The sequence below is a fragment of the Nocardia glycosmidis genome (assembly GCF_052545115.1).
In genome coordinates, this window is record NZ_JBQWRH010000013.1 from 57,672 (window position 1) to 115,342 (window position 57,671).

General features: G+C 66.2%; 43 protein-coding genes and 1 pseudogene. 18 read left to right on the forward strand and 26 right to left on the reverse strand.

From position 1 onward, the window contains the following. The first annotated feature begins 333 nt into the window (after positions 1–333). Entirely contained in the window at positions 334–1,233 is a 900-nt protein-coding gene (locus ACT86A_RS17575) for a helix-turn-helix domain-containing protein (protein WP_445093230.1), read from the forward strand. Positions 1,234–1,468: 235 nt separating this feature from the next. Here the strand turns inward: ACT86A_RS17575 and ACT86A_RS17580 are convergent, their stop codons facing one another. The 8 genes from ACT86A_RS17580 to ACT86A_RS17615 all read right to left on the reverse strand — a co-directional run bounded on the left by ACT86A_RS17580 (position 1,469) and on the right by ACT86A_RS17615 (position 12,000). After that, entirely contained in the window at positions 1,469–1,732 is a 264-nt protein-coding gene (locus ACT86A_RS17580) for a hypothetical protein (protein WP_445093231.1), read from the reverse strand. Positions 1,733–2,135: 403 nt separating this feature from the next. Continuing rightward, positions 2,136–3,821 carry a hypothetical protein gene (locus ACT86A_RS17585; RefSeq protein ID WP_445093232.1) on the reverse strand — a complete coding sequence of 562 codons (1,686 nt, stop codon included), beginning with the start codon at positions 3,819–3,821 and terminating at the stop codon, positions 2,136–2,138. Between the two features lie 64 nt (positions 3,822–3,885). After that, positions 3,886–5,694 (reverse strand): hypothetical protein, encoded by a 1,809-nt coding sequence (locus ACT86A_RS17590; protein ID WP_445093233.1) that lies wholly within the window; start codon positions 5,692–5,694, stop codon positions 3,886–3,888. Then, positions 5,691–6,983: an ABC transporter substrate-binding protein gene (locus tag ACT86A_RS17595; protein ID WP_445093234.1), complete on the reverse strand. Its 1,293-nt coding sequence runs from the start codon at positions 6,981–6,983 to the stop codon at positions 5,691–5,693. The genes ACT86A_RS17590 and ACT86A_RS17595 overlap by 4 nt, the downstream gene beginning before the upstream one ends. A 273-nt stretch (positions 6,984–7,256) precedes the next feature. Further along, on the reverse strand, positions 7,257–8,024 hold the full coding sequence (locus ACT86A_RS17600; protein ID WP_445093235.1) for a 2-phosphosulfolactate phosphatase: 768 nt from the start codon (positions 8,022–8,024) through the stop codon (positions 7,257–7,259). A 116-nt stretch (positions 8,025–8,140) separates the two neighbouring features. Then, positions 8,141–8,482 carry a 4Fe-4S dicluster domain-containing protein gene (locus tag ACT86A_RS17605; RefSeq protein ID WP_445093236.1) on the reverse strand — a complete coding sequence of 114 codons (342 nt, stop codon included), beginning with the start codon at positions 8,480–8,482 and terminating at the stop codon, positions 8,141–8,143. Further along, positions 8,479–10,074 (reverse strand): FAD-dependent oxidoreductase, encoded by a 1,596-nt coding sequence (locus ACT86A_RS17610; protein ID WP_445093237.1) that lies wholly within the window; start codon positions 10,072–10,074, stop codon positions 8,479–8,481. The genes ACT86A_RS17605 and ACT86A_RS17610 overlap by 4 nt, the downstream gene beginning before the upstream one ends. A gap of 699 nt (positions 10,075–10,773) precedes the next feature. Beyond that, positions 10,774–12,000 (reverse strand): benzoate/H(+) symporter BenE family transporter, encoded by a 1,227-nt coding sequence (locus tag ACT86A_RS17615; protein WP_445093238.1) that lies wholly within the window; start codon positions 11,998–12,000, stop codon positions 10,774–10,776. Positions 12,001–12,654: 654 nt separating this feature from the next. Between ACT86A_RS17615 and ACT86A_RS17620 the strand changes: the two genes are divergently transcribed. After that, entirely contained in the window at positions 12,655–13,845 is a 1,191-nt protein-coding gene (locus ACT86A_RS17620; RefSeq protein WP_445093335.1) for an MFS transporter, read from the forward strand. Between the two features lie 88 nt (positions 13,846–13,933). Here the strand turns inward: ACT86A_RS17620 and ACT86A_RS17625 are convergent, their stop codons facing one another. The 5 genes from ACT86A_RS17625 to ACT86A_RS17645 form a co-directional block, all read right to left on the reverse strand. Further along, positions 13,934–14,950 carry an ABC transporter substrate-binding protein gene (locus tag ACT86A_RS17625; RefSeq protein ID WP_445093239.1) on the reverse strand — a complete coding sequence of 339 codons (1,017 nt, stop codon included), beginning with the start codon at positions 14,948–14,950 and terminating at the stop codon, positions 13,934–13,936. Between the two features lie 219 nt (positions 14,951–15,169). After that, positions 15,170–15,829, reverse strand: coding sequence for a transcriptional repressor LexA (gene lexA / locus ACT86A_RS17630; protein WP_445093240.1), 660 nt, complete (start codon positions 15,827–15,829; stop codon positions 15,170–15,172). A gap of 89 nt (positions 15,830–15,918) precedes the next feature. After that, positions 15,919–16,401 (reverse strand): nitroreductase family deazaflavin-dependent oxidoreductase, encoded by a 483-nt coding sequence (locus ACT86A_RS17635; protein WP_445093241.1) that lies wholly within the window; start codon positions 16,399–16,401, stop codon positions 15,919–15,921. Positions 16,402–16,971: 570 nt separating this feature from the next. Continuing rightward, complete coding sequence (locus ACT86A_RS17640; RefSeq protein WP_445093336.1) at positions 16,972–17,907, reverse strand: NAD(P)H-dependent flavin oxidoreductase; 936 nt, start codon at positions 17,905–17,907, stop codon at positions 16,972–16,974. A gap of 221 nt (positions 17,908–18,128) precedes the next feature. Next, positions 18,129–18,827, reverse strand: coding sequence for a TetR/AcrR family transcriptional regulator (locus ACT86A_RS17645; protein ID WP_445093242.1), 699 nt, complete (start codon positions 18,825–18,827; stop codon positions 18,129–18,131). A gap of 180 nt (positions 18,828–19,007) precedes the next feature. Here ACT86A_RS17645 and ACT86A_RS17650 point away from each other — a divergent pair, with 180 nt between their 5' ends. Beyond that, positions 19,008–20,729, forward strand: coding sequence for a GMC oxidoreductase (locus tag ACT86A_RS17650; RefSeq protein WP_445093243.1), 1,722 nt, complete (start codon positions 19,008–19,010; stop codon positions 20,727–20,729). Between the two features lie 318 nt (positions 20,730–21,047). Next, complete coding sequence (locus tag ACT86A_RS17655; RefSeq protein ID WP_445093337.1) at positions 21,048–22,607, forward strand: serine hydrolase; 1,560 nt, start codon at positions 21,048–21,050, stop codon at positions 22,605–22,607. Positions 22,608–22,697: 90 nt separating this feature from the next. Here the strand turns inward: ACT86A_RS17655 and ACT86A_RS17660 are convergent, their stop codons facing one another. After that, complete coding sequence (locus ACT86A_RS17660) at positions 22,698–30,152, reverse strand: non-ribosomal peptide synthetase (protein WP_445093244.1); 7,455 nt, start codon at positions 30,150–30,152, stop codon at positions 22,698–22,700. A 246-nt stretch (positions 30,153–30,398) separates the two neighbouring features. Further along, on the reverse strand, positions 30,399–33,299 hold the full coding sequence (locus tag ACT86A_RS17665; protein ID WP_445093245.1) for a UPF0182 family protein: 2,901 nt from the start codon (positions 33,297–33,299) through the stop codon (positions 30,399–30,401). Between the two features lie 342 nt (positions 33,300–33,641). Here ACT86A_RS17665 and ACT86A_RS17670 point away from each other — a divergent pair, with 342 nt between their 5' ends. The 3 genes from ACT86A_RS17670 (at position 33,642) to ACT86A_RS17680 (ending at position 37,646) form a co-directional block, all read left to right on the forward strand. Further along, complete coding sequence (locus tag ACT86A_RS17670) at positions 33,642–35,588, forward strand: glycoside hydrolase family 15 protein (RefSeq protein WP_445093246.1); 1,947 nt, start codon at positions 33,642–33,644, stop codon at positions 35,586–35,588. A gap of 283 nt (positions 35,589–35,871) precedes the next feature. Further along, on the forward strand, positions 35,872–36,480 hold the full coding sequence (locus tag ACT86A_RS17675; RefSeq protein ID WP_445093247.1) for an SLATT domain-containing protein: 609 nt from the start codon (positions 35,872–35,874) through the stop codon (positions 36,478–36,480). 227 nt (positions 36,481–36,707) lie between these two features. Then, positions 36,708–37,646: an undecaprenyl-diphosphate phosphatase gene (locus ACT86A_RS17680; RefSeq protein WP_445093248.1), complete on the forward strand. Its 939-nt coding sequence runs from the start codon at positions 36,708–36,710 to the stop codon at positions 37,644–37,646. A 257-nt stretch (positions 37,647–37,903) separates the two neighbouring features. On the opposite strand, the gene iolB is transcribed toward ACT86A_RS17680, so the two are convergent. The 3 genes from iolB to ACT86A_RS17695 form a co-directional block, all read right to left on the reverse strand. Next, positions 37,904–38,788: a 5-deoxy-glucuronate isomerase gene (gene iolB / locus ACT86A_RS17685; RefSeq protein ID WP_445093249.1), complete on the reverse strand. Its 885-nt coding sequence runs from the start codon at positions 38,786–38,788 to the stop codon at positions 37,904–37,906. 4 nt (positions 38,789–38,792) lie between these two features. Further along, a complete protein-coding gene (gene iolC / locus ACT86A_RS17690) occupies positions 38,793–39,752 on the reverse strand; it encodes a 5-dehydro-2-deoxygluconokinase (RefSeq protein ID WP_445093250.1) in 960 nt (319 codons plus the stop codon). 182 nt (positions 39,753–39,934) lie between these two features. Continuing rightward, the gene (locus ACT86A_RS17695) at positions 39,935–41,455 is read right to left on the reverse strand and encodes a catalase (RefSeq protein WP_445093251.1); all 1,521 of its coding nucleotides are present in this window, start codon (positions 41,453–41,455) and stop codon (positions 39,935–39,937) included. Positions 41,456–41,744: 289 nt separating this feature from the next. On the opposite strand from ACT86A_RS17695, the gene ACT86A_RS17700 reads away from it, so the two are divergent. The 6 genes from ACT86A_RS17700 (at position 41,745) to ACT86A_RS17725 (ending at position 46,302) form a co-directional block, all read left to right on the forward strand. Further along, positions 41,745–42,797, forward strand: a complete 1,053-nt coding sequence (locus ACT86A_RS17700) for a fused (3R)-hydroxyacyl-ACP dehydratase subunits HadA/HadB (RefSeq protein WP_445093252.1) — start codon at positions 41,745–41,747, stop codon at positions 42,795–42,797. A 159-nt stretch (positions 42,798–42,956) separates the two neighbouring features. Then, entirely contained in the window at positions 42,957–43,118 is a 162-nt protein-coding gene (locus ACT86A_RS17705; protein WP_445093253.1) for a hypothetical protein, read from the forward strand. 375 nt (positions 43,119–43,493) lie between these two features. Further along, a complete protein-coding gene (locus ACT86A_RS17710; protein WP_445093254.1) occupies positions 43,494–43,805 on the forward strand; it encodes a cold-shock protein in 312 nt (103 codons plus the stop codon). Between the two features lie 246 nt (positions 43,806–44,051). Beyond that, positions 44,052–45,029, forward strand: a complete 978-nt coding sequence (locus tag ACT86A_RS17715) for an AraC family transcriptional regulator (protein WP_445093255.1) — start codon at positions 44,052–44,054, stop codon at positions 45,027–45,029. A gap of 258 nt (positions 45,030–45,287) precedes the next feature. After that, complete coding sequence (locus tag ACT86A_RS17720; RefSeq protein ID WP_445093256.1) at positions 45,288–45,710, forward strand: Zn-ribbon domain-containing OB-fold protein; 423 nt, start codon at positions 45,288–45,290, stop codon at positions 45,708–45,710. 112 nt (positions 45,711–45,822) lie between these two features. Continuing rightward, positions 45,823–46,302: a nitroreductase family deazaflavin-dependent oxidoreductase gene (locus tag ACT86A_RS17725; RefSeq protein WP_445093257.1), complete on the forward strand. Its 480-nt coding sequence runs from the start codon at positions 45,823–45,825 to the stop codon at positions 46,300–46,302. Positions 46,303–46,357: 55 nt separating this feature from the next. Here the strand turns inward: ACT86A_RS17725 and ACT86A_RS17730 are convergent, their stop codons facing one another. The 6 genes and pseudogenes from ACT86A_RS17730 to ACT86A_RS17755 form a co-directional block, all read right to left on the reverse strand. Beyond that, a complete protein-coding gene (locus tag ACT86A_RS17730; protein WP_445093338.1) occupies positions 46,358–46,648 on the reverse strand; it encodes an OB-fold domain-containing protein in 291 nt (96 codons plus the stop codon). 15 nt (positions 46,649–46,663) lie between these two features. Beyond that, positions 46,664–46,810, reverse strand: a pseudogene (locus ACT86A_RS17735) (zinc ribbon domain-containing protein); the annotation flags it as partial. 107 nt (positions 46,811–46,917) lie between these two features. Beyond that, on the reverse strand, positions 46,918–47,727 hold the full coding sequence (locus tag ACT86A_RS17740; RefSeq protein ID WP_445093258.1) for a 2-keto-4-pentenoate hydratase: 810 nt from the start codon (positions 47,725–47,727) through the stop codon (positions 46,918–46,920). 121 nt (positions 47,728–47,848) lie between these two features. Next, positions 47,849–48,874, reverse strand: coding sequence for a 4-hydroxy-2-oxovalerate aldolase (gene dmpG / locus ACT86A_RS17745; RefSeq protein ID WP_445093259.1), 1,026 nt, complete (start codon positions 48,872–48,874; stop codon positions 47,849–47,851). After that, positions 48,871–49,821 carry an acetaldehyde dehydrogenase (acetylating) gene (locus tag ACT86A_RS17750; RefSeq protein ID WP_445093260.1) on the reverse strand — a complete coding sequence of 317 codons (951 nt, stop codon included), beginning with the start codon at positions 49,819–49,821 and terminating at the stop codon, positions 48,871–48,873. The genes dmpG and ACT86A_RS17750 overlap by 4 nt, the downstream gene beginning before the upstream one ends. Further along, the gene (locus ACT86A_RS17755; RefSeq protein ID WP_445093339.1) at positions 49,818–50,618 is read right to left on the reverse strand and encodes a 2-keto-4-pentenoate hydratase; all 801 of its coding nucleotides are present in this window, start codon (positions 50,616–50,618) and stop codon (positions 49,818–49,820) included. The genes ACT86A_RS17750 and ACT86A_RS17755 overlap by 4 nt, the downstream gene beginning before the upstream one ends. 99 nt (positions 50,619–50,717) lie before the next feature. Here ACT86A_RS17755 and ACT86A_RS17760 point away from each other — a divergent pair, with 99 nt between their 5' ends. The 5 genes from ACT86A_RS17760 (at position 50,718) to ACT86A_RS17780 (ending at position 54,588) form a co-directional block, all read left to right on the forward strand. Further along, a complete protein-coding gene (locus ACT86A_RS17760; protein WP_445093261.1) occupies positions 50,718–51,503 on the forward strand; it encodes an IclR family transcriptional regulator in 786 nt (261 codons plus the stop codon). A gap of 81 nt (positions 51,504–51,584) precedes the next feature. Further along, a complete protein-coding gene (locus tag ACT86A_RS17765) occupies positions 51,585–51,968 on the forward strand; it encodes a fumarylacetoacetate hydrolase family protein (RefSeq protein WP_445093262.1) in 384 nt (127 codons plus the stop codon). Between the two features lie 14 nt (positions 51,969–51,982). Next, a complete protein-coding gene (locus ACT86A_RS17770) occupies positions 51,983–52,705 on the forward strand; it encodes a dienelactone hydrolase family protein (RefSeq protein WP_445093263.1) in 723 nt (240 codons plus the stop codon). Between the two features lie 6 nt (positions 52,706–52,711). After that, the gene (locus ACT86A_RS17775) at positions 52,712–54,106 is read left to right on the forward strand and encodes a bifunctional folylpolyglutamate synthase/dihydrofolate synthase (protein ID WP_445093264.1); all 1,395 of its coding nucleotides are present in this window, start codon (positions 52,712–52,714) and stop codon (positions 54,104–54,106) included. A 59-nt stretch (positions 54,107–54,165) separates the two neighbouring features. Then, complete coding sequence (locus ACT86A_RS17780) at positions 54,166–54,588, forward strand: RidA family protein (protein ID WP_445093265.1); 423 nt, start codon at positions 54,166–54,168, stop codon at positions 54,586–54,588. 500 nt (positions 54,589–55,088) lie between these two features. On the opposite strand, the gene ACT86A_RS17785 is transcribed toward ACT86A_RS17780, so the two are convergent. Together ACT86A_RS17785 and ACT86A_RS17790 are read right to left on the reverse strand one after the other, a co-directional pair. Next, positions 55,089–56,327, reverse strand: a complete 1,239-nt coding sequence (locus tag ACT86A_RS17785; protein WP_445093266.1) for a styrene monooxygenase/indole monooxygenase family protein — start codon at positions 56,325–56,327, stop codon at positions 55,089–55,091. Positions 56,328–56,356: 29 nt separating this feature from the next. Next, entirely contained in the window at positions 56,357–57,583 is a 1,227-nt protein-coding gene (locus ACT86A_RS17790) for a styrene monooxygenase/indole monooxygenase family protein (RefSeq protein ID WP_445093267.1), read from the reverse strand. Positions 57,584–57,671 lie beyond the last annotated feature (88 nt).

Consider the following 57,671-nt stretch of genomic DNA (forward strand, 5'->3'; position numbering starts at 1 on the left):
GGGTGGCTATGACAAATGCGAGGCGCATTGTCCACAAAACGCTTCGGCTATAACAGTTCTGTCTACACGTTATGGCTTCGCTGATACCATCGCGTGATGTTCGCGGACCTCGAAGGTGGACGATGACACGTCGGATTTGTTCGGCGCAGCATGTTCGCTGGATCAATGCTGTGAATGCGCAGTGGCGGAATCTCATCGCTCGCTCCGGTCCCGATATTCGTATCGAGCGCCTGCTCGCACTCGAGTTCCACCGCCGCCCCCTATCAGGAGGTCCACAGCGTGTCAGCACCGGCTAGCAGCAACAATCTCTACACGCTACCTCGGGACCCGGACATGGATACGTTGCACGAAGGGATCCGGAACATCTTCTGCGCGATGACCTTCAAGCCATCCGGAGAAGGGAAGAGCACCCTCATCGCTCGTCGGGTCGATCGGAGCACACTGTCGCGCGTGAGCTCACGCCCGGGCGACATCTGGCGCGAGAAGCAGCACCTGTCCATGGACTACATGGAGTCATGGAAAGTGATCCATGTCATCGGAGGCCGAGTCGGGATCGAACAAAATGAGCGATCTTTTGTTCTCAGCCCAGGAGAAACCGGCGTCTACGACATGGACAGACCGTATCGGTTACACATTCCGAAACGTGCTTTTCTGGCGATCGTCTCGGTACCCAAGGACGCCCTGAACCTCGCCGGAAAGAACTCGAGAGATTTGACGACGGAGAAGCTCCCGAAAAGACCCGGCGTCACCACCTTGCTGGCCGGCTTCCTGGAGTGTCTGGCGACCGAGCTTCCCGTTCTCGACGAGCAAGCGCTGTTCGGCGTCAATTCCTCCGCCCGCGCACTTCTTTCGCTGGCACTGCACGAGCACTTCAACGAAGAACAACCGATAGATCGGCTCGAAAAAGAGACGATCCAGGCCGTCCGCGAATTCATTATGAGAAACATCATGAACCCGGAGCTCGCCCCGGCCCTGATCGCCAGCGCATTCCATATGTCTGTTCGTCAGCTACATAGAATGTTTCAGAACGAGGACGTCAGCGTAGGTCGAGAGATCCGGGTACAGCGAATGCGACGAGCCGCCGAAGAACTTCGCGATCCCCGTCGGCGGGGTCAGAAACTGAGCGACATCGCCGCCCGACTGGGCAGTCCTGATCCGTCCACATTCTCCCGCCAGTTCCGGTCCGTCATCGGTGTGTCACCCAGAGAGTACCGAGCCGCGCATCAGAGGTGACCCCGAACACTCGCCCGCCCTTCGAACGCCATCTCACGGTGTTTCTTCAGGCGAAATCCATTGGCCGACTGTGGAATACGGCTATTCGCGCCGCGGGGAGCAAAGCCTGCGCGGCCCGGTGAGGCCCGCCACCCTCGATCACGATGCCGTCGACCAGCATCGACGGTGTCTCCGGCCGACAACGACATTGCGTGACACTGACCACCAGATCGACGACAAACGTCCGCAGCCGGCCTCAGCCCGCTGATGGCCGCGTGTTCACTGCGCGTTGCCACGGTTCTTCGGTCGAAGCGCGCCATGCACACCAGCCCAAAGGCAGGTCGGCCAGCTGCGTGATAGACGGATCCCGGTTCACGACGTTCTCGAGACTGACGATCATGGCATGGTCGAGCTCGGCGTCAGCGGTGTGGAACTGCCATGCGCCATCGTCACTGTCGTGCGTGACGTAGGCGATCCAATGGCCCTCGCGGATGATTCGCCTGTCGACGAAGACAGGCACATTTCGTGGCTCCTCGAACACCCCTGGCTGGATCGGCATTCGACCACGGCCTCCTTCCGTTGCCTACATCAGAGAAGCTCCACCGTCCAACTTCCAGCCAGACCAAGAGACTGGGCCAACTGTAATGCCTACGAGTTCAGTCCGAAGCGGCCACGGCGCCCGCTGGCGAACGCACTGAATTGCCGATTACACAGTGACCAAGATCGTTACGAGACGCGTTGTGGCACTGGCGATTTCCCCAGGTTCGATGACATTTATTTATAACAATTACCGTGTACTCACGGCCAACTCGGAGAGCCTGCCGGCAAAGTGCAAAGAATGATCGGAGCGGAGAGCGGCAGGTTGCCTCTGTCACGGCGTCGGATTGAAGAGCCCGGGGTCGGAAACCTGCTGGCGCTGGACACTAGATGTGGTCTTCCAGGGGAGCAGGCCACATGTCGATGCGAGTCAACGGGGTGCGATGGCTGGGTAGGAGCTGCTCATATCGCTCGGGGGCGGTACTGAGGGCCGAGCGTGCTCGGGCCGCATAGTATTCGGCGTGGTCGGCGGAAGGGTGGCGGCGGAGGGCTTCGACGAGCCAACCGCCGGCTTGGCGGAGGGCTTCGGTGCGTGTGAGCGGCGGGTCGTTGGGCAACAGCAGGGTGGCGTGCTCGGGGGCGACGACGATTGCGGAGCCGAGGTGTTGCAGGCAGCGGCCGATACCGGGGTCGTCGTCGAGGACGCGGAAGGCGGTCAGGGCCAGTTGCCAGCAGCGCAGGGCGCGACGAGGTTCGCCCCGGGCCCACCACAGCGCGCCCATCGTTTCGTGCGTTTGAGCGCGTCCGTCGGGGTCCAAGCCGCCGCGGGTGAGGGATTCGGCGAGTCCGAGGCGATCTCCGGCGGCATCGAGACGTCCCTGTCTGATGTGCACGACGGCGAGGTTGATCAGCGCGCACACCTCGCCCGCGACATCACCGCGGGGCAGCAGCCACCACGCGGTTTCCAACCGATCGACAACACCGTCCAGATCCGGTGGTTCGGTAGCGAGCCGCCGCAATGCCTCGCGGTGTTCCCAGCGAGCCGCCAGGCTCGTCGACAGCCGCCACGGACGGTAACGCCGCGGCCGCTGCGCAAGCCGGCCCGCCCGCAGCAGTACCAGATCGCGGCTCAGCTCGTCTAGGCCGGAAAGCGAGCTCAGCTCAGCCGCCACCCCATGCCCGTTCTCCCCCAACCCGATTCGTGCGTACCACACGTCCAGGGCGTCACCGAGCCGGAGCAGGTGTGCGAGTGCGGCGGCGGGCAATGGCACGCCGGAGCTGGCGCACGCCGCCACCAGAGCACGCAGATACGGCTCCTCGGTTTCGAACCATCGGCGAGCTCCCCCGGCGAAGCGCCGCGATTCCAGCGCGATCGCCCAGCGGTCGGCCCGGTCGGCGTAGTGGTGGAGCAACGCGGTGAGCGCGGCACCCCACTCCGGTCCGGCCGTCACGGTAGCTCGATCCGGCAGTGCGGGCACCTGCCGCACACAGAACCGCTGGGCTCCGTGTTCGGCCAGGACACCCCGACGTCGCAGCCCTTCCAGCTGCATCGCCGCAGTGCGCCCCCAGGTTTCCCGCTCCAGCGGCAGCCTGCCCCTGGTGTCGCGAACAGCGTCGAGTACGGCCAGCAGTGCGATGCTCTCGTAATCGTGCGTGGGCAGGTCGCGGAGCACCGCCGCGAGAGTATGTCCGTCGAGTGCGTCGACTTCCTGCGGTGGCTGCGGATCCACCCGCGGTGCGTGGTCCGCCAGCGCGGGACCGGGTTCGACCAGACCCACGATCAGGTCCAGCTCGCGGGCGGTGCGCACCTTGACGCCATACCCGGCGGCGAACCGGTACAGCGCATAGGTCGCCGCGGCCGCGACGAACAGCACCGACAACCAGCGCAGTGTGCCGTTGAGAAACTGGACCACAGCGTTCTCGCCGAAAGAGTTGACCACGAGGGTGCGCACCAACTCGAACAGCACGGTGTAGGCCACTACCGACGCGGTGCCCAGAAACCCCTGCCAGATCGATGATCTCGGCGTCGCGGTCTGCCCGACCGCTTCGGTGGGCTCGGTGGGCGTACTCATCGGGCCGCCTCCCGCACCACACCGGATGATCCCGAAGTCTCATCGTGCCTCATCGCAGTACGAATCATCGCAGCACTCCCCCGGTCAGCCCCGGTACCAGCCAGCGCCGCCACGTCGCCAGCACCAGCGCCACCGGCAGCACTGCCGACGCCAGCGATCCCGCGGCCAGTTGCGCGGCGTTCTCACCGAACTGCCGCGCCTCGCCCCACAGCAGCAGCGACCACGGGCTCGCACCCGCTCCGCTGACCACGAGTCCGATGAAGAAATCGTTCCACACCTGCACGAACTCGAGTACCGCCACCGCCCCCAGCGCCGGCCCGGCGGATGCCAGCACCCGCCGCACGATCGTGCCGGGGCCGGCCAGGCCGTGCAGAGCATCGGCCGCGGCGCTGCCCGGCGGTGCGAGCATGGCACCACGCAGGACCAGGATCGCGATCGGCAACCCCGCGGCGGCATGCACCAGGATCAACGGGATTCGGGTCCCGGACAGGTCATGAGCATCGATGAAGCCAGCGACCGGCCCGAGATAGGTCTGCGCCGGGATCACCGCGAGCACCACCAATCCCACCACGGCCAGCCGCGCCGCGGGCCCGTTCGGACGCAACGCGGCCAACCGATACGCCACCGGCAACGCCGCGGTCACCACGACAACCGTCACGATCGCCGCCACCCACGCGGTGGTCTGCAGCGAGCGCCACAGTCCATCGTCACCCCGGACCAGGCCGATCGCGGAGAATCCGAACCCCTCGTGCCCGATCAGCGCGGTGTAGACGAGCACGCCGATCGGAAACAGTGCCAGCACCGTGACCACCGCGATACCGGCCGCCGGAACCGGGGAGAGGCGACGCTGCCCGGTCATCGAAACAGCATGCACCGCAGACCAACTCGTGCGATGCCTGCGCACATCGACCTGGAGCAGCCACGCGACGACGCCGACGAGTACCGCGAGCGGAAGCGCATAAGCGGCCGCGGCACCGGAATCGACATCGGCCAGCCTCCACCAGTGCACCGTCGCACTGTCCACCTGATACTCGAGCGCCCCTGGCACCCCGATCAGCACGACGTCGAATACTCGCGCCGCCGCGACCCCGACCGCCAGACCGACGATCAGCACCACCGGTCGCAGCAACTCGTACAACCGGACCATGAGCAGCCTCGTGTCGTCGCGATACAAATATCCGGCGCGCGCCGGATCAGCCTCGATCGCATGGATGCCCGCACGAAACAGCCCGGTGAGAAACCCCAGCCAGGTCCACAGGAACGCCGACCCCAGCATCGCCGCCAGCCACCATCGGTAGGTCGCCACGTCCTCGATGCCCAGCCGGCGAGCGCCGTAGCCGAAGATCACCCGGAACGCCACACCGGACACGAACGCCGACACCCCGAACGGCACGATCAGCGGCAACCACAGCCACCGTGCCCCCCGCCCCCACCAGGCGATCACCAAGGCCAGAATCATCAGGCCGATGCCGAACACCACCCACACCAGGGTGCGCAGGTAAGCGCCGCGTCCTTCGGCGCTCATCGTGCCGTTCAGCAACCACAACCCGCCGCCCATTACGGCGATCGACAACAGCCACACCAGCATTCGCTGCCGCGGCCCAGCTGATCGTCCGCGCGGCAGGACGGGCAGCAATGCACCCGCCACGATCAGGCCGCAAGCGATCACGCTGCCCGGACGCGCCCGCGCGGCGATCAACACCGTCCATCCGGTCGGAACGACCAGCAGCGCCACCGTCAGCACCGTCACCGGCAGCGCGGCCGCCCAGCCGAGCCAGCGTCGCGGCCTGCCGCCGGGAACCAGTGGTCCGCGCATGCGGCGCGTGGCCAACTCGAGGCGCAGGCCGTTGACATCGAAACCCGTCGGCGTCATCGGCGCCGCCGCTCGAAGTCGTCCAGGGCGGCGATCGCGCGATCGATGGACTCGGCAACCGGTGTCTGTGCGCCGTCTCCGACGGCGATCAGGAACTCTGTCAGCACCCGCCACAATCCTTGCCGCCCGCCTACCGCGCCGATCCGGTCGGACAGGTCGAAGGCGCTGCGCGTCGGCAGCTCGCGTGCCGAGGGCGCGAGCAGCGGCGAATAGTCGGCAACGGTGCGCAGGTTCGGCGCGAGGAACCCGCCGTAGCGTTCGATCCACGGCAGCGGTGCACGCGCCCCGGTCAGTTTCTCGATGAGTTCGTCCGCGCGCCCGCGCGCCTCCCGAGTCACCACCATCACGTCACCACCGACGATCTTCGGTCGGCCCGGCACCGCCGTGATGGACGGAAACGGCGCGACGGCGACCACATCCTCGATCTTGCGTCCGGACGCGCGTACCGCGCTGCGCACGATCGGCTCCGCGAAATCGGGAGCGACGACCGCCACAGCGCGGCGATGCTCGAACACATCCCGGATGGCGTCCGGGAACTGGCGGGTCAACGCGACTCCGACACCACCGGGAAAGGCATGGCGATGCCCCCACAACACCCCGAGGTGCCCTAACGCCGCCCGCACCGCGCGGTTGTTCCACTCTCGAGCGGTTTTCGACGCCAATTCGTCGTAGACCTCGGGGGATTCGGCCAGCAATGCGTTTTCGAAGAAATCGGTCAGCACCCATCCGTCGGCGGCGGCCAACGCGAGCAGGCGAACCGGCGACTGCGCCAGCACCTCCATCCGATTCACCCAGTCCGCCAGGGTCCATTCGGCCGGATCACCGAGACGATGGGCGGCGAATTGCTGGCGATCGAACCACACCAGCGACTTGTCAGCGGCCTTGAACGGCACACCGAACGGCTTGCCGCCGTAGCGCAACAAAAGTTGCCAGTGCTCGGCGTAGCGCGCGCCGAACTCGTCGGTCCATACCGTCTCCGCGATCGGCCGCAACTCGCGCTTTTCCGCGAGCCCGCGCACCCGCCCCGCCTGCGGCAGCATCACCACATCCGGCGCGGACCGGCCACCCGCGGTGAACGCGGTGTCGGTGTTGTCGCCGAGGGGGATCACTTCGACGTCGAACCCGAGGTGCAGTTCATCGACGACCGCGTGAAAGGCCGCCAGTTCCGAACCGCTCCAGGAGACCCCGACCCGCACCGCATCAGCACTGCCCAACAGCAGGTCAGGCGCGCATGCGGCGGCAAACGGGAAGACCAGTCCCGCTTGCAGAACCGCTCTACGCTTCCCCATCGACCCCCGATATCGTTGCCTACCAGCGAAACTCGATTATGCGTCAAAAACGGCCACCGGTGGGCAATTTCGCGATCTTCGCACCGCCCGCACCACCGTCCTGGTGGCGGCGATCATCTTCCGCGGCTCGCAGGATCGTCGGCTCGCAGGATGATCGCGACAACCGTGCAGGCGGGTACCGACATCGGCAGCATCATCGACGTTGCGATCGCGCTCATCGGGCCGCGCGTCCAACACCCGACCGCGGTTACCACTCCGGTTCGGTGGCAACCGCTATCGTGCGTCATCGAATGCGCCATTGGTCAGCACCGGCACCACCGCGCTGACGTCGAGTTCGGTCGCGACAGCGACGTCCCCAGCGAATCCGCTGTCGGCCAACTCTCGTCCCGAGGCACAATCGGCGATCAGCGTCGGTATGTCGGTGATGCCCACAGAGCCGGCCATCGCGGCAGCAGCTTCTGGTGACAGCGGTCCGGCGCCGCTGCGCGCGAGGGCCGCGACGATCGCTCCCGCACCAACCCAATCTTCGATTGCCGGGCGCAGAAGGTCCTCGCCGGGCCAGTGCTCACCAGCAGCGACCACGGAGACCGGCTGCCGCACAGTTCCCCACCCTTGGCGAACGATCCAGCCGGCGACCGCAGTCGCATTGCGCAGACATCCCGCGATCACCGGCACACCATCGACAGCCGCCGAAATCGCCGAACCATTGGGCGAGGGCAACACCAGCCGCTCCGCAGCCGGTGCCCGCCGCAACCCCGCCGGAGACAGCGACCACGGCTGCTGCTCCGACACCGATCGCCGCCCCACCGCCACCACCGCGCCCCGCTGCGCCGCGAACTCCGCGGCCCCGCCGTCCCGCCATGGATACGGCAGGACTCGCGTTCCCCTCTCGACAGCGACCGACACCGACGTCGTGAACGACAGGACATCGACCACCACCACGCACGCGCTGCCCGGCCCCAGCGCCCTCGCCCCGGCTAGGCCCCACTCCAGACGCACACCCCACGATTCCTGCCGCGCCCAGTCCGCAACCACGCGCACGCCTCCTTTCCTTCCCGAAGCCCACCGATTCCCTGAAACCCATGCCATACCGCCCTGCTTCAGCAGATCCGGTCGATCGAACCTGCCGAAGAATGCGGATGACTCGCTTTCGTGGTTCAGAGCTCGGACAAACGAGGCGGCGGCGCGCTATGTGTGAGGATGGGACCCACTGCCACGAGGCTGCCGGGTTTGCGTCCTCGACCCCATCCGATCTCCTTGCGGTAGCGACCGATGTGGTCGGCACGGACCGTCTCGTGATCGGCCAGCGGCGTCGCCGCGGGATCGACGTACAGCGCGTCCGTGGGGCAATACGCCTCGCACATGAAGCAGGTCTGGCAATCGGATTGCCGTGCGATGACCGGGATACCACCCTCGCCGCGGTCGAAGACGTTCGTCGGGCACACGTCCACGCACTTGTCGCAGCCGATGCAGTCACCCGCGCGCAGGATCTCGATCATCGGGCCACCGCCACAGTGCTGCCGGCCGCCGTGGCCGTCGCGGTCCACACCGCGTCGAGCCCGCCGGACAGGACGTGGTGATGCTGCTCGGGGTCCAGATCCGGATGATCGGCGCGCTTGCTCATGCCGCGCGTCTCGGTGCGTGCCAGCGTCGACCGATACATCAACCGGCCCACGGCAGTGATCGCGGCGGCCTCCCGCGCACGGACCCGCTCGGCTCCGGTGCCGCCGCCGAGGCCACGGGTGGCCAGATCCCACACGCTGTCCAGCGTCGCGAGCGCGGGCCGGATGCGGTCACCATGTCGCAGGAAGTTCTTCTCGAACGGAATCAACTCCTCGCGCGCGGCCGCTAGAACATCCTCCGCCCGGACCGATTCCGAGGTCTCCGGACGCAAACCGGTCCGCCCGGCGCCATGGAGCACGCAATCGCGGGCGCGCGCCGACCCCAGCGCGAAGACCGCCGCGCCACGACCGGCCCAACTGCCCGACGACATCGCCCACGCCGAGTTGTGGCTGCCGCCGCCGGTGAATCCGCCGCAGATCCGCTCACGGGTCGCCGCGTCACCCGCGGCGTACAGGCCGGAAACCGTAGTGGCACAGTCGTCATCGACCACGTCGATACCGCCGGTTCCCCGAACGGTACCCTCGGCCAGCATATCCACCTCGAACCGGTCGGTGAACGGATCGATACCGCGCCGGTCGAACTGCAGGAAGAAGTTCGGCTGCCCGAGCCGCATCTGCGCCGCGACGGTGGCGTCGGCGCGGTCGAGCTGCGCGAACACCTTCTCCCGCAACAGTGTTCGCGCGATCACCGAACGCCCCTTGGTCGACCCCGCACCCTCGAGCACCCGCCCGTCTTCATGGAAGAACGTCGCGTAGCCGTAGTAGGCGGTCTTCGTGATAGTCGACCCCTTCGGCACGATCGCGTACGCGTTGGAGAACTCCATGCCGGAGAAACGCGCACCGACTTCAGCCGCCATCAACGCGCCATCACCGGTGTCCACATTGGTGCCCAGCGCCCGCGACAGGAACGCACAGCCGCCGCTCGCGAGGACCACCGCACCGGCGGCGATACGGTAGTCGCGGCCGGCTTGGCGCTGATAGCCCGCAGCGCCGCGCACCACACCATCGTCATCGACCAGCAATTCCAACGCGGGAGAGTGATCGAGAATGCGCACACCGACCCGCTTCACCCACGCACGCATGCGGCGCATGTACTCCGGACCTTGCACACCGGTGCGAATCTGCTCGCCGGTGTTCGGGTCCACCGGGAACGGGTACCGCCCCTCCACCGCAAGACGATTCATGTTCGTGTAGGTCTGCTCGAGCACCCGGTCCATCCAGTAGTGATCGGCCAAATGCCCGCCCAGGGCTTCCCGGCTGGCTTTCGCGTTCGCCCGCGCGGTCTCCTCCGGCGCGACGTACCACACGCCGGTTCCGGAAGGGGCGGTGGCGCCACTGGTGCCGCAGTAGCCCTTGTCCACCAACGTCACCTCGGCACCGGCCTCGCGAGCATGGATCGCGGCCCAGCAGGCGGCCGGCCCGCCGCCGATCACCAAGACATCCGTGCTGATCTGCAACGGTTCGCTCATATGTCTACTCCTGTCGGTACTTCGGGATTCACGCCGAGTGCGAGCAGCAGCCGGCGGCGGAGTGCGGAGAATTCGGGGTCGACCACAGGAAGCCCAGCCCAACCGGATCCAGCTGCAATGTCATCGGACATGGTCCTCACACGAGAAGTACTGCCGGAAACAGTAAGGCGCGTGATCCGTTCACAGAACGATTGCAATCACTACGATCCTGAACCGATGCCCGCCGCACGATGCGCGGCGCTTCCCCGTCTTCACCAGGCGAGATATCCGCCGGCAGCACCGCGTCCTCAGCCGGGCAGGAAATTTGCCGAGCGGTCCGGGTTGGGTGTGGTACACAGCGTTCGATCAGAGGCGCTCGGTGGGTTCGGCCATAGCCGGCACCTCGCGCTGAGCTGTTGCCGGAACACCGGTTCCGCCGAGCCGCGCGGCGAGAGCGGGCAGCGCGTCCGCGCAGCTCGCGTCGAGCGTCCGCGCCGCCAACTCGTCGCCGCGGTTACGACCACGATTGAATAAGTGCGGCTATGCCGTCAATGCCGCCAGCCCCGTTCGGCGGCGTCGAGGGCGTCCACGAGTTCCTCGCCCCGAAACACCCTCGTCCCGACCACCGAATGAAATCGCCCAGTGCGGTAGCACGTACCTACCGGTTTCGTCGCCGAGGACTGGAGCTCTCAGCGGTCGCGATCACCGCGGCGCCGGTGATCACACTTCCTTATCGACCAGACGCGCGATCACCACTCCGGTCACGAGGCCCCAGAACGCCGCGCTGATTCCGCCGAAATTGTGTCCCGCGATGGTCACGAGAAAGGCCACGAGCGCACCGGTGCTCGCCACACCGGAGAACCCTGCCACAAACGCGCCTCTGAGTGCGGCGATCATCGCCAGCCCCGCCAACGCGGCGACGAAGACGACGGGCAGGGCCAGCACCACACCGACCGAAACGCCGGCGAAAAGCCCTACCGCCATGGCCAATACACCGCAGCAGATCCCGGCGGTGTACTGATGCTCTCGCTTCCCAGACGCCGTGAGCAGCGCGTTGCTGGGACCGGTCAGGCAGGTCGACACCGCGCCCACCGCGGCGTTGAGCGCCGACCATATCCCGCAGGCGGCGGTGGCCGCAGTGATCGGCACCCGATGACCCGCGGCCTCGAGCACCACGATCCCTTGCCCGTTCTGTACCACCACCACCGTGACCGCCAGCGGCACAACGAGCTCGGTCAGTGCGGGAACGCTGAATTCCGGGGTGGTGAACACTGGCGCGACCACTGGACTGAGGCCGGTGGCGACGGGAGTGAAATCGCCGGTGAGGACCACCGCCGCAGCACCGACAACCAGTGCACCTAGCACCGGCGGGATGATCGCGCCGATGCGTGTGGCGCAGGAAAGCAACACGAAAACCGCGATCATCGGTACGGCGATCACGGCCGCCTTGGTGACCGAGTCGACCAGACCGACACCGAACTGCACGAAGACCCCGGCAACCATCGCCATGACCACCGGCGTGGGAAGCAGGGCCATCACCCGGGAGACAACACCCGACACACCGAGGACCAGAATCAGCGCGGCGGTCACGAAATATGCTCCGACGACCTGCGCCCAGGGCAGATGCGTGAGCGCGTCACCCACGAGAACAGTGCCCGGGATAGTCCACATGAATGCCATCGGACGCCGATATGTCCATGAGGCGACCACGGTCAGCAATCCGTTGAGGAAGAACGCGCCCAGGATCCAGGAGGCAAGTTGCCCGGCGGTGAGACCTCCACGCTGTGCCGCGGTGACGATCACCGCCAGCGGTCCGGTGCAGGAGAAGGTGATCGCGATCAGCCCATTCGCGGCCGTGCGCGGCGTGAGATCACGCAGGACCTGTCGCGGGGACGGCACCGGCTGCTCCGGACGCCACGACTCGACCCGAGTACCCTCTGCCCGCATGACCGTCCGGTCACTCACCACAGCGGTCTCCCGTACTGCCCCGAGCGGCCGTGCCGACAGGCACCGCTGCGCCCGCGCACGCGACCACAACCACACCGATGAGGGTGGCTGAGCCTGCGGCACTCGCGGCGCCGGCGATGAAGAATCGGTCGACTATCTCGGTCATGAATTCCTTCGGGGACTGGCTGTGTCCGACAGGGCTTCACGATGTCAGCCGGACTCCGCCATCACACCAGGCAAATGCCTAGTGCTGACCCAGCATGCCCGCAGCCTGGAGCAAATCCTCGATATCGGCCGTGCCGCACCGACAACCGGCGGCGATCAGCCACTGGACGCGCTGATCGCGCGGGTTCCGGTCGAAACCGGATGGCCGCAGCGGTCTCCTCGGCTCATCAACGGAATGCGCATTTCCTCGCCGCGGGCGTACCCGCGATCCTGATTAAAATCAACTCGATTCGTACCGTACGGAACCGGGGGCGATATCCGTACAGTGACGCGAAATGGTCCCATCATCCGATCTGTGAGGCTGTGAAATTCTTGCCGACGACTATTTTCGGGTCTGGTTTCGATGAATTCGCCGCGTAATCCACGATATAACGTGATTTCTTTCCCGAATAACCGAGTTGCCCCGTGACTGTTTACCGGCAAGACGAGATGCCGGCTGAATTCACCTCGTTGCGGCCACTGCTGTTCACCGTCTACGTGCCCGCGGCGGCATACGGAATCGGCATGGGAGCGGCAGCGCCCGTCATGGCACTCACCGCACTCGATCTCGGCGCGTCACCGGCTGTCGCGGGCCTCACCGTCGCCTTCGTCGGACTCGGGCAGATACTCGGCGACATTCCCGCGGGCCAGGTCGTCGCCCGGCTCGGCGAACGGATATCGATCATCGCCGCGAGCACCGCGGGATTGATCGGCGTGCTGTTGTGCTTGTTCGCCCCTACCGTACCGATCCTGGGCGCAGGTCTGATAATCGTCGGATTGTCGAATGCGGTCTGGGGACTGGCCCGGATGAGCTATTTATCCGAGGTGGTCCCGTTCGAGCGCAGAGCGCGGGCAATGTCGCTTTTCGGCGGAGCCATGCGACTGGGGTTTTTCGTCGGCCCGTTTCTCGGGGCAGCCGCCATCACCGGTTTCGGCACGCGTGGCGGATTCGCCGTCCAGCTGATCGCCATCGTGCTCGCCGGATGGCTGATGGCCCGACTGCCGGATCCACCGACAGCGGAGGCGGCGACACCGCGACCACCGCTGTCCTTGATCGCAGTCGCACGAGCCCACCGTCACCTGTTGCTGACGCTGGGCGCCGGGTCGTTGCTGATGGGCGTCGGGCGTGCGTCGCGGGAGGCCGTGCTACCGCTCTGGGCCGATCATCTCGGCGTCAGCGCCGCGACCGCGAGTCTGATATTCGGCGTCGGCGCGGGACTGGATGTAGTGTGCGCCTACCCTGCGGGCCATTTGATGGACCGATACGGCCGGCGGTTCATCGCCGTGCCCTCGCTGGCCATCCTGGCCGTCGCCTATCTCACGGTGCCGCTGACCGACTCGGCGCTCACGCTGAGTGTGGTCGCGATCGTCATGGGCATCGGAAACGGGATCGGCAACGGCGTGATCATGACCATCGGCGCCGACATCGCACCCGACGTCAGCCGTGCCGAGTTCCTCGCCGCGTGGCGGCTCACCCATGACGGCGGCTTCTTCGTAGGACCGTTGGCCATCAGCGGACTGGCGGCGATCGGCCCACTGGCCGTCGCGATCCTGACCATCGGAGGGGTGTCGGCGCTCGGCGCCGGGGTGATGGCCCGATACATCCCGGTGTTCATCCCATGGCCGAGAAAGATCGACTAAAAGCAAGGCTCGACATGATGCTCGACGGAGGGCCAGGCGAACGGATCGGGCTGCCCGCCGCGCCGGGCAGCCCGATCCTCCGCATCCGCTACTTCGACGCCTGCGAGTTGTACTTGTTGCTGTAGAACTTCGACGGTTCGAGGGAACCGGTGATCGCTCCGGTGTCGCGCAACCAATCCTCCCAGCGCACGAAGTCCCCGTCGACGATCTGGCCATAGGCAGCCGGCACGCCTACCGACAGCCAGTACTTCACGGACGAAGCGTCCTCGCCTGAACGCTTGCGCTTGTCGATGATCGCGGTGAACTTCGCGATGACCTGCTCACGCGGCGTCGTCTTCTGCCATTCGATCGCCTTCGCAACCCCGTCGACGAACGCTCGGACGGTATCGGGGTTCTTGGCGATGAAGTCGTTCCGGAAGATGTACTGACCGCCGTTGAACGGACCGAACTGCTCGTAATCGGTGAACACCGGACGGAGTCCGCCGTTCGCGAGCGCACGCTGCTGGAACTGTCCGCTCAAGCCGGCGACGTCGATCTGCCCACGCCGCAGGGCATCCTCGGTGTTCGGTGGAGGCAGAGCCACCAGCTGAACCGACTTGATCTGCTGATCGGTGAGACCGACCCTCTTCAACGCGGTGTGAATGTCGGCCTCAGCCTGACCACCGAGCGTATTCACGCCGATCTTCTTGTCCAGCAAATCTTTCGGTGTCTTGATCGCGCTGTTCTCGGGTACATAGAACCCGGTGAACGTCTTATCATCGGCACCGTAGTAGTTCACCACCGCCGTGATCGGGGCTCCGCTCTGCGCGAGTTTGGCCACCGCGCCGCCGAAAGCGCCGCCGAAGTCGACTTGGCCCGTTGCCGCCGATTGAATGTCCTGGGGGCCGCTGATGGTGTTGCCCTGCCATTCGAGCTTCACTTTGCCGTCGAAGAAGCCCAGTTCTTCGGCCAGCTCGGGGATGATGACCTGAGAGGGCCAGCCCTGGTAACGCAGGACCGGCACGCCGCCCGACGTACGGACTTTCCCTCCTCCACATGCGGTCAGGAGCATCGCCGCCGTCGTGGCGACAATCGCGCCTATCAGAAACCTGCTGTGCGCTCTCACGCTCGTAACTCTCCTTCGCTACACCAGCGACGCAGCAGCGCGTCGCAGTGCAGCGATCTTTGAGCAATCGCTGATCAACGTAAATATTTGTCTTCGGTGAGATTCGAAATCTCGCCCTCGCCGGTGTCCCGACCACCCGCTGACCATTCGCGACGCACACCATGCCGTGGCGAGATTCGCCAGGGTCCCTGCACCGCCCGCGATACCCGTTCGGCGAGGTCAGACGCGCCTCATCACCGAAACAACCTTCCCGAGTACGACCGCCGCATCGCCGTTGATAGCCTCGTAAACCGGGTTGCGCGGCTCCAAGTACACATGCCCGTTGCGCCGCCGATACACCTTCACGGTCGCCTCGCCATCGATCATCGCCGCGACGATCTCACCGGAGTGCGCGTCGTGCTGTTTGCGGATCACCACGATGTCCCCGTCGCAGATGGCCGCGTCGATCATCGAATCACCCCGCACTCGCAGTCCGAACACCGTTCCGCGCCCGACGAGTTCGCGCGGCAACGCCAGCACGTTCTCGGCATGCTCCTCGGCCACGATCGGCACTCCCGCCGCGATATCGCCGATTACCGCAACCGCGACCGAATCCGCCGGCTCCCGCTGCGCCGGCCCCGGTACGAACATCCGTACGTCGATCGGACGCGACATGCTCCGCCCACGCCGCAGAAAACCACGCTCCTCCAAGCTTTTCAGGTGCTTGGACACCGACGATGCGGACCGCAGACCCACCGCGTCGCCGATCTCCCGCGTGCTCGGCGGATATCCGTACCGCACCACCCACTCTCGAATCGTGGCGAGAATCAGCTGCTGTCGCGGCGGCAATGTCGAGGTGTCGAGATGCTCGAACGAGTCGAACTGGTCGAATCCGGTCACCTGGGGAATGGTAAAGGGGTGGACCGACGATCCGCGCCGGCAACCTCGCGCACCACTGCCACCCGACCGCCACGGTTTCGGTCCGCCAGTTATGTCAGGCAGCGACGCAGTTCGAAAATGCGGAACTCACGACCGCCGGAGAGTTCGTATTCCATTGTGTAGCCAGGCCAGAACTCGACCGCGAGATCCCAGAAACGCTCGCGCTCCGCACCCGTGATCTCGCGGATCGCGACCTGGAACTGTTCGCCTTTGCACCGGACCGAGGCTGACTCGGCGGCACGCAGATTCGCCGACCATGCAGGATGTTCGGGACTTCCCCAATTCGAACCGAGAACGATGACGTCCCCGTCATGCGGAACATACAGTAGCGAGGTGGTGCGCGGAATTCCGGTCCTGCGACCCGCCACGGTGACTTCGATCGAAGGCAACCCCGCAAGATCGAGCACGCCCACCCGACCGCCACTGCCCCCGCGAATCAGCCGCTCCACCCGCAACACGACCGGCGCCCAGTGCATCACCCAGCGCCGCTGGGCGAGCCACCGAGCCAACTGAGGCAACGGATTCGAGACCATCGTCGAATCCTCACACGGCCCCGGTACCGGATGAATCGATCAGCCTGAACCGAGGGCCCATCTCATAAGCGGCATCCGCCACCTCACGGTCCCAGGCTGCACAGTGCGCGCTACAGCGCCCTGCTCCTCCCCGTCCTTGTTGGTTTGCGGTTCGTGAGATTCGTGGATTTAGTATGGATCGAATACATTTTTAAATGCGCATATCTACGTAACCACATGCGATATCGCGATCGAGGTGAATGACGGCCCTTTTCGGAAATGCTGTACCGCCCGCCTTGCTCCGAAGCAGCGGCTCTCCCACTCTCCTCGTGAGATGTCCATGTCCGTACCCCTCCCCTTCCCCCACTTCGCCGAAAACGGACAATCGACCAGTTACCGGTCCCCCGCTGCGGCACCCACCGTCCCGTTGGACGGTGATCCGGGGAATACAGACCAGTTGAATACTGGTCCTCACCAGTCCCCTGCGCCTTCCCGGGCACCGGTGGTGCCGACGTCGACCGGTTGACCTCCGCCGATCCCGATCTGATCCATTTCCTCGGCAACCACCACAGCGGCGGCAACTGAAAACGCTCAGCCCCCGGTCGGTCCGTCCGCGAGGTGTGCGGTCGTGCCCGACCAAAGCCGCTGGAGCACTCGCACGGCCGGCTCCACGGTGGTGACCAGACCGACGCCTTGCCCGGCGTCGATCGGCGCCACCGCGGGGTCGTCCGCTGCGATCGCCGCGGCCAAGGCTGTCCGGGCAGACAGATCCGCGGCGAGCTCGTCCTCCCGCCCGCTCCACCGATCGGTGAACTCGGTCCGGAGCACTCGTGCGGGAAAGCGTGCGGGCCAGGGCAACTCCATCCCGACGTCATAGGCACGGGTCAGGATGGTGTCCTCGGCGCGCGCGGCGAGCAGCGTCTGCCGACCCGCCTCCGACAGCAGGGATTCCTCGCAGGCCGCCAGACAAGTACCCAGCCACGCGCCGCTGGCGCCGGCGCGGAGCACGGCCGCCAAGTCCGCGGACCCACCGATCCCGCCTGCCGCGAGCACCGGAACCGACGTGACGTTCAGCACCGAGTCCAGCAGCGGCAGCAAAGTCGAGGTCACCGCGCCATGACCACCGCCTTCGACGCCGCGCGCCACGAGGACACCGACACCGGCATCTTCCGCCCGCCGCGCGTCCTGCGCGCTGTACACCTGAGTGGCCGCGAGTATCCCCGCGTCTGTGACCCGGGTGACCCAGTCCAGCTCGCAGCCGAAGCTCACGGAGATCAATGTGGGCCGAGCCGCGATCGCGACGTCCAACAATTCCGGCTCCGCGGCGACCACCCAGTCGACCAGGCCTATGCCGAACGGGCCGTCGAGGTCACGGACATACGGCAGTTCCCGTTCGAGCGCTCGGACCGATCCGGCGCTGCCCATCCCGATCATGCCGAGGCCGCCCGCGGACGTCACCGCCGCGGCGAGCCGTCCGCCCGCGACTGCGCCCATCGGGGCATTGACCAGTGGAATCCGCGCGCCCATCCGGTGTGCCCAGGCGAGCGGCGCACGCGGGCCGCGCGCGGGAGGACGTCGTTTCTCGGCTGCCATCACGCGTTCCATCGCAGGACAGCTTAGCCCGGGATCGCGCCCGGACCCCGGTCACCGATACGCCAACCCGGTCATGGACTCGGTCGGCATGCGCGTCCTTGTCGTACGGACGTGTCGGTACGGCGATCGTTCGGGGACTCCCCACCCGCTTCGGGTCAGCCGCGATATCCGACCATGTCCAGCAGCGCGTCTAGCTGGTGTTCGAACAATTCGTCGCGGTCGGCGAAAGTCTCGGCACCGTACATATCGAAAACGTCCGCGCTCACCGCGCCGAACAGGCCGACCCAGAACGTCACGCCGCGAACCAGCAACCAGTCGGGCAGGTCGAGCCGGAACTCGTCCCGGATCCGCGCGAAACTGCCCGCCAGCGGAGCGGATACCCGCGGCTCGCGGGTGGGCGCCGCGAGCTTGCCCGCCTCCAAGGCGCCCGCGAACAGGGTTTGCATGGTGGCGATCACCCGCGTCCCCGGCGCGATCGTCTCGGCGGCGGGCGCGTCGTAGCCGGGCACCGGCGTGCCGAACAGCAAGCCGTAGCGAGCCGGTTCGGCCAGCGCCCAGCCGCGCACGGTGCGGCCGAGGACGCGCAGCCGGTCGATCGGATCTTCCGTCGCGCCGGCCAGTGCGGCGTCCACCGCGTCGCCGAGCGCGTTGTAGCCGTCCACTACGAGCAGGGTGAGCAATTCGTCACGGCTGCGGACGTACCGGTAGACAGCCGAGGAAACTACGCCGAGGTCGCGCGCCACGGCGCGCAACGAGAGCGCGGCGGCGCCGTCGGTCGCCAGATGTTCCCGTCCGATCCGGACGATGTCGTTCATGGTCTGCGCCCTCGCGCGGGCGCGGGGTGTTGTCGGCATAACAGAAACAATGCTCGCTATAAAGAGCATATGTCAACTATCGAGAGCAATGCTCCACCATGGCGTTCCCAGCGTAAAAGGCCCGTTCGCGCCCGATCGACAGTCTCGTCGACTTGCGAACCGTTACTTACTCGGGAGTAGTGTTAGCCCTGTCACTGGCCACACGATGAGGAGTTCCACATGGACCAGCGGACGACCGATTTCGACGTACTGGTCATCGGTTCGGGGTTCGGCGGCAGCGTCACCGCGCTGCGGCTGGTGGAGAAGGGATACCACGTCGGCCTGCTCGAGGCGGGCCGGCGCTTCGCCGACGACGAGCTGCCCAAGACCAGCTGGGAGCTGAAGAAGTTCCTCTGGGCGCCCGCACTGGGCTGCTACGGCATCCAGCGCATCCATCCGCTGCGCAACGTCCTCATCCTCGGCGGCGCCGGTGTCGGCGGCGGCTCGTTGAACTACGCGAACACCTTGTACGTGCCGCCGGAGCCGTTCTTCCAGGACTCCCAGTGGCGCGGCATCACCGACTGGCGCGAGGAGCTGACCCCGTACTACGAGCGGGCGCAGCAGATGCTCGGCGTGGTGCGCAACCCACACATGACGCCTGCCGATGAGGTCTTCAAAGCCGTCGCCGACGATATGGGCGTCGGCGACACGTTCGTGCAGACGCCGGTGGGCGTGTTCTTCGGTGAGCCGGGCAAGACTGTCCCCGATCCGTATTTCGGCGGCGTCGGCCCCGAACGCACCGGGTGCGTCGAATGTGGCGACTGTATGGTGGGCTGCAAGTACGGCGCGAAGAACACCCTCGTCAAGAACTACCTGTATCTTGCCGAAAAGGCCGGGGCCGAGGTGATTGCGATGACGACGGTCACCGCGATCCGGCCGCACCCCGACGGGACCTGGGACGTCTCCACCGTCCGCACCGGCGCGTGGACGCGGAAGAACCCGCAGACCCGCACCGCGGCCCATGTGGTGCTCGCCGCCGGAACGCGCGGCACCCAGAAGTTGCTGTTCGCGATGCGCGACCAAGGTGTGTTGCCGAATCTGTCGGATCGGCTTGGCGTGCTGACCCGCACCAATTCCGAGTCGATCGTCGGCGCGGCCACCAAGAAGGTCACTCCCGGCGTCGACTTCACCGAGGGCGTCGCGATCACCTCCTCGATCCACCCCACCCCCGACACCCACATCGAGCCGGTCCGCTACGGGAAGGGGTCGAACTCCATGGGCCTGCTACAGACGCTCATGGTCGACGGCGGCGGCCGAATCCCGCGCTGGCTACGGTTCCTCGGCATGGTGCTGCGGCACCCGATGGACCTACTCAGCTTCCTGAGCACCGAGAACTGGAGCGAACGCACGATCATCTCGCTGGTCATGCAGCATCTGGACAATTCGATCACCACCTACACCAAACGTGGTTTGTTCGGCCGCAAACTCACCAGCAAGCAGGGGCACGGAGAGCCCAACCCGACCTGGATTCCCGTCGGCAACGACGTGACCCGCCGCGTCGCCGAGAAAATCGGCGGAATCCCGGGCGGCAGTTGGGGCGAAGTCGTCAATATCCCGCTCACCGCCCATTTCCTCGGCGGCGCGGTGATCGGCGCCGACGCCGCACACGGCGTGATCGACGGCTATCACCGCGTGTACGGCTACCCGACCCTGAGCGTGGTGGACGGTGCGGCGGTCTCGGCGAACCTGGGCGTGAACCCCTCGCTGACCATTACCGCGCAGGCTGAGCGCGCGGCAGCATATTGGCCGAACAAGGGCGAAGCGGACCTGCGGCCTCCGGTGGGCACCGGATATCGGCGGATCGCGCCGGTCGCGCCGGTCAACCCGATGGTGCCGGCGAGTTCACCTGCGGCGCTGGTGCTTCCGATAGTCGAAATTCGGGAGGCGCCGGCTGCCGGTTAGGCGCGGCACGGATGTTCGCCCTTCGCGCGAATCGCGACGCGCTTGTGCGACCCAGGTATAGCGGCGGTCGAGTTCGCCCTGCGGCACCTGGCGCTCGAGGATCTGATCCGCACACTGCGGGTACCGCAGGGCCCGGCGACCGGACGCGCAACGTGCCGTCCAGCCAACCTGGCGACGCTTGTTTCCGCCGGACCGAGATACCATAACCGTCCGCGTAGCAAACTCTGCTCAACTAGCCTTTAACTGGTCTTTTATAGGCAAAAAACCAGGAGGCGATCTGTGAGCAAACTACGGCGTGCCCTGCTCGGCCCCCTGACGATGGCGACCGCGATCGTTCTCGTCGTGACGGGATGCGACGACGACGCATCGAGCCCGCCTCGTCTCGGTACGCCATCCGGCTCCGCGGTGATGCCCAACCAGGTCGCCGGTGTGCCGATTCCGGACGGCCGGATCGACGACGCGGTGGCCGAACTCGATGAACTCGCCGAAGGGCTGCTCACCTCCGCCAGGATCCCCGGCATGGCGGTTGCGGTGGTACATCGCGGGAAAGTGGTGTACAGCAAGGGATTCGGCGTCCGTAATATCGTCACCAAGGAGAAAGTGGACCCGGATACGGTCTTTCAGCTCGCGTCAGTGTCCAAGCCGATCGGAGCGACCGTCGTCGCCCGCCGGATCGCCGCCGGTGGCGTCGAGTGGGACACCCCGGTGCACACGTTGCTGCCGTCGTTCGCGCTCGCCGATCCGTACGTCACCGAGCACGCCACGATCGGCGATCTGTACGCGCACCGCTCCGGGCTGCCAGACCACGCGGGTGACCTGCTGGAAGACCTCGGCTATGACCGTCAGCAGGTACTCGACCGGCTGCGGCTGCTGCCGTTGGGCCCCTTCCGGAATTCCTACGAGTACACCAATTTCGGCGTGACCGCGGCGGCCGTTGCGGTGGCATCCACCGCGGGCACCGACTGGGAGTCGTTGTCGGAGCAGACCCTCTATGGTCCGCTCGGCATGGACTCGACCAGTTCGCGCTACGCCGACTTCACCACCCGCGCCAACCGCGCCGAGGGGCACGTGCTGGTCGACGATGCGTACGCGGTGGCCGACCCGCCACGCCGGCCGGACGCGCAGTCGCCGGCGGGCGGGGTCAGTTCATCGGTCGCCGACCTGGCCAAGTGGATGACGATGGTGCTTGGGAATGGTTCCGTGGGTAGCTCGGTGCTCGTACCGCCGGAAGATCTGCTGCCCGCCGTCTCGCCGCAGGTGGTATCGGCGCCACCGAAAACGCTGGACGCACGCGCCGGGTTCTACGGATTCGGCTTCACCGTGAGCGACTCGGCCGCAGGGCGGGTACTCCTCGGTCATTCCGGGGCGTTCAGCCTCGGCGCGGGCACCGCGTTCACGCTGATCCCGTCCGCCGACGTCGGCATCGTGACATTGACCAACGCGGCACCTGTCGGTGTGCCCGAAACACTGAATGCCGAGTTCACCGACCTGGTCCAATTCGGAAAGATCCAACAGGACTGGCGTACGTTGTACCGGAAGGCATTCCAACCGCTGAGTGCGCCGACCGGCGCACTCAGCGGCAAACAGCCGCCATCCGATCCCGTGGCGGCCCAACCGATGCCGAATTACGCGGGCAGCTACGACAACGCCTACTACGGACCAGCGACGGTCGGCGTCACCGACAATTCCCTCACCCTCACCTTGGGGCCGAAGAACATGACCTTCCCACTGAGACATTGGAGCGGCGACACCTTCGTCTTCACCCCGCTCGGCGAGAACGCCAACCGGGGCACGGTTTCCCAAGCGAGCTTCGACGGCAACCAGCTCACGCTCGAGTACTACGACGCCGACCGGCTCGGCGTCTTCACTCGCAGGTAACGGTCAGCCGCCGCCAGGTCCGTCGAAGCGCGGTGCCTCATCGACGGCCGGCATGGGCAATTCCACGCCGTAGCGATCGGCACGGGCGGCTCAGGACAGCGGCTCGCTGATACTGCTCGTGGTCGTGGTCTCGGAGGGCCCGAACCCGCGGTAGAACTCGCGGGTCCGTCTCCCGGAGATCGGCTGTATCCAACGTTGCAGCAGCTCCGGCGGGCAGGTTTCGCCGCCACCGACGATCACCACCCGAAGCCGGTCGAGTCCGGCCGGGTCCATGGTGGCCAGCACGGCGGGCGGGACGAACGCGTGGGTCACTCGCTCGCGCCGCAGCAGCGCGGTCAATTCGGCTCCCTCGCACACGGTCGGCGCGACCACCACCATGGTCGCCGCGCCGCCGACCGCCAGCAGCAACTCCAGGACCGACGCGTCGGAGGACGGTGACGCGAAATGCAGCGTGCGCGAACCACTCGTCACGCGATAGCGTTCGCGCTGCTCCGCGCAGAAATTCGGCAAACCCGCGTGGGTGACCATCACCCCCTCCGGCGCACCCGTGGAGTCGGAAGGGTAGCGGACGTAGGCCGGGTCCTGCGGACGCAGCGGGCGAGTCCGTTCGTGGTCGGTGACCGGGTCGGTGGGCTGACGATCGAGGCCCTGGGCGAACTCGTCGGTGTCGATGACCAGCCACTCGACCTCGCCGGGCAGATCCGCGCGCACCGCGTCGACGGTCAGGCCGACCACCGGTCCCGAATCCGACACGATGTGCGTGATCCGGTCGCGGGTGGATTGCGGGTCGACCGGTACGAAACCCGCCCCGGTCTTCACGATGGCCCACACCGCGAGCACCGACTCGAGCGATCGGGGAATACCCACCGCCACCAGGTCTTCGGGCCCGATACCGCGGGCAATCAGCATCCGCGCCAAGCGGGTGGACCGGTCGTCGAGTTCGGCGTATTCCAGCTCGTCCAGTGATTCGGACTCGTCGGCCGTGACCACCGCGATACCGTCCGGGTTCTCCTCCACGGCGGCAGCCAGCAGATCCGGCAGCAATGCGACGGTGACCGGCTCCGACGGTTGCGGGGCGTCGGCGATCGACCCGGCGGTCAGCGCGCGCTGGGCCTCTTGCGCGTCCAGTATGTCGATGTCCCACACCGCCATCGACGGGTCGGCCGCCGCCGCGCTGAGGATGCGCTCGAATCGGGAGGCAAAGGCACGCACCGTCGAATCGTTGAAAAGGTCGGTGGCATAGGCGAATACGACGACCACGTCGCCGGGCGAGCCATCGGCAGCGAGTCGTGGCTCGATGATCACCTGCAGGTCGAATTTGGCGGTGACCTCGCCGGTGTCCAGCGCGGTGACGGTGAGTTCCGGCAGCTCCAGCGTGGGCTGTTCGAGGTCCTGGAACGACAGCATCACACGGATGAGCGGATCGGCCGCCGCGCGACCGGCTTCCTCCACGACGCGTTCGAAAGGTATGTCAGCGTTGGCGAATGCCGAAAGAGCGGTTTCCCTGGAGCGATCGACCACATCGTGGAATGTGGCCGTGGGATCGACCTCGACGCGCAGCGCGAGCGTGTTGACGAACATTCCGACCAGGTCATCGAGTGCTCGTTCGCCTCGACCGGCGATGGGGGTACCGATCACGATATCGGTCCCGCCGGACAGCCGGCCCAGTAGCGCGGCAAGAGCGGCGTGGGCAACCATGAACAACGTCGCCTTGTGGTCGCGCGCGATTCGGGTCAGCTGATCGTGGACGAGCGCCGGGATGGTGATCGCCGTCGATGCGCCCCGGGTCGATGGCGTGGCCGGGTGCGGACGGTCCGCCGGTAGCTCCAGTGCCCCGGGCAGCTGAGCCAACTGGTTGCGCCAGTACGACAGTTGCTGTGCCGCAAGGGAAGACGGGTCGTCCTCCGAGCCGATAACGGCGTGCTGCCAAAGGGCGAAGTCGGCGTATTGCACCGGCAGCGGCGACCAGTCCGGCGCATCGCCGCCGACGCGGGCGAGGTAGGCGGTCACCAAGTCCCGGGCCAGTGGCGCGAGCGATACCCCGTCGGCCGAAATATGGTGCACCACAAGCACGAACAAATGCTCGTCACCGGAACTGAACAGCCGCAACCGGACCGGTACGGCGCCGGTGACGTCGAAACCGGTGGACATCAGCCCGGCCACCATGACCGCGGCATCGGCGGTGTCCTGGTCGACCACCAGGCCGTCGGGCAGCACCGCGTCGGTCGACAGGATCTCCTGATGCGGGATGCCGTCGAGATCGGCCGGGTAACGAGTGCGCAGCACCTCGTGACGTTCCAGTACATCGACGACCGCCAGGCGCAACGCGGGGATGTCCAGGGTTCCGGTCAGCCGCAGCGCGAAGGGCATGTTGTAGGCCGCGGAGTCCGGATCGATGCGGTTGAGCACCCACATCCGTTGCTGTGCCAGCGACAACGGGACGCGGTCCGGACGTGCCGATCGGGCGAGTGCCGGGCGGGCAGGCACCCCGCCAGGAACCACTCGAGCGGCCAGCGCCGAGACCCGGGGCGCCTCGAACAGGTCCCGGACGGTGACCCGCGAGTTCAATGTCTCGTTGACGCGGGCGACGGCCCTGGTCGCCAGCAGCGAATTGCCGCCGAGGGCGAAGAACTCGTCCTCGGCACCCACTCGATCCACACCGAGAAGGTCGGCGAACACCCGGGCGACGGCATGTTCGGCGGGGGTTCGGGTGGGGCGGTACTCGGCTGTCTCGAACACCGGCTCCGGCAGGGCCCGGCGGTCCAGTTTGCCGCTGGTATTCAACGGCAATTCCGGCAGGACAACCACCGCGGCGGGGACCATGTACGACGGCAGAACCGCGGCCAGCGCATGCAGCAGTTCACGCGAGTCGAGCGCGTGTCCGGGGTGCGCGACGACATAGGCGGCCAACTGTTCCCCCAGCGCGGAGGCGATCACCGCCGCGGCGGCTTGGCTGACCGAGGTGTGGGTGAGCAGAGCGGTTTCGATCTCGCCGAGCTCGATGCGTTGGCCGCGGAATTTCACCTGGAAATCGGTGCGCCCCACGTACTCCAGCCGCTGCGGCCGTTCGGCGTCGGGTGCACGCCAGATCACCAGGTCACCGGTGCGATACATCCTGGTCCCGCGGTCGAACGGGTTGGCTACGAACCGCCCCGCGGTCTGCGCGGTCTGGCGCACGTAGCCGCGGGCCAATTGGTCACCCGCCAGATACAGCTCACCGGCCACTCCGGCGGGCACCGGCCGCAACCGCGAATCCAACACATACACCTGGGTATTCCACTGCGGCCGACCGATCGGCACCGTCGGCCCCACACCGGCTCCAGCCGGCCAATAGGTCACCGATACCGCGGCCTCGGTCGGTCCATACAGGTTGTGCACCCGTGCATCGGTGACCGCGCGCACCGCACGCACCGTATCCGGCGCCAGTGCCTCCCCGATCACGAACAGATCCCGCAGACTCGCGACACTTCCGGCGGGTATGTGCGCGGCGAATTCGCCCAACATCGTCGGGACGAAATCCGTCATCGTCACCGCATGCGCGGCAATGGCGGCGGCGAGATACGTCGGATCGCGGTGCCCGTCGTGATCGGCGAGAACGAGTTTCGCACCCGAGCGCAGCGGCATGAAATAGCCCCACAACGAAACATCGAAGGTGGTCGCGGTTTTCTGCAGATACACCTCCCCCGGCCCCATCGGGTACTGCGCGAGCATCCACTCGATCTGGTTGTCGATCGCCGCGTGCGAGATCGCGACACCCTTCGGACGGCCCGTGGAACCGGACGTGAAGATCACATACGCCAAATGCTCCGGCCGCACAGGGCGCCGCAGTTCCTCTGCGCGGACCGGCGCACCTGACCGTGGTGCCATATCGAGAGTGTCCACACACAGCGTCGCGATGTGCTCCGGCATCGGCACCGCATCGGCGGTCGTCGTCAGCACACAGATCGGGTGGGCAATGTCCAGAACGTGCGCGATCCGCTCGGCGGGGTGATCGGGGTCCAACGGCACATAGGCCCCGCCGGCGGTGAGGATGGCATACATACCGACCACCAGGTCCAGCGACCGTCGAAACGCCAACCCCACCAGCGACTCCGCACCGACCCCCTGCTCGATCAGTACCCGCGCGAGCTGATTGACCCGCGTATCGAATTCACGGTAAGTCAGCTGCTGGTCTCCATACACGACCGCGACCGCATCGGGATGCTCAGCTACGGCGCGGCCGTACCCGTCCAGTAGCAGCCCGGTGGTGACCGGGTGGCGGGTCCGGTTCCAGTCGACCAGGATTTCGGCGCGTTCGGCCGCATCCAGTAGCTCGATCTCCCCTACCGCCAGCTGCGGTGACTCGGCGACGACAGTCAGGATTCGGCACAGTCGCTGCGCGAATGCGGCGATTGTGGCCTCATCGAACAGGTCGGTCGAGTAGGTGAGCGCTGCTGCGATCCCCAGCGGGGTGCGCTCATCCTCGTGCGGCACCATGGTCAGCTCGAGGTCGAACTTCGCCACCGGCACCGTGAAGTCGAGTGCGGAGACGTTCAGCGAGGGCAGTTCCAGGGTCGACGGGGCGAAGTTCTGGAAGGTCAGCATCACCTGGAACAACGGGTGATGCGCACTCGACCGCACCGGATCCAGTAGTTCCACCAGCCGTTCGAACGGTACCTCGACCTGCCCGAACGCCGACACATCCTGGCCACGCACCTGATCGAGCAACGCCACGAACGTCTGCGCGGGGTCGACCTCGGTGCGCAATGCGAGGGTATTGACGAACATGCCGATCAACCCCGCCAACGCCGCATCGCCGCGGCCCGCCACCGGGGTACCCACAGTGATATCGGTCGTGTTGGACAACCGCGCCAGCAACACCGCGAACGCCGCATGCGTCACCATGAACAAGGTGGCGTCGTGCCGCTGCGCCAACCGATTCAACGCCGCGTGCACCGGCGCGTCGATCTTGAACTCATACGACGCGCCGCGACCGGAGAACACCGCCGGACGCGGCCGATCCGCCGGCAAATCCAGCTTCTCCGGCACATCGGCCAGCCGGTCGCGCCAGAACCCGATCTGACGAGCCAGAATCGATTCCGGGTCTGCCTCCGCACCGAGCACATCCCGCTGCCACAAGGTGTAGTCCGCATACTGCAACGGCAGCGGCTCCCACACCGGAGCCGCGCCGGCCGCTCGCGCCGAATACGCCGCCATCAGATCCGCAGTCAACGGCCCCATCGAGGAGCCGTCGGCGGCGATGTGGTGCACCACGCACACCAACACATGCTCGGTCTCGTTGACCCGCAACAAGCGCAACCGGACCGGTGGCGCCACCGTGACATCGAAACCCGCACCCACCACCGCCACGGTGTGCTCGGGAAGTTCCGCTTCCGTGACCTCCGACACCGGCAGCTCCGGCACCGCACCGGGCTCCGAAACCGCGTGCACGAGCTGACTACCCGCGCCGTCGTGCTCCGGATAACTGGTGCGCAGCACCTCGTGCCGCTGCACCAGGTCGTGGATCGCCCTGCGCAGCGCGGCGACATCCAGTTCCCCGCTGAGCCGCACCGCGAGCGGGATATTGTTGCTCGCGCTCGCCGGGTCGAACCGATTCAGGAACCACATCCGTTGCTGGGCGTACGACAACGGCACCCGCTGTGGCCGCGGCATCGGACGCGGCGCCGCAACAGGCGCCTCCGTCAATTCGCTCAGGCGCTCGGCCAGCCTCGCCACCACCGACGCCTCGAACAACAACGCCACCGGCACCCGCACACACAACGCCGTACCCAGCCGGGCGACGGCCTGCGTGGCGATCAGCGAATTGCCGCCGAGCTCGAAGAAATCGTCGTCCGCGCCGACCCGGCCGGCATCGTCGCCGCCTTGCGGCAGCAACAGCGCCGCGAAGGTATCCGCGACCAATCGTTCGGTCGGCGTGCGGGGCGCGCGGAACTCCCGCGCGGTGAGCACCGGCTCCGGCAACGCCGCACGATCCAGTTTGCCCACCGGCGTCAGTGGCAACTCGTCGAGTACTGTGATCGCGGCCGGAATCATATACGCCGGTAGGGTTTTCGCGAGGAACTTGGTGAGCTCGGTGGTATCCAGCACAACTCGACCGCCGGCGTCGGTCATGGACTCGACGCGCGGCAGCACATACGACACCAAGGCTTCGACCCCGGAAGGCAGCGTCACGCCGAGTGTCGCGGCGTAGTCGACATCCGGATGCGCGGTCAACGCGTTGTCGATCTCGTCGAGCTCGATCCGCAGACCACGGATCTTCACCTGAAAATCCACCCGACCGTGATACTCCAGCACCCCGCCCCGGGTCCGCCGCACCAGATCACCGGTGCGATACATGCGTGCGCCCGAAATACCAGCAGCCCCGGCGAACGGGTTGGCGACGAACCGCTCCGCACTCAGCCCAGGGCGCTCTAGGTAACCCTCGGCCAGCGCGGGGCCGGACAGATACAACTCACCGACCACCTCGGGCGGCACCACCCGCAATCGCGCGTCCAGCACATGGATACCCACACCGGGAACCGGAGTCCCGATATGCGTCGCGCCGTCCCTTGACAACGCTTCGGTGGTGGTGGCGAAGATCGTGGTCTCGGTCGGCCCGTACACGATGAAGAACGACCGCCCGCTCGCCCACCGCGCCACCAACTCCGGACCTACTCGCTCACCACCGCACAGGATCGCTTCGAGGTCGTCGAGCCCAGCCGGGTCCAACGACTCCAACGCACCCGGCGTAATGCACAGATGCGTCACCCGCTCCCGCCGCAACAGATCGGCCAACTCCACCCCACCGAACACCCGCGGCGGCGCCACCACCAACGTCGCACCCGCCGAAAACGCCAGCAACAGCTCGATCACCGAGAAATCGAAACTCGGTGAACACAGATGCGTGACCCGCGACCGCCGATTCACCCCCCGAACAGCGAGCTCATGCTCCACCAAACCCGCCAAACCCGCGTGGGTAACCGCGACGCCCTTCGGCCGGCCCGTCGACCCCGAGGTATAGATCACATACGCCACATGCTGCTCACTCAACGGACGCAGCCGGTCCAGATACGACACCGAATGCGCCGCTTCCGCGGCGATCCGCTCCCGATGGGCGGGCGCATCGAGTTCGATCCACTCCACGCCCGAGCCGGGCAGCCCCGCCCGATGCGCCGAGGTGGTCACACCCAACGCAGCGCCGCAGTCCGAGACCATGTGCGCGATGCGATCGGCCGGATAGCCCGGGTCGACCGGCACGTACGTCGCCCCCGTCTTCGCCACCGCCCACACCGCCAGCACCGACTCCACCGAACGGGTGACAGCGACCGCAACGAAGTCCCCCGGCCCGACGCCGTACCCGATCAGGTACCGCGCCAGCCGCGACGACGCCTCATCCAGTTCCCGGTAGGTGAGCTCACGCTGATCAGCGGGATCACCGGACGGGTTGTACCGCAGCGCCGCCGAGTCGAACGCGGTGTCGACCGCGGCAGTCAACAACTGGGGGAACAGGAGACTCCGTGCTCGTGCGGGACGTGCGCGACGAGCGGAACGGCGTGTCGAGGTCATACGGTGGCAGATTCACTTTCTGATTTGATCACTGTCCGCTCTGGCTATGGAGCCAGAAGCAGTGCCTCAAATGCGTGAACCCATGACCCAAGCGTGCTGTCGAAATATAGCGAACGACCGATGCACCCGCGTACCGAGGGCAGGGGGGTACCCTATCCGGTCGGCCACCAACAGTGCTTGTGACCAAGGACATTTCCGGAAGCCCGGTGACGGTTCCCCCGCGCCGCCGACCGTGGACACGAAGGGTCACCGACCGGAGCGTTCGAGGTCGGCCAGTTGCTGCTGGAGACGGTCCAGGGCCGCACGGATGGCATCGATCTGCGCGTTGAGTTCGGCGATCCTCGCCTGATCCACAGCTGGCGGCGCGACCGCGGGCGGCGCTGCCACCGGTGGTGGTAACGGCTGTTGGCCAGGTGGTGGCGGCGCCCCGGGGCCGCCACCCGGTGCGGTCGCCAGTCGGCCGGTACCGCCGCCGAACACTTGTTCGAGCGCCTCGGCGAGGGTCGGGGCGTAGCCGACGAGGACTCCGCCGGTGCCCGGGTCGCGGTAGCTGACGAGCATCCGCGCCAGCTGCGGAAACGTCGATGCGTTCGGCGTCGTCGAGATCCGCTCGGTAAAGAGGGGCTCGACGTAGAGCACGCCACCGTCGGCGATCGGCAGGGTGAGCAGGTTGCCGTACTGGATCCGGTTCGAACGCTCGAGCAGGGTTCGCTCGGACGCCACCCTGGTGTCGGAGATCATCGAGTTCTGGATCTGCTGCGGCCCCTGGGTGAGGGTGTCGGTGGGCAGCTGCAAGACGCTGATCTTGCCGTAGTTCTCGGGGTCCGAGTCGGCCCAGACATAGGCGGAGAGAAATTCCCTGTTGTACCCGACCATCGCGCTGGCCAGCCGGAACGACGGCGCAGCGGTGCCCTGGTCGCCGACCAGGACGTAGAACGGAGGTTGGTGCGGGTTGGTGTCGACGGTCGGGTCGCTGGGCACCGACCAGAAAGCATTGGTGGTGAAGAACTCGCGCGGCTCATCCACATGGTATTTGGCGAGCATCTCGCGCTGGGTCGTGAACAGGTCCTCCGGGTAGCGGAAATGAGCCCGCAGTTCGGCGGAGATCGACTCCTCGGGTTCGACCGTGCCGGGAAACACCTTCATCCACGCCGCCAGCACCGGGTCCTGCCGATCCACCTGGTAGAGGGTGACCGTGCCGTCGTACGCGTCGACGGTGGCCTTGATCGAATTCCGCGCATAGGAGATCTGCCGGGGCGAGTCGGTGTCGCTGTCCGGCGCCTGGGCTCCGAGCGAGCCGCGCTTGGCATACGGATAGCCGTCGATGGTCGTGTAGGCATCGACAATCCAGACGATCCGACCGCCCACCACCGCCGGGTAGGGATTGTTGTCGGTCGTCAACCACGGCGCGACGAGTTCCACGCGATGGCGCGGATCCCGATTGAAGATGATCTTCGATCCGGGACCGATCGCCTTGGAGAAAATAATGTTGCGCTCGGTGTACTTTGCGGCGAAGGCAAGGCGATCGGGCCAGCTCCCGATCGGTACGCCACCAGCGCCGTGGTAGGTGTACTTGGTGGTGTCGGTGTCGTACTCGCGGGGTTCGGCACCGCCGCCGACGATGGCATAGTCCGGTTCGGCCTGGGCGATCACTTCGCCGTAGTAGACGCGGGGCTGATCCACCGGGATCACCTGGTGTCCCGAGCCTTGCGAGGCGATGTCACTGACCGTGTAGATCGGGTACCCGCTGTTGCCGCTGGCGGCCGCGTCAGCAGCCTCGCGGACCGCGGCGTTGACCCGGTTGGCCGGTGCGGCGACGAACCCGTTTCCGTGCGTGTAGACGGTGTGCCGATTGACCCAGTGGCGCTGGTTGCCGCTGAGCGCGCTCGGAGTCAGTTCTCGGGCCGCGACCACATAGTCGCGCAGTTCCCCGCCGATGCGGTAGCGGTCCAGGTCCAGATGGGCGGGGAAGCTGTAGAAGTTCTTCAACTGTTGCTGCTGGGTGAACGTTCGGGAGAGCACATTCGGGTCGAGCAGGCGGGCGTCGGCGATTGTGGTCGTGTCCGCCGCGACTTCGGTGGGCGGCTTGGTGCCGACTCCGGGATATGCCTGGTATGCGACCCGGTCGCTGCCGATCCCGTATGCCTGGCGAGTAGCTGAGATGTTGCGCTCGATGTAGGCCCGCTCCATGTCGGCCGCGTTCGGGCGGACCGAGAGCTGCTCTACGGCGAGTGGCCAGACGGCCCCGACCAGGATCGACGACAGCAGCAGAAGCGCGGCGGCCATCGCGGGGATGCGCAGGTCCCGGATGACGACGGCGGCGAAGAACGCGATCGCGCAGATCACCGCGATCGCGAACAGAATGAGCCGAGCCGGAAGGACTGCGTTGATGTCGGTATATCCGGCGCCGGCGAAGGTGGGTTCCTTACGGCGGCTGGAGAGCAGGGCGTACCGATCGAGCCAGTAGGCGGCCGCCTTCACAGCGATGAACGTACCGGCGATCACCACGAGCTGGACGCGGGCCGCGTGGGTCACACCGGCTGAGTCCGCGGACAGCCGAATGCCCCCGAGCAGGTAGTGCACCGACAGGCCGGCGAAGAACGCCAGGACGGTGGCGACGAACAGCCAGTTCACGACGAAGCGGTAAAAGGGCAGATCGAAGACGAAGAACCCGATATCGAGCCCGAATTCGGGATCCGACACGCCGAAGGACCCGCCGTGGATGAACAGTTGGACGGTCATCCAACTGGACTGTCCGATGAGGCCGCAGAGGAGCCCCACCGCGGCGGCGATGCCCACCCCGAACCGCAACGGCCACCGGATCACCATCGCTCGATACGGCCGGAGGCTGTCTTCTTCCCCGGATTCGGGCAGGAAGACGGGACGGAACCGGAACGCGAGCCACATCACCGCGAAAAGAACGCCACCGATGAACAACGCGACAACGATGAACAACGACAGGCGCGTGAACAGCACCGTGCGCCAGACACCGCGGAATCCGACTTCACCGAACCACAGCCAGCTGATATAGGCGCTGATCAGCCGGGGAATCGTCAGCAACGCGACGACGAACGCCGTGGCGGCGATCACCAGCACTCGAGTGCTGCGATGCAACCGCCGCAGGCCAGGGCCGTCGCGTGCGCTCATCTCCCACTCCCGTGGCCGGCTCGGGCCGAACCCGAGACAGCCGACGCGGACGATTCAGCCCCGATCCTACCGAGGGAGCTGCGCGAGCATGGCCAACCGCGCGCCGACCAGGACGAAGGTGTCCGCATTCAGTCACCCCGGGTCCGTTCCTCAGTCGTCACGGCATAGCACACCGGGGCTCTCGCCGATTCGACCGGCGAAGCAACGGGTGTTCGGCGTTTGCCACCGCACCCGCTCAGGTCCCGATCCCGCTCGCAGCCCGGTCGAGAAAGGGCGATTCGCCAGGCGATCGCGTGGAATAACCAGCCAGAGGCCGGCGCCGAGATGACGAGGGAGCACGCCATGGACGACGAGATCGAGAGCGCACCGCGACTGACCGCGTTCCCGCGGATCGACGACTACGGTTTCATCTCCGATTGCGAGGTCACCGCCCTGATCGCCCCCAGCGGAGCTATCGAGTGGATGTGTCTACCGCGCATGGACTCCCCCAGTGTCTTCGCGGCGGTGCTGGACCGTTCGGCCGGGTCGTTCCGGTTCGCCCCCGCCGACTTCATGGTGCCCACCGACCGCCGCTACGTCCCGGGCACGATGGTCATGGAGACCAGCTGGCGCAGCGGCGAAGGCTGGGCGACGGTGCGCGACGTGCTGCTGGTCGGGCCCTGGCGGCACCATAAGCCCGGCCGCAGCGCCCATCGTCGCACCCCGACCGACTACGACGCCGAGCACATTCTGTTGCGGACGGTGCGCTGCGAGACCGGGCAGATCCAGTTCGGGCTGGACTGCCAGCCATCGTTCGACTATGGCAGGCATCGCGCGCGCTGGGAGTACCTCGACAGCTACCACCTCGCGCAGGCGGGCGCCGACGGAGTCGATCTGCAGCTGACGTTGAGCACCGACATGCGCTTGGGGTTGGAAGGCACGCACGCGGTGGCCCGCACCTTGCTGAAGACCGGTGAAAGGCGCTTCTGCGCGCTCTCCTGGGGCAGTCGCGACGCCCCCCGTGATGTCGACGAGGCCGACGAACGGCTGTTGCGGACGATCCATCATTGGCGGCACTGGCTGGCCGGCGGGCGGTTTCCGGACCATCCGTGGACAACCCAGCTCACCCGCAGCGCACTGACCCTCAAGGGCCTGACCTTCGCACCCACCGGTGCCATAGCCGCCGCCCCGACTACGTCATTGCCCGAAACACCAGGTGGACAACGCAACTGGGACTATCGCTACTCATGGGTCCGCGACTCCGCCTTCGCGCTGTGGGGCCTGTACACACTGGGATTCAGCTGGGAGGCGAACGACTTCTTCTCCTACATCCTCGACCTGACCGAGACAGCCCGGGACATGCAGATCGTGTACGGCATCGGCGGCGAAACCGATCTCGCCGAGCAGACCCTGACTCATCTGCGTGGTTACAACAACGCCGGTCCGGTGCGCATCGGCAACGACGCGTATCGGCAACGCCAACACGATGTGTGGGGCGCGGCGCTGGATGCGGTCTACCTCTACGCCCGCCATCAAGATCAAATCGACGCACGGGCCTGGCCGCTGCTCGGCCGGGCGGTCAAGAGCGCTCTCACCTACTGGCGCGAGGCGGACCACGGCATCTGGGAGGTTCGCGGAAAGCCCCAACACTTCACCTCGAGCAAAGTCATGTGCTGGGTTGCCGCCGATCGCGGCGCCCGGCTGGCCCGCATCCACCAGGACTTCGAACGCGCCGATCGCTGGCAGCAGGCCGCCGACGAGATCCACGCCGACATTTGCACCCATGCCGTCGACTCTCGTCAGGTGTTCACCCAGTACTACGGGAGCACGGCGCTGGACGCGTCGAACCTGCTCATCCCGCTGGTTCGCTTCCTGCCACCGGACGACGCCCGGGTTCGCAACACCGTGTTGGCCATCGCCGACGAACTGACCGAAGACGGCCTCGCCCTGCGATACCGCGTCAGTGAAACCGACGATGGCTGCTCCGGCGCGGAAGGCGCTTTCACCATCTGCTCGTTCTGGCTGGTCTCGGCGCTGTCGGAGATCGGCGAAAAGAAGCGCGCGAAACAGCTGTGCGAGAAACTACTCGGCTACGCCAGCCCCCTCGGCCTCTACGCCGAGGAGATCGACCCCCGGACCGGCCGGCACTGGGGCAACTACCCCCAGGCTTTCACCCACCTCGCCCTGATCAACGCCGTGATGCACGTCATCCAGGACGAACAGGCCGAACTGCGGCAGGCGCTCGGCGGAGAATCGATCGCCCCCCGGCTCGGCGAAGCACCGTTCACGGTGGGATACCTCCACCACTGAATTCGACGATGCCGGGACGGCCTGGCGGGCGATCACCAACTGCGGTGTCGCACTTGCCGCCCGATCCCGGTTGCGATCCGAGAATTCCCGATGATCCTCATCGGGAGTGCCCCCAGCGCTGGTCGATCTGACCGGTCATCCAGATCTCCTGGGCCGCAGTCACTCCAGTCCCCGTTTGTGCCCCATCGGTCCAGCGGACGATGTTGTGGTGGCGGCTGCGGCGAAGTCCCACCACGTGCCGGAAAGGGGCCGAGCGCAGCGGACGGAGCGCTACAGTACGACCGTGACAGAGAACCGATCGCCCACCGGCGCGGATCGCTCGCAGGATCTCGGAGTGCCGCCTTCGCCCGACTTACGTTCCGACGATTGGTCGAGTTCCGACGAGACCCTTGCCCAGCTTTTCCGGCGCGTCGAGACTTATGCCATAGAAGCACGCGATTGGTATTCAAGGGACAAACTAACCAAACGCCGGGCGAGTCGCGCGCTCACCGCGGCCATGATCGTTTTGGGCCTACTCGGGATCCTGGTACCCCTGCTGACCACCGCCGGAGTCGACGCTCTCGATCCGAGCTGGGGATACGCACTGCTGGCCTGCGCCGCCGGATGCGCGGCATTCGACCGGGCCTTCGGAATTTCGACAGCGTGGACACGTGACATCCGGAGCGCGCAGTCGATCAATACAATGCTGTGCGATTTCCAGCTCGAGTGGATATCCATTTCGAGAACATCCGCCAATTCCAATGCGGAAATCGATCGGCGAATGGAAATGCTCCGGCATTTCATCCGCAGAATCAATGATGTAATCGCACTGGAAACAGATATCTGGACGGCCGAGTTTCAGCTTTCGACGGAGGCGCTGATCAGCAGATTCGATCGAAAGCAGGGCCCGTAGCCTTCGGCCCGTTCGAATTCGCCGGTGCGGCCGCCGGCGGCCGCACACGCACCGCCCGCCCCATGGCCGGACAGCTCGGACACATCGAGCCGGAAACCATCGCACCGCTGCGGCGAGCCGAAGCCGTCGCATGAGCGGCTGCGTCGCCGGCGCTATCGGCGCCGGCGGGTTCGCTCGGGCGAAGGGCGCTCCGGCGATTCTGTTGTGCGCATGCAAGACTCGTCCCAGTGCTCACCTACCTACAAGCGACTGTCATCGGCGCGGTGCAGGGCGTCACCGAACTGTTCCCGATCTCCAGCCTCGGGCACTCCGTGTTGGTTGCCGCATGGCTCGGAGGCGATTGGAAGAAGTTGACCGGCCAAGGCGAGACCGCCACGGACACACCGTATCTGGCATTCGTGGTCGCGCTGCATGTGGCGACGGCAGTCGCGCTGCTCGCCTACTACTGGCGCGATTGGGTTGCCATCGTCACCGGTTTCGTCACAACCCTGCAGACCAGGCGCCTCGACACCATTCCGCAGCGGCTCGCGTGGCTGATCGTGATCGCCACCATCCCCGTCGCTGTCCTCGGCCCGATGCTGGAGCACACGCTGCACGCGCTGTTCGCTGCGCCGATCTACGCCAGCGTCTTTCTGACCCTCAACGGCGTAGTGCTGATCATCGGCGAGGGACTGCGCCGACGTAATGAGCCGTCGCTGGCCGAATACGGGCGACGGTTCGCCCGGAAGGAGGCGCGCAGAGGTGTTCTCACCGCCGAGGCGCAAATCCGGCGCCAAGCAGACCGGCCCCTGGCCGCGCTCGGGGTCAGGGACGCCATCGGCATCGGCTTCGCGCAAGTCGGCGCGCTGCTGACCGGATTCAGCCGGGCGGGGCTCACCATGGTCGGCGGTTTGTGGCGTGGTCTCGAACACGAACACGCGGCCAAATTCGCCTTCCTGCTCGCCACTCCGGCCATCCTGGGCGCGGGGTTGCTGGAAATACCGGAACTGGTGGGACCGAAGACCGACGGCATCCGAGGGCCGGTGCTCGTCGGGGCCCTCGTGTCCGGAGTGTCGTCGTGGCTGGCAGTGCGATTCCTGGAGCGGTACTTCCAGACCCGCACGCTGCTGCCGTTCGCGGTGTACTGCATCGCCGCCGGATTGCTTTCGATTGTCCGGTTCGGCTGAGATCTCGACGGTCGACTCGGGTCAGCCGGGCCGGGGAGCGGAGCGAGCCCCACACGCAGCGCAGTGACATGGCCCCGTCCGCCGCCAGGCGCCGACGTGTCTTCAGCCCGGTCACGAGCACGCCGGTGACACACGGGAATTGGATCCGTTCACGCGGGGCGCAAAGCATCGAAGCTGTTGGCCGTGGTCGACAACACCCGTCCGCATCGTGACGCCGGCGACCACGATTGCCGGCCGTCAGCCATGCCGGACGCAGCTCACCGTCGAGTCTGCCGCGCGTGCAAGGGCAGCCGCGGGTCAACAGCCATGTCCGCCCAGCTATCACGCAGCCACGCGTGTGCCGGGTCGTGACTGATTCGCCAAGCCCGCTCCGGTCCGGGCCCGGCCATGATGTTCAGGTAGTACATGTGGTAGCCGGGGGCGGCGATGGAGGGCCCGTGGTAGCCGTGCGGCACCAGCACCACGTCGCCGTCGCGGACCTCCTCGAGTACGTCGATCGGACGCTCGGGTGTGCCGTAGACCCGGTGGTAGCCGAATCCCGGCGAGTCATCCGCGCCGCGAGCGAATTCGAAGTAGTAGATCTCTTCCAACGGGGTCTCGGTATCGGTGAGTTCATCGTGCTTGTGCGGTGGATAAGACGACCAGTTCCCGCCCGGGGTGATCACCTCGCAAGCGATGATCGACTCGGCTTCGAAGACGTCGGCGGTGGCGAAATTGTGCACCTGGCGGCTGCAGTTCCCGGCACCGCGCAGCTCGACCGCGACCTCCGCCGCCGCGACATACCGGAACGGCAATTGCCGGTGCACGCGGGCGCCGCCGAGCGCGAAACGCCCCCCGGCCGTGCTGGAGACCGTGTAGGAACTGGCGCAGCCGATATAGGCGAAATCGGTCGGACCGTCGAAAACGCCTGCCCGGCCGGCCAATTCGTAGGACTCACCACCGCAGGTCACAGTGCACGAGCCGGACAGCGGCACTACGACAACCTCGTCGAGCTCAGTGTCGGCCCGGTACACCCCCTCGGCGCCGAGTTCGATGACGTGCAGACTGGTGTGGCCCCACCCGGCGGATTCGGGCGTCACCGCGACGAGATGCGGGGCACCCGCGGTGCGGGTCGCGGGCAGATAATGCTTGCTTTCGGTCATCGGATCAGGCCTTTCCACTCGGCGACGGCGCGAGCAGCGCGGCTATCTCGCCCTGGGTGGGCATGGCGGTGGAGCATTCGAGGCGCGAGGCGACGATCGCGCCCGCGGCGTTGGCGCGCCGCAGAATCGTCTCCAGATCGAGGCCGGCCAGCAGACCGTCGCACAGGCTGCCTCCGAAAGCGTCGCCCGCCCCCAGACCGTTACGCACCTCGACGGCCACCGGTGCAACGACGACCGACTCGTGCCGCGTCCTGCCCAGCACCCCGTCAGGCCCCTGTTTGACGATGGCCAGGTCGACGCCGAGGTCCAGCAGCGCGTCGGCGGCCCGATCAGGGTCGGTCTCGCCGACCGCGATGCGGCATTCCTCCCGGTTGCCGACCGCGACCGTCACCTGGGCCAACGCGCGGCGCATCTGTTCGCCGGCCTGTGTCTCGTCGTTCCAGAACATCGGGCGATAGTCCAGGTCGAGCACGGTCGACGGACGACGCCCCCGCACCTCCCAGGCCGCGAAATGCGCTGCGCGGGATGGTTCTTGCGACAGGCCGGTGGCGGTGCACCAGAAGACGCCGGCGCCGCGGATCGTCTCGGCATCGACCTGCCCTGCGGTGATCTGCAAATCGGGTGCGCTCGGCCGGCGATAGAAGTACAGCGGGAAATCGTCGGGCGGGAAGACCTCGCAGAACGTCACCGGCGTCGGATACCGATCGGTGATCGTCACCAGCTGATCGCTCACGCCGAGCCGGACCAGTTCGCGCCGGACGAACCGGCCGAACGGGTCGGCGCCGACACCGGACCACAGTGCGCTACGGCGGCCGAGCCGGGCCGCGGCCACCGCCACGTTGGCAGCGCTGCCGCCGAGGAATTTGCCGAAGGTGTCGACATCCTCCAGTCCGACGCCGGACTGGAGGGGGTAGAGGTCGACACCGACCCTGCCGGTCGACACCAGCTCGAACTGCTCGGTCACGGGCTCACTCCGGGGTTGGGCGCACCAGGACGGCGTTTCGCCTGTTCCGACTGTGCGCCACAACTTACCCGCTTGGCACGGCAGCACGCAGACTTGTATGACGAAACAACAAACCACCCGATCCGCCGCCGCAACCCCGGCACGCCGACGCGGCCGGGCAACCGGCCGCTTCGGGCATAGCGTCAGGCTTTCGCCTGGGCCGCGGAGCGAGCGGGGTTGGCCTGGGCCGCGGCCTTCGGGTCGAGTTGGCTCCGCTTCGCCCGCACGCCGGCCTCGACCCGGTCCCCCAGATCCTTGTCGACATTGCGCCAGTACTCGAACGCCCGCTCCAGCACCGGTGGGGTGACACCGTTCAGCAGGTGCCCGACGATATTGCTCACCAGCCGCTGCCGCGCCGCGTCGTCGAGCACGTCGCGGACCATGGTGCCCGCCTGGCCCCAGTCGTCGTCGTCCCGGCGCAGGGTGTAGGCCTCGCGCACCATTTCCCCGTCGGTGTACCAACTCGGGATCGGCCCTGCGACAGCGGGGTCGGCGTGCGGACCGCCCTTGGAGTTCGGCACGTACACCGGGTCGCCCGGGTTGTGATGACGCATCGCGCCATCCTTGCTGTAGGACCGCACAGCGGTGGCGCGCGCCGTATTGACCGGCAGCTCTTTGTAATTGGCGCCGATGCGGTGGCGGTGCGCGTCGGGATAGGAGAACCACCTCGCCAACAGCATCTTGTCCGGACTGGGGCCGGTGCCCGGAACCGAGCTACTCGGCTCGAACGCAGCCTGCTCGATCTCGGTGTGGTAGTCCGCCGGGTTGCGGTTCAGCGTCATCCGGCCGACCTCGATCAGCGGGTAGTCGCCATGCGGCCACACCTTGGTCAGGTCGAAGGGGTTGAAGCGGTAGGTCTTCGCCTCCTCGAACGGCATGATCTGCATCTTCAGCGTCCAACTCGGGTAGGCGCCGCCCTCGATCGCCGCCCAGAGATCACGGAGGTGGTAATCGGTGTCCATCGAGGCCATCTGGTCGGCTTCGTCCTGGGTGAAGAACTCGACACCCTGATCGGTCTTGAAGTGGTATTTGACCCAGAACCGTTGCCCGGCCGCGTTGAACCACAGATAGGTGTGGCTGGAATAGCCGTTCATGTGCCGCCAGCTACGCGGAATGCCGCGGTCGCCCATCAGCCAGGTCACCTGATGCGCGGATTCCGGCGACAACGTCCAGAAATCCCACTGCATGTCGTGGTCGCGCAGATTGTTGTCGGCGCGGCGCTTCTGGGAGCGGATGAAGTCCTGGAACTTCATCGGATCGCGGACGAAGAAGATCGGCGTATTGTTGCCGACCATGTCGAAATTGCCCTGCTCGGTGTAGAACTTCAGCGCGAAGCCGCGCGGATCCCGCCAGGTGTCGGGGCTGCCGCGCTCGCCCGCGACCGTGGAGAAACGGGCCAGCATCTCGGTTTTCTTGCCGGGTTGGAACAGCTCGGCCATCGTGTAGGCGCTCACGTCGTTGGTGACCTCGAACCTGCCGAACGCCCCACCGCCCTTCGCGTGCGGCTGACGTTCGGGCACCCGCTCCCGGTTGAACGCCGCCATCTTCTCGATCAGGTAGGCATCGTTCAGCAGGATCGGACCGTCGGGCCCGACCGTCAGCGAGTGCTCGTCGCTCGGGACCGGAACGCCGGCGTCATCGGTGGTGTAGTTCGAAACAGTCATCTCTCTCCTCTCCTCGCGAGTCGCGGGCGGGAGGCCGACGGTGAACCGTCAGGAGGTGTGGCACCGAAGACCGGATCCCGACGCGCGACGCCAGGTGGCAGGAATGGTTCTGTCGATCGACTTCCCCGGCGCCCACTGCTCAAACTACCGCCGACCAGAGCTTCCAGCGCCTGAGCCGACAGGATCACCGCAGCTCGGCCACCGGATCTCCCAGGTTGCGCCGGCAGCGAAACGACGTGCGACGCGGGCTGAGCGGAATTCCGGCTCGGGTTGGGTAGATTCCCCCGCGATGTCCAGCATCCATTCGATACCCGATGAGACCGCGGTGCCCGATCCCGCGGCGCTTGCTGCGTCGATGGTCGGGCGCCGGTATCGCTCCCGCGACTACTACGAGGTCGGACGCGAGAAGATTCGCGAGTTCGCCCGTGCGGTGCGCAATTACCACCCCGCGCACTGGTCGGAGGACGCGGCTGCCGATCTCGGCTACGACAGTCTGCTGGCGCCGCCGACCTTCGGCGCGGTTCCCGGCTATCACGCCTATGCCGAAGTTCTCGATACGATCCTTCCCGGTTATGACCTGAGCCGGATGATCCAGACCGAACAGATGGTCGAGTTCCACCGCCCGCTGCTGGCCGGCGACCGGATCGGCTTCGAGGTCTGCCTGGACTCGTTCCGGCGTGCCTTCGGCGGCGACCTCATTGTGCTGCGCCAGACCATCCTGGACCAGGAAGATCGGCCCATCGTCACATCACGGACCAGTATGACCGGGCGCGCCGACAGTACGCTCCCGGGTTCGATCGACGCGGTCGTGATGCACGGCGCACGCCCCGACACGCGGAGGGCGGCCCAGCCCTCGCACCCGCGCTACGTCGGACCGGTCACCGAGCCCGTCCGGGAAGCCCGCGCCGTTCCGATGAGGGCGGGGGCGCGGCGGTTCGACACCGTCGTCCCCGGCGCGGAGCTTGCGCCGCGAACACTCACCATCAGCCGGGGCGACCTGGTCAACTATGCCGGCGTCGCGGGCGACCCGAACCCGATCCACTGGAGCCCCGAGATCGCCGCGCGGATGGGGCTGGAAACCGTTGTCGCCCAAGGCATGTTGACCATAGGGCTGAGTGTCGACCTGCTCACCTCATGGCTGGGCGACCCCGGCGCCCTGCGCGCCTACAACGTGCGACTGACCAGTCCGGTTCACGTCGGGGCGAGCGGCGGCCGGATCGAATTCCGGGGCCGGGTCAAACACCTCGACACCGACGCGCGCGTCGCCACGGTGGCGATCACCGCCGAGCACGAGGGACGCAAGATCTTCGGCCGGGCGACGGCCGAGGTCGCCCTCGCGTGAGCGCAGGTCCCATCCCCCACCCGAAATCCGTGTGTTTGGTCCGGAGAAGCCGGGGCACGTTGGAGACGGAGCGCGGTCGCCCGGATCGGCGGACGCGTGCGCGGTACCCGATCGAGCGGGCAGCGGGCCCGCTCGCACCCGAAAGGACCGGTATCTGTCGTGGTTGTGCTTCTTGCTGTGATCGGCTCGGCAGCACTGGCCGTCATCGCGATCCATGCCACGGTCGTCGCTCGCAGCTTGGCCGAACGTCGATCCCCGCGCCGCGACGACGCGCAGCGGCGCGACGAAAACACCGCTCGGCTCACGCGCACCACGGTCTGATTCCCTGCTCGGCCATCTCGCGGCCGATCCAACACCGGACCCGCATCCGTCGTATCGGTGCGGCCCGGGCGGTGGACCGATGCCTGGCCCCAGCCGGCTTCGCCGGTTGCCGCGAACGTGGGCGTGGGCGTGGGCGGCACAAGGCCACGGCAGAAACGCGAAAAGCATTGCCGCACAGAGGCTATCCTTGCCTATGCAACACGTGATGCAGAACCTGATCATGGCACCCGGCCAACCACACGACACCTCGCCCCGGCCTGGTGAATCCGAGCCGGCACAACCCGCAGAAACGCTGGTCGGCCGGCCTGATCCCAGCCACCTCGACGCCTGGTGGCGTCCAGTCGTACAGTCCAGCCGGCCGCACCGCAGCGTCGCGTGACCGCGGACAGCCCCACGCCCGTGACCGACTGGCAAACCTACCCCAGCACCTCGGCCGCATCCTGGCGCCACGGCACGGTGGTCTGGTTCAACGTCGAGAAAGGCTTCGGATTCCTCCAGCCCGCGGATGATCCGACGCCGGTGTTCGTCGAATACACCAGCATCGAGACCACGGGCTACAAATCGCTGCGCGCGGGCCAGCCCGTCATCTTCACCGCCGCCATGCGCAACCGTGGCCCGGAAGCGACGGCGGTGCGTCCGCTGCCCCCCGCCGCGGCGGATATGCGGCGGTCAACTGGCAACGATTGATCCAGCGGCCGAATCGCCGGCCCCATGCCGAACCCAGGCATGGGGACCGGCGGGCCGATACCTCGCTCACCTGGTCGGCTACCGATCGAACGCATCGGCATCGACCTGCACGCCACCTAGAGCTATCGGCCGGCAAGCAGGACAATAGACGACAGGCGACGGCGTGTCCGAGACCGTTCGCGGACACGTGGTCGTGACAGAAGCTCCCAAGCTGCGGCCCGGATCCCGTCCTAGCAGGAGGCGACAATGTCGATAGCCACCGCACCCGCGCCCGTCGAGCGATACGAATTCTCCTCGACCGACTCCGCCGAGATCACCGACTACATCGACCGGATGTACGTCGGCAACCGCGCCCGATTCCTCGATGTCCCGCCGGAGCCGACGTTCACCGTCCGGACTGTCGCCACCGACACGATGACCGTAGACCGGGTCGGTGGCGCGATCGGTTACGCCACCGACTCCGAACCCTTCGACTACCTCGTGTTCGAACATCTGATCGCGGGCCGATATCTGCTGCGCGGCGGTGCGGAAGTACTGCTGCGCCCCGGCGACGTCGCGGTGGTCCCGATGGGTGTCGGGCTCTCCTTCGAAGCCCACGATCCGGACATGTCCCTGCTCCGGCTGCCGATGGACCGCGTCACCGCGGCGGCGGAAGGACAGGGTGGTGCGCCGGTGGGCGGTCTCCGATTCCACTCCGCGTCTCCGGTCTCGAACACCATGGGGCAATACTGGCAGCGACTGGTCAGCGTAGTTCACCGCGCCCTGATGGACCCCGAATCATCCATGCGCAACCCCTTGGTCGCCGAGCAGACGGCCGCGGGTATCGCGGCGGCCGCGCTGATCACTTTCCCGAACACGGCAATGACAGTCGACTACCTACGCGACCCCGGCCCGATCACCCCGTCGGCCTTGCGGGGTGCGATCGAATACATCAACGCGAATGCCGACCAGCCGCTGACGCTCACCGACATCGCCGAGGCCAGTGGGGTCACCGCGCGCGCCCTCCAGCACGACTTCCGCCGGCATTACGACACCACGCCGCTGGGCTATCTCCGTCGGGTGCGCGTCGAGCGCGCCCATGAGGACCTGTCCACATCCGAGCCCGGCGACGGACAGACCGTGGCCGCCATCGCCGAACGGTGGGGCTTCGCCCGCCCGGCCCGCTTCGCTGTCGCCTATCTCGTCCGTTACGGCCGGCCACCCACTGAAGCTTTGTCCGCGTGACTACCCGCGTGGAGTACCTGCCGGTCCCCAGCCGCATGGCGTCACGCCTGAAGCGGCGAACGCTCTCGCGGAAGCGCGGCGGTGTGACGCCCGCCACCTGATCGGCAGCTGATCGTGGTGACCAGCCCACCCGAACCCGCTGATCACGGGCCTGGCTGAGCAAAAACAGGTATACCGACCGTCATTCGACCCTCGCCGGACGCCGCCACACGGACCACGCTGGGTGAAGCCAACCAGCAGTAGTTCGATGAGGTTTCCATGTATCCACACCATCAGGAGCGCACCGAGAACGCCCACGACGACAGTGCACCACGTCCGTTGATGATCCGGCGCTGTGCGGCATGCGACAAGCTGTTCGATCCGCTGACCACCGCGTGTTCATCCTGCCGATCCCGCGATCTCGAGGGTTTGCCGTCGTCCGGCGTCGGCTCGATCGTGTCCTGGCGCGTCGCGGACCGCGTCGCCTGCGGCAGCCGTCGTGAGCTGGTCCCATCGACGATCGCCATCGTCGCACTCGACGAGGGCCCCTGGGTTTACACCATGCTCGAGGGCGAACGCTTGCCACCGGTCGATCAGCCGGTCCGTGTGCAATTCCAGCCGCGCAGCCGGGGCGGCAGATTCCCGGTCTTCGCGATCATTTCCGATCAGCACGCCTCGAACGGCAGTGCTCACCTGAATTGAACACACTCGCCCACGTCCGTCCGGATAGGGAATCGCAGCCGCGGCGGGCGAGCTCTCGCCGGACGGCTTCCGGCCCTTGCCTTCGATCACGGATCGGCGAACGCTCGAGTGCATGGCCAAGCCGTATCGAGCAGGATGGGGTGTGCGGGCGTCCAACGCCTGGATGCGGACCGCAATACGCGCTGGTTTGCCGATGTGGACGTTCCGTCTGCTCACTGTGTCCGGGCGGCGCACCGGCCGCCCGATCGAGACACCGCTGGCGGTGTTCGAGCAAGACAACCGGCGATTCCTGGTGGCGTCCTATGGAACGGTGAACTGGGTGCGCAACCTCCGGGCGGCACACGGCAAGGCGACACTGCGCCAGGGCAAGCACGTCGAGACTGTGACGGCCACTGAGTTGCCCCGCGACCAGGCGGCCGGCGTGTTCCGGGCATCGCTGGCCTCGGGGCCGCCACGCGTTCCGAAAGCCGTCGTGGCACTGTATCGACGGTTCTTCGTGCTGCCGTACCTGGATGTGCGCCCGGACTCCTCGCCGCAGCAATTCCTCGACAACGCACGCACGCATCCGGTCTTCGAAATCGTGCCGACGTGACCTCATCCCGCCCGGAGTGTGCGGGAATGCCCAGGTCGTAGGGTGCGCACCGCGATTATTCGCAGACCGGGATGCGGGCCGGTCGGTGCTGGTGCCCGCCGTTCTGCGGATCGGCGCTCACCGCGAAGACCGGAAACCGGTCTTCGCGGGGATGCGGCTGGAACTGCACGCGCACCGGCCGGCTCGAAAACGAGGGGACCTCCCCCTCGATGGACGTGTAGACCAATGGGCCTTCGTCGAGCTCGACAATGGCGATCGTCAGCGGCACCAGCTCGCCATGCCGTTCGGTCGGGGCACGATCCACTACCCGCCACGACACGAGCGAACCCAACCCAGACGAGGGCACCGGATCGAGATCCTCGGATCCGCAGGATGAACACCCGGCGGTCACCGGCGCGAGCAGCTTGTCGCATGCCGCACATCGCCGAATCATCAACCTGTCATTTACGCACTGTGCACTGCGGTCGCTGACGATATTCGGGGTGTGCTCCGGATTGTGGGTGCGCATGCGAGCCTCCGCGGAATGGTGCTGGCGGGATTCGCTCCAGCGTCCCTCATACGGGGCGTTCCGGCGACGGTCGGATGACCGGGGACATACCTATTTTTGCGAAACCTTCACACCTTGAATCGCACCGAGCCGAGCCCCGACACGGTCGCCGTGATCTCGCTGCCGGCGGTCAGCCAGACGGCAGCGGTCGCTGCCCCGGCCAGAACGATCGACCCGGCCGGAAGTTCCAGGTTATAGGTCTGAGCCATTCTTTGCGCGGCCTGCAGAGCGGCCAGCGGACTGCCGAGGATGTCCACGGTGTTGCCCGATTCGGCCCTGGTGTCGCCGACGTCGAGAGTGACGTCCAGGTCGGCCAGGTCCAGACGGGCCGCGACATCAGCGTAAGGCAACCAGTCGCCGAGCACGAACCCGGCAGCGGAGGTGTTGTCGGCGACAACATCGGTGAGGGAGAACTTGAAGTTCTCGTACCTGCTGTCGATGATCTCCAGGGCTGCGGCGACATCACTGACGGCCCCAAGGATATCGGCGTCCGGGTCCGCCAGGTCGACATCGCTACCGAGCCGGAAAGCCACCTCCGGCTCGATCCGCGGGTGCAGCCATTGCGACACATCCGACACGGAGTCGGGCGCGAACCGCATGCTTTCGTGCAGAACGCCGATAATGACGTCTGAGACACCCATCTGCTCGGCCTTGGCCTTGCTCGTAAAGCCGAGTTTGACGCCGACGACGCGGTCGCCTCGCTGTTCCCGCAGTTGCGCACCGCTGGCCTGAACGGCGTACGCGTCAGCGAGCGTCATGTGATGCGACAGGCTGAGCTGCTCGATCGCGGTGGTGGTTGTGGCCGCTTCATACAGCGACGTCGCGAGCGCGCGAACGTCGAGCGAGGCTTCGGACTCTGAGGCTTGAAGGGAAGTCATATTTTCACACATACACATTCGTCAGTCGGGAGTAGCAGTGCGGGGACTGCTACACGATGTATTCGCAGGTCGCTTTGGTTCCGGTGGTCCGAGTGCTGTCGCAGTACCCGGACGGCACGACCTATTCCGGTTTCTCGGCCGCGGCCGCGCGAATGGTGAGAGCGATGTCGATGATCATGTCCTCTTGACCACCGACGAGCTGGCGACGGCCGCATTCCATGAGAATGTCCCGGACGTCGACATCGTATCGGGCTGCCGCATTCTCGGCGTGCCGCAGGAAGCTGGAATAGACGCCGGCATAGCCAAGGGTGAGGGTTTCCCGGTCGACGCGGACCGGGCGGTCCTGGAGCGGACGCACGATGTCGTCAGCGGCGTCTTGCAGCTTGAACACGTCGCAGCCATGCTCGAAGCCGGACAGGTCGGCAACGGCGATGAAGGCTTCGAGAGGGCAGTTGCCCGCTCCCGCGCCGTGACCGGCCAGGGAAGCGTCTACCCGGCGAACACCGTTCTCTACCGCCACGACGGAGTTCGCCACGGACAACGACAGGTTCTCGTGGGCGTGAATGCCGATCTCGGTCTCGGAGTCGAGGACATCCCGATAGGCCCGCACCCGGGCGACGACATCGTTCATGGTCAGCCGGCCGCCGGAGTCGGTCACGTATACGCAGTGCGCGCCGTAGGACTCCATCAGCTTTGCTTGCCGCGCCAACTCCTCGGGCGGCGCCATGTGCGACAGCATGAGGAACCCCGAGACGTCCATGCCGAGTTCGCGAGCGGCAGCGATGTGCTGGGCGGAGATGTCCGCCTCGGTGCAGTGGGTCGCGATTCGCACCGACCGCACGCCCAGGTCGTAGGCGGTCTTCAGTTCGTGAATCGTGCCGACTCCGGGCAGCAGCAGCGTTGTGAGCCGGGCCCGTTTGATGACCGAGGCGGCGGCTTCGATCCACTCCCAATCGGTATGTGAGCCGGGCCCGTAGTTGACCGAACCTCCGGCGAGGCCGTCGCCGTGCGCGACCTCGATCGCATCCACCCCCGCATCGTCGAGCGCGGCAACTATGCGGGTCACGTCGTCGGGAGTAATGCGGTGGCGCACGGCGTGCATACCATCGCGCAGAGTGACATCCTGGACGAAAATCGACGCTGTCATCGGGCGCTCTCCTCAGCTGCTGCGATTCGCTCGGCGACCTGCAGTGCCGCGGAGGTCATGATGTCGAGGTTGCCTGCGTAGGCGGGAAGGTAGTGCGCCGCGCCTTCGACCTCGAGGAATACCGAGACCTGGTGAGTCGGGTGACCGGAGGCGCCGGGCGCCAACAGGGTGCGCACAGGCTGGTCCGCGGGCAACTCGGTGATCTGCACCTGCTGCTTGAGTCGGTAGCCGGGGACATACGCCGCGACGTCGGCCACCATCTTCTCCACGGACGCGCGGATCTGATCATGCACGGCGGGATCGGCGGCAACGAGCGCGAAGACTGTATCACGCATGATCAGCGGCGGCTCGGCCGGGTTGAGGATGATGATCGCTTTTCCACGCTCGGCACCACCGACTTCGACGATTGCCGCGGACGTGGTTTCGGTGAACTCATCGATATTCGCGCGGGTGCCGGGACCGGCTGATTTCGAGGAGATAGAAGCGACGATCTCGGCGTAGGCGACCGGCACGATCCGGGAAACGGCGGCAACGATGGGAATGGTGGCTTGGCCACCACAGGTCACCATGTTGACGTTGGGCGCATCGAGATGATCGTCGAGGTTGACTGCCGGCACGACGTAGGGGCCGATCGCTGCCGGGGTGAGATCGATGAGCCGCTTGCCCAAGGGCTGGAGGCGGGCGGCGTTACGTTCGTGCGCCTTGGCGGAGGTGGCGTCGAAGACGATGCCGATCTCGTCGAACTCCGGGAGTGCGAGCAGCCCTTCGACGCCTTCGTGCGTGGTCGCGAAACCGAACCGTCGCGCCCGGGCAAGGCCGTCGGAGTCGGGGTCGATGCCGACCATGGCAGCCATCTCGAGGTGCTGTGCGGTACGCATCACTTTGATCATCAGATCGGTGCCGATGTTGCCCGACCCGATGATCGCCACCTTTGTTCGCGTGCTCATACTGAGTCTCCTTGGTCGAAGCGGACTGTGACAGAGCCGAGGCCGGAGATCGTTGCCACGACCTCGGCACCGGGGACGACCGACCGCATCGGACCGAGTGCGCCGGATAGCACGACCTGTCCGGCCCGCAGCGGGTCGCCGAGATCGCGAGCCGTGCGCGCCAGCCATTGCAGAGCCAGCAACGGGTCCCCGAGGCACGCGGCGCCGCTGCCGACGGAATCATCTTGACCGGTCACGGTCATCGACATCTCGACGTCGCGTGGCGTCAGCTCATCGAGCCCCAACCGGGTGCCACCGAGCACGTATCCACCCGCCGAGGCGTTGTCGGCAACCGTGTCGGCGAAGCGGATGTCCCAGTCCGCGACCCTGCTGTCACAGATCTCGATGGCGGCGGTTGCGTAGTTCACCGCTTCCCTGACCTGGTCCAGGTTCAGCTCGCCGTCGGCGAGGTCTGCGGCGAGCACGAAGGCGATCTCGGCCTCTACTCGTGGTTGCAGAAAGGCACCGAAGGGGACGTGGGCACCCTCCGGGTATTCCATGCCGGAAAAGAGGATGCCGAAATCCGGCTGATCGACACCCAGTTGCCGCTGCACCGCCTCGGAAGTCAACCCGATCTTGCGGCCGACGATAGTGGCCCCGGACGCGAGCCGCGCCTGCGTGAGACGCTGTTGCACCGCGTAAGCGGCCTGGAGATCGTCTGCGCCGATCAGGTCACGCACCGGCTCGCACGCGACGCCGGTCCGGGCTGCTGCCCGAAGCCTTGCTGCCGCCGTGTCCGCTACCTCGCCGACCACCATTCGGGGTGGGCTGCCGCCTGCTTCAATCACCCGTCCACTATCGGCGACCCGAACGCGGACCCCCAATTCAAGTGTTCCGCTCAGCGGTACACTGGCACGATGCTTCGCGCAACCCCGGACTTGCACTCGGTGCTGGGGAAAACAATGGCGATATTGTGGTCGTTGACCGCTGATGACCCAGTGCTCTCGTTGGCGGAACTGGCCCGTCGCGCCGATCTCCCCAAAACGACAGTGCACCGATTGACGGGCGAACTGGTCGGCCACAAGATGCTGGAGCGCGTCGATGGCGGCTACCGTCTCGGCAGTGCGGTGCTCGAGCTGGGACTGCGGGCGCTTGTGGGGCGCAGCCTGTTGGAGGTGGCCACGCCGTTCCTGCAAGATCTGTACGAGCGCACGCATGAGACGGTGCATCTGGGCGTGCTCGATGGGACCGAGGTCATTTATCTGGCCAAAATTGGGGGCCACCGGCAGACGCCGACTCCCTCACGCACCGGTGGACGAATGCCACTGCACTGCACTGCTATCGGCAAGGTCCTGCTCGCGTACGCCGATGCCGAATTGCGGCGCGGCGTTCTCGCCGGGCCCTTGGAGCGCCGCACCCAACACACCATGATCGCACCGGGTCTGCTGGACCGGCACCTCGACAGCGTCCGTAAGCAGGGTGTGGCGTTCGAGCGTGAGGAGTCCAAGCTCGGCTTGCTGTGCGTGGCCGCGCCCGTATTCGACCGCAACGGCACTACCGCGGTTGCCGCGATCAGCGTCGCCGGACCAGTTGGACGGTACCGGCCGGAATCGCACGTGGAGGCGGTCAAAGCCGCCGCCGCCGCGCTCAGCACCACCTACTCCCGCAACGCCGCCATGCCGCGGGCGGACAAGTCCGAATGAGCTGCACGCGGCATGTCGTTGTAGCGAGTCACATGCCGACCTCCCGATCCAGTTCCTTCGAGCGATCTCTATCAGACCAATATGCACCAATTTTCCAGAAGGAAGTTCCAGCGTGCGCGACTTGGCGCTAATTTTCTCGATAGGCTAGAGTTCAGCCTGTTCCGATTGGTTCGTAATGGTCAGATTGGTTGCAGCATGCGATTGGTTACCTTCGCTCACGCGGACGCAGCCAAGGTCACCGGCGACGTGCGTCAACGCGCCATCGTCAGAAACCTGATCTCCGACATTCCCGAGCCCATCGCGACTCTGTCGACGGGCATCCCGTCGCCCCCGGGCGATATCATCGCCACCGGCACGCCGGCCGGGGTGCGGAGCGGCTTCCCACCCCCGCGGTTGCGCCAGGGCGCAGATGTGGTCGAGATCGCGATCACGAACCTCGGCACTATTCGCAACCGAATCGTCTGAACGGAGTGACACAGATGTCTGTGGACGCAAATGTCGAAGTATCAGAACTGGCTGTCGATGAACTTCGGGCATATCTTGCGCGTCCGAGTTCGGGCGGGAAGTCGGGCATGCTGCTGCTGCCCAACGTTTTCGGGAACGCGCCACAGATTCGTGCGCTGGCCAACGACATCGCCGCGGCGGGTATGACCGCGGTGGTGTGGGATATGTGGCATGGGCCGAGCACCGACAACACGCCGGTCGCGGACCTGATCGCCCGGCTGGGAACGCTCGACGACGAAACCTGCCTCGACGAGCTCCGCCGGCTTGTCGACCACATGGTCGGCGAACTCGGCCTCGAACGGGTGGGCGTGATCGGCTGGTGCGTGGGCGGTCGGTTCGCGCTGCTCGCCGGTGGCCGGGACGACCGCCTCGCGAACGTGGTCGCCTATCATCCGACCGTGCTGATTCCGCCGGCTGCCAATCACACCCTCGACGCGGCAGAGGTCGCCGCGCGCGCGACGTCGCCGGTCATGATGCTCTACCCCAAGGCCGACGAGCTCGTCCCGTGGGAAAGCTATGTCCGGCTGCGCGATGCGCTCGAGTCGCGAGACACCGGCGCGACCATCGCGCACCTGTATCCCGGCGCCGGGCACGGGTTCGCCGTGAACGGTCTGCAGGGGACTCCCCCGAACGCCGCCGCGTTCGCCGCCTCGTGGCCGCAGGTCCTGGCGTTCTGCCAGCACACCACCCTCGCGTAGGGCGCCGTGAACCGGCGAGAAGAGCAGGACATCAGCGAGGATGACCTCGGCGCGGACGAGGACGTTGTCCAGGCGGCGCGCTCGAGCGCCGAGGGTGAACTCGCGGAGGCGCTCTACTCGCGCATAACGCAAGCGGCGCCCGAGCGGCGGCTGGATCCGACACGACGTGTGTTATCGCTGCTCGGGGACCCCCATCGCGCGTACCGGATCGTGCACGTGACCGGCACGAACGGGAAAACGTCGACCAGTTGTATCACCGAAACGATCTTGCGCGCCCATGGGTACCGCACTGCTTTGTTCACCAGCCCGGACCTGGGCCATATCAATCAACGCATCCGCATCAACGGTTCGCCGGTCGATGCGGAGCGCCTGGTGGAGTACTGGCGTGCGGTGGCCGATGCCGTCACAGCGACGGACGCGGAACTGGTGGACAGCGGGCGGCCTCCGCTGACGTTCTTCGAAGCCCTGACGGTGCTCGCGTTCTACACCTTCGCGCGCGAGCATGCCGAAGTCGCGGTGATAGAGGTCGGTCTGGGCGGTCAGTGGGACCCCACAAACGTCGCCGATGGTGACGTAGCCGTGTTCACCCCGATCGATGTCGACCACATCGATCTGCTCGGTGGCACGATCGGGGAGATAGCCCGGGCCAAGGGCGGCATCATCAAACCCCATGCCATCGCGGTATCCGCCACGCAGCCGGCGGATGCGTTGTTCTCGCTCACCAGATTCGCGGATGAGCGAGAGGTTCCCTTTTGGCTCGAGGGGGACCGTTTCTCGGTGTGCGGGCGCCGGCATACCGCGCAGGGACATTTGATCGACGTTGCCGGGTCAGCCGGAACCTATCCGGATCTGCTGCTGCCATTGCGAGGTGCGCACCAGGCGCAGAACGCGGCAGTCGCGATCGCCGCGACGGAGGCACTGCTCACGGAGGGACAGCGGCCTCTCGACCTTGCCGTCGTCCGCCGTGGGATCGCCGCGGCGAGCTCGCCCGGGCGGCTGGAACATCTCCCAGGGCAACCTCTTGTCATTGTCGACGCAGCACACAACCCGCACGGCGTTGCGGCGACAATGCGTTCGCTGCACGAAGAATTCTCGGGCGGGAAACTGATCGGCGTTGTCGCGATCCTCGAGGAAAAGGACCACAGCGGGATCTTCGTAGAAATGCGAGGCGTTTTCGCCGAACTGATCGTCACCACCGCACCATCGCCCCGAGCGGTGCCGCCCGAGCAACTCGCGGCTGAGGCGGCGAAAACCGGAGCATCCGTGCTGGTGATCGATGACCCGGAGCACGCTCTTCAGGTTGCCCGGTCACGCGCAACGGCCGATGACGCCGCGGCCGTTGTCGTTCTCGGGTCGATCACCCTCGTCAGTCTCGCTCGCAACTGGGCGCAGGAGCGGTAACGCTTCGAGATATAGTCGAATTTCTGAGCTGAACAACTATTGCGCGAATAAGGAATCCAATGAATCAAGCAGTTGTCGTTGCCGGTAAAGCTACCCCGCGCGGCGCATTCCCACACGTGAAGGTGGCCGGCGACTCCATCTACGTCTCCGGCACGAGCAGCCGCCGCCCGGACAATACGATTGCCGGGGCGTCCGCCGACGAATTCGGCGTGACAGTTCTGGACATTCGTGAGCAGACGCGCGCGGTGCTCAGCAATGTGCGTGACGTGCTACAGGCCGTCGGCGCCGATCTCGGCGACCTCGTATCCACGACGACCTACCTGGTCAACATGAACGACTTTGGTGGATACAACGAAGTCTGGAGCGAGTTCTTCGACAGCGACGGCCCGACCCGGACGACTGTCGCGGTGCACCAACTCCCCCACCCGCACCTGCTCATCGAGGTCCAAGCCGTTGCCCGGCGCAGCGGTCAGAACGGCTGAGCGAGCACAAATCGTACAGAATGAAATCAGAAGGGCCCGGTCGCTGCAAAGCGGCCGGGCCCTTCTGACGAATACAAATGGAGTGAGACAGCAGGATCCACAGAGCTCGGCCATATATCGGTGATCAGGGATCCCGGACGACGAGCTGTCATCGCGTCGAACGCAGCCGAAATCGCGGCGCACTACCAATACTGACCGGTGCGGTACATGGACTTGATCCAGCACCGCACCGGTCAGGACCGGTGGAATTCGCCGTTGTTCTCGAAAACCTGCGCGACGAGTTCGATCTGCGCTACGCTGGCGACGTTCCGCTGACAGCGCAAACCCGAATGTATTGCCGAGGCCGGTGCCCTACACCGGCCCAGCGTTCGGGTGACTCGACGAGCAGTTCCCGGATCTCGGGGCACCTTGCGGTGCCTTCACCCGCAGCATGCTCGAAAGCCCCCTCAACCCAGTACATTTGAACGGGAGCTATCGACCGCCGATAGAGCAGGCCGTGTTCAGGCGCCTACTGAACCCGCGGCTTCCTGGAGGTAGGCCGCCGACGCCTCAGGGTCGGTGAACCACAGATAGAAGTCACGCGGCTCATCGAAGCCGTTCACGAACCGTCGTGCCACGCGAGGATTGCCTCCCGCGGCGCCGAGGATCTGCAGCACGTGCGGCGGCGGCGGAACGAGGAAGCTGTTGGTCCATTCGGTGACGTACTTCGCGTAGTCCCAGAACCGGTTGAAGGCCACGGTCTTGAACTCGTCGTCGAACGGCCGGTCGCCATGCTCGAGAATACTGCCCAGATACGAGGCCGCACTCTTGCTCGCGTTGTTCGAACCCTGTCCGGTGATCGGGTCGTTCAGGACCACGACATCCGCCAGGCCCAGCACCGTGGCACCGGAAGGCAGCACACCGATCGGCTTACGGATAGCCGGAGTGAATCCGCCGGCGAGCACGCCGAGCTCATCGGTGAGTTCCGCGTCGCGGATACGCTCCGCCTCCCAAGGCAGGAATTCGCTCAGCAGCTTCTGAATACGCTCCACATGATCCTGCGGATCGGTCACGCCCTTGAACACATCCATCGGACCGCCCGGCAGGGCCGACACAACCGCGATGTGGCACGGCCCGGTCGTCGTCAGTGCCGGCGGCACGAAGTACTCGCCGACGCCCGGAATGATGTTGTACGTGAAGGTCGAGTTCGGATTGGGAGTCGGAGCCTGCACGCCTTTGAGATACGCCACCGACAGAATCCGCTGCGGGGAATCGAATGCCGACCGCGACTCGTCCCGTTCGAACAGCTTGGCGATATCACCCTTGCCCGCGGCGACCACCACGAGATCGGAAGACCTGGCGTACTCCTCCAGATCATCGATCGTCGCCTCGCGGATCTCGAGCTGCCCACCCCGATTGGTGAACTCCTCCATCCAGCGCGGCATCTTCACCCGCTGATCGATCGACTGCGCCGGCAGATCCAGACGCGACGCCCAGGAGATGGCCTTGCCACCCTGCCCATCGGGCACCGCCACGGAGATGCCGTCCATGGGCGGCGCATCGTTCCAGAAATCGAGCCCAAGGGCCTTTTCCCGCGCCCGTCCCGAACCGAAGATCACCTGGCTGGAAGTGACCCGGCCGTTCGCGATCTGCTCAGCGGTGCGATTCGAAACAAGCCGGACTTCATAACCGGCGTCCAACAGCCCGATTCCGAGCTGCAAACCGGCCTGACCCGCGCCGATAATGGTAATACTGCGCACTGAGTGTCCTTTCTCGGTCGCGCCCCCGCCTACGCGGTCTGCGCGGCTTCCTTGAGGAATGCCGCCGTGCTGTCTGCCTCCAAGAACGACAGGCAGAAGTCACGAGGCTCATCGAACCCGTTGGCGAACCGGCGCGCCACTCGGGGGTTGTTCGCCGCGGCACCAAGGGCATCGAGCAGATGCTGCGGAGGGGGAAGCAGGAACATGTCGGTCATCGCGGTGGGGTACTTCGCGTAGTCCCAGTACCGCTCGAACGTGCTGGTCTTGAACTCGTTGTCGAACGGCCGGTCGCCGTGCTCGAGAATGCTGGCCAGATACGACATCGCGCACTTGCTCGCGTTGTTGGCACCCTGCCCGGTGATCGGGTCGTTCAGGACCACGACATCGGCCAGGCCCAGCACCGTGGCACCGGAAGGCAGCACACCGAGCGGCTTGCGAACGGTGGACGCGAACGCTCCGGCGAGCACAGCGTTATCGTCGGTGAGTACCGCGTCGCGAGTACGCTCCGCCTCCCAAGGCAGGAATTCCTCCAGGATCTTCTGCACCCGGTCCCGGTGATCCTGCGGATCGGTCAGGCCCATGAACAAGTCCATCGGGCCACCCGGGACGGCTTCCATGGCCATGATGTGACACGGCCCCGACGTCGTGATTCCGGGGAACGCGAAGTACTCGCCGATGCCCGGCACGATGCCATAGGAAACCACGGTGTAGTCGTCGGTGGGGAGCATGCCATGCAGATAGGTCGCCGAAACCGTGCGCTGCGGGGTTTCGAATCGCGACCGCGTCGCATCCCGTTCGAACATCTTGGCGATCTCGCCCTTGCCCGCAGCGACCAGGACGAGGTCGGAAGACCTGGCGTACTCCTCCAGATCATCGATCGTCGCGTCGCGGATCTCGAGCTGCCCACCCCGCGTGGTGAACTCCTCGATCCAGCGCGGCATCTTCACCCGCTGATCGATCGACTGCGCCGGCAGATCCAGACGCGACGAGTAGCCGGTCGCCAGACCACCCTGGGTGTCCGAGACCTTGACCGCGATGCCATCGATAAGCGGGCCGTCGTTCCAGAAATCCAGGCCGAGCGAGGCCTCACGGGCACGCGCGTTCCCGAATATGCACTGGCTCGAAGTAATGCGACCGTTCCAGATTTCCTCGGCCGTGCGATTCGAGACGATCCGAACGTCGTAACCGGCGTCCACCAGACCGATTCCGAGCTGCAGGCCCGCCTGGCCGGCGCCGACAATGGTTATTGTGCGCATAAACGCTCCCTTTCAACTATCGTGCTCGCTGAGTAAGCCGATGGAGGCGTCTCTGCGATCCAAAATATTTAGTTGGCTCGCATCCATC

Coding starts and splice junctions, on each gene's coding strand:
- ACT86A_RS17660 (WP_445093244.1), bottom strand. CDS start 30,152: ATGACCTCGACACGCCGTTCCGCTCGTCGCGCACGTCCCGCACGAGCA.
- ACT86A_RS17615 (WP_445093238.1), bottom strand. CDS start 12,000: ATGCGGGCAGAGGGTACTCGGGTCGAGTCGTGGCGTCCGGAGCAGCCG.
- ACT86A_RS17655 (WP_445093337.1), top strand. CDS start 21,048: ATGGCGACCGCGATCGTTCTCGTCGTGACGGGATGCGACGACGACGCA.
- ACT86A_RS17765 (WP_445093262.1), top strand. CDS start 51,585: ATGCACCAATTTTCCAGAAGGAAGTTCCAGCGTGCGCGACTTGGCGCT.
- ACT86A_RS17645 (WP_445093242.1), bottom strand. CDS start 18,827: ATGCCGACAACACCCCGCGCCCGCGCGAGGGCGCAGACCATGAACGAC.
- ACT86A_RS17590 (WP_445093233.1), bottom strand. CDS start 5,694: ATGACGCCGACGGGTTTCGATGTCAACGGCCTGCGCCTCGAGTTGGCC.
- ACT86A_RS17575 (WP_445093230.1), top strand. CDS start 334: ATGGATACGTTGCACGAAGGGATCCGGAACATCTTCTGCGCGATGACC.
- ACT86A_RS17790 (WP_445093267.1), bottom strand. CDS start 57,583: ATGCGCACAATAACCATTGTCGGCGCCGGCCAGGCGGGCCTGCAGCTC.
- ACT86A_RS17595 (WP_445093234.1), bottom strand. CDS start 6,983: ATGGGGAAGCGTAGAGCGGTTCTGCAAGCGGGACTGGTCTTCCCGTTT.
- ACT86A_RS17715 (WP_445093255.1), top strand. CDS start 44,052: ATGTCGATAGCCACCGCACCCGCGCCCGTCGAGCGATACGAATTCTCC.
- ACT86A_RS17670 (WP_445093246.1), top strand. CDS start 33,642: ATGGACGACGAGATCGAGAGCGCACCGCGACTGACCGCGTTCCCGCGG.
- ACT86A_RS17650 (WP_445093243.1), top strand. CDS start 19,008: ATGGACCAGCGGACGACCGATTTCGACGTACTGGTCATCGGTTCGGGG.
- dmpG (WP_445093259.1), bottom strand. CDS start 48,874: ATGACAGCGTCGATTTTCGTCCAGGATGTCACTCTGCGCGATGGTATG.
- ACT86A_RS17720 (WP_445093256.1), top strand. CDS start 45,288: ATGTATCCACACCATCAGGAGCGCACCGAGAACGCCCACGACGACAGT.
- ACT86A_RS17740 (WP_445093258.1), bottom strand. CDS start 47,727: ATGACTTCCCTTCAAGCCTCAGAGTCCGAAGCCTCGCTCGACGTTCGC.
- ACT86A_RS17770 (WP_445093263.1), top strand. CDS start 51,983: ATGTCTGTGGACGCAAATGTCGAAGTATCAGAACTGGCTGTCGATGAA.
- ACT86A_RS17725 (WP_445093257.1), top strand. CDS start 45,823: ATGGCCAAGCCGTATCGAGCAGGATGGGGTGTGCGGGCGTCCAACGCC.
- ACT86A_RS17700 (WP_445093252.1), top strand. CDS start 41,745: ATGTCCAGCATCCATTCGATACCCGATGAGACCGCGGTGCCCGATCCC.
- ACT86A_RS17760 (WP_445093261.1), top strand. CDS start 50,718: ATGCTTCGCGCAACCCCGGACTTGCACTCGGTGCTGGGGAAAACAATG.
- ACT86A_RS17620 (WP_445093335.1), top strand. CDS start 12,655: ATGCCGGCTGAATTCACCTCGTTGCGGCCACTGCTGTTCACCGTCTAC.
- ACT86A_RS17635 (WP_445093241.1), bottom strand. CDS start 16,401: ATGGTCTCGAATCCGTTGCCTCAGTTGGCTCGGTGGCTCGCCCAGCGG.
- ACT86A_RS17605 (WP_445093236.1), bottom strand. CDS start 8,482: ATGATCGAGATCCTGCGCGCGGGTGACTGCATCGGCTGCGACAAGTGC.
- ACT86A_RS17695 (WP_445093251.1), bottom strand. CDS start 41,455: ATGACTGTTTCGAACTACACCACCGATGACGCCGGCGTTCCGGTCCCG.
- ACT86A_RS17585 (WP_445093232.1), bottom strand. CDS start 3,821: ATGAGTACGCCCACCGAGCCCACCGAAGCGGTCGGGCAGACCGCGACG.
- ACT86A_RS17780 (WP_445093265.1), top strand. CDS start 54,166: ATGAATCAAGCAGTTGTCGTTGCCGGTAAAGCTACCCCGCGCGGCGCA.
- ACT86A_RS17665 (WP_445093245.1), bottom strand. CDS start 33,299: ATGAGCGCACGCGACGGCCCTGGCCTGCGGCGGTTGCATCGCAGCACT.
- ACT86A_RS17640 (WP_445093336.1), bottom strand. CDS start 17,907: ATGGGCGCGCGGATTCCACTGGTCAATGCCCCGATGGGCGCAGTCGCG.
- ACT86A_RS17750 (WP_445093260.1), bottom strand. CDS start 49,821: ATGAGCACGCGAACAAAGGTGGCGATCATCGGGTCGGGCAACATCGGC.
- iolB (WP_445093249.1), bottom strand. CDS start 38,788: ATGACCGAAAGCAAGCATTATCTGCCCGCGACCCGCACCGCGGGTGCC.
- ACT86A_RS17755 (WP_445093339.1), bottom strand. CDS start 50,618: ATGGTGGTCGGCGAGGTAGCGGACACGGCGGCAGCAAGGCTTCGGGCA.
- ACT86A_RS17610 (WP_445093237.1), bottom strand. CDS start 10,074: ATGAGCGAACCGTTGCAGATCAGCACGGATGTCTTGGTGATCGGCGGC.